The organism is Achromobacter xylosoxidans (assembly GCF_002192695.1).
In the GTDB taxonomy this organism is placed as follows: Bacteria; Pseudomonadota; Gammaproteobacteria; order Burkholderiales; family Burkholderiaceae_B; genus Achromobacter; species Achromobacter xylosoxidans_C.
Map to the genome: position 1 here is coordinate 166,261 of NZ_MTLG01000125.1, position 55,813 is coordinate 222,073.

General features: G+C 66.4%; 50 protein-coding genes (2 of these 50 running past the window's edge). 14 read left to right on the top strand and 36 right to left on the bottom strand.

Translation table 11 applies throughout. From position 1 onward, the window contains the following. Positions 1–1,106, bottom strand: the 5' portion of a protein-coding gene (locus tag BRO63_RS32495) for an MFS transporter (protein WP_088143641.1). 115 nt of this gene lie to the left of the window's left edge; 1,106 of the gene's 1,221 nt are visible here — the first part of the coding sequence; its start codon is at positions 1,104–1,106; its stop codon lies beyond the left edge, outside the window. A gap of 159 nt (positions 1,107–1,265) precedes the next feature. Here BRO63_RS32495 and BRO63_RS32500 point away from each other — a divergent pair, with 159 nt between their 5' ends. Beyond that, entirely contained in the window at positions 1,266–2,207 is a 942-nt protein-coding gene (locus BRO63_RS32500; RefSeq protein WP_088143642.1) for a LysR family transcriptional regulator, read from the top strand. A 3-nt stretch (positions 2,208–2,210) separates the two neighbouring features. Here BRO63_RS32500 and trxB read toward each other — a convergent pair whose 3' ends face one another. The 11 genes from trxB to BRO63_RS32555 form a co-directional block, all read right to left on the bottom strand. Next, the gene (gene trxB, locus BRO63_RS32505) at positions 2,211–3,176 is read right to left on the bottom strand and encodes a thioredoxin-disulfide reductase (protein WP_088143643.1); all 966 of its coding nucleotides are present in this window, start codon (positions 3,174–3,176) and stop codon (positions 2,211–2,213) included. After that, positions 3,173–4,189: a Bug family tripartite tricarboxylate transporter substrate binding protein gene (locus BRO63_RS32510; protein WP_088143644.1), complete on the bottom strand. Its 1,017-nt coding sequence runs from the start codon at positions 4,187–4,189 to the stop codon at positions 3,173–3,175. The genes trxB and BRO63_RS32510 overlap by 4 nt, the downstream gene beginning before the upstream one ends. Positions 4,190–4,231: 42 nt before the next feature. Beyond that, complete coding sequence (locus BRO63_RS32515; protein WP_088143645.1) at positions 4,232–5,464, bottom strand: CaiB/BaiF CoA transferase family protein; 1,233 nt, start codon at positions 5,462–5,464, stop codon at positions 4,232–4,234. A gap of 42 nt (positions 5,465–5,506) precedes the next feature. After that, entirely contained in the window at positions 5,507–6,085 is a 579-nt protein-coding gene (locus BRO63_RS32520) for a UGSC family (seleno)protein (RefSeq protein WP_088143646.1), read from the bottom strand. A gap of 35 nt (positions 6,086–6,120) precedes the next feature. Continuing rightward, positions 6,121–7,233: a hypothetical protein gene (locus BRO63_RS32525; RefSeq protein ID WP_088143647.1), complete on the bottom strand. Its 1,113-nt coding sequence runs from the start codon at positions 7,231–7,233 to the stop codon at positions 6,121–6,123. A 135-nt stretch (positions 7,234–7,368) separates the two neighbouring features. Next, the gene (locus tag BRO63_RS32530; RefSeq protein WP_256943452.1) at positions 7,369–7,788 is read right to left on the bottom strand and encodes a VOC family protein; all 420 of its coding nucleotides are present in this window, start codon (positions 7,786–7,788) and stop codon (positions 7,369–7,371) included. Positions 7,789–7,872: 84 nt separating this feature from the next. Continuing rightward, positions 7,873–9,897 (bottom strand): acetyl/propionyl/methylcrotonyl-CoA carboxylase subunit alpha, encoded by a 2,025-nt coding sequence (locus BRO63_RS32535; RefSeq protein WP_088143648.1) that lies wholly within the window; start codon positions 9,895–9,897, stop codon positions 7,873–7,875. Between the two features lie 56 nt (positions 9,898–9,953). Further along, entirely contained in the window at positions 9,954–11,561 is a 1,608-nt protein-coding gene (locus tag BRO63_RS32540) for a carboxyl transferase domain-containing protein (protein WP_088143649.1), read from the bottom strand. 226 nt (positions 11,562–11,787) lie between these two features. Continuing rightward, positions 11,788–12,969: an acetyl-CoA C-acetyltransferase gene (locus BRO63_RS32545; RefSeq protein WP_059376625.1), complete on the bottom strand. Its 1,182-nt coding sequence runs from the start codon at positions 12,967–12,969 to the stop codon at positions 11,788–11,790. A gap of 35 nt (positions 12,970–13,004) precedes the next feature. Further along, on the bottom strand, positions 13,005–14,861 hold the full coding sequence (gene aceK / locus BRO63_RS32550; protein WP_088143650.1) for a bifunctional isocitrate dehydrogenase kinase/phosphatase: 1,857 nt from the start codon (positions 14,859–14,861) through the stop codon (positions 13,005–13,007). 11 nt (positions 14,862–14,872) lie between these two features. After that, positions 14,873–16,051 carry an isovaleryl-CoA dehydrogenase gene (locus BRO63_RS32555; RefSeq protein ID WP_088143651.1) on the bottom strand — a complete coding sequence of 393 codons (1,179 nt, stop codon included), beginning with the start codon at positions 16,049–16,051 and terminating at the stop codon, positions 14,873–14,875. Positions 16,052–16,297: 246 nt separating this feature from the next. On the opposite strand from BRO63_RS32555, the gene BRO63_RS32560 reads away from it, so the two are divergent. Continuing rightward, positions 16,298–17,473, top strand: a complete 1,176-nt coding sequence (locus BRO63_RS32560) for a M20 aminoacylase family protein (protein ID WP_088143849.1) — start codon at positions 16,298–16,300, stop codon at positions 17,471–17,473. A 58-nt stretch (positions 17,474–17,531) separates the two neighbouring features. Then, positions 17,532–18,503 (top strand): Bug family tripartite tricarboxylate transporter substrate binding protein, encoded by a 972-nt coding sequence (locus BRO63_RS32565; protein WP_088143652.1) that lies wholly within the window; start codon positions 17,532–17,534, stop codon positions 18,501–18,503. Between the two features lie 97 nt (positions 18,504–18,600). Here the strand turns inward: BRO63_RS32565 and BRO63_RS32570 are convergent, their stop codons facing one another. Then, the gene (locus tag BRO63_RS32570; RefSeq protein ID WP_179215273.1) at positions 18,601–18,933 is read right to left on the bottom strand and encodes a YnfA family protein; all 333 of its coding nucleotides are present in this window, start codon (positions 18,931–18,933) and stop codon (positions 18,601–18,603) included. A gap of 10 nt (positions 18,934–18,943) precedes the next feature. Beyond that, positions 18,944–19,324 carry a MerR family transcriptional regulator gene (locus BRO63_RS32575; protein WP_088143653.1) on the bottom strand — a complete coding sequence of 127 codons (381 nt, stop codon included), beginning with the start codon at positions 19,322–19,324 and terminating at the stop codon, positions 18,944–18,946. A gap of 72 nt (positions 19,325–19,396) precedes the next feature. On the opposite strand from BRO63_RS32575, the gene BRO63_RS32580 reads away from it, so the two are divergent. Further along, positions 19,397–20,464, top strand: coding sequence for an MBL fold metallo-hydrolase (locus BRO63_RS32580; RefSeq protein WP_088143654.1), 1,068 nt, complete (start codon positions 19,397–19,399; stop codon positions 20,462–20,464). 26 nt (positions 20,465–20,490) lie between these two features. On the opposite strand, the gene BRO63_RS32585 is transcribed toward BRO63_RS32580, so the two are convergent. Both BRO63_RS32585 and BRO63_RS32590 read right to left on the bottom strand, forming a co-directional pair. Continuing rightward, positions 20,491–21,519 carry a Bug family tripartite tricarboxylate transporter substrate binding protein gene (locus tag BRO63_RS32585; protein WP_088143655.1) on the bottom strand — a complete coding sequence of 343 codons (1,029 nt, stop codon included), beginning with the start codon at positions 21,517–21,519 and terminating at the stop codon, positions 20,491–20,493. Between the two features lie 152 nt (positions 21,520–21,671). Next, positions 21,672–22,298, bottom strand: coding sequence for a LysE family translocator (locus BRO63_RS32590; protein ID WP_088143656.1), 627 nt, complete (start codon positions 22,296–22,298; stop codon positions 21,672–21,674). 134 nt (positions 22,299–22,432) lie between these two features. Between BRO63_RS32590 and BRO63_RS32595 the strand changes: the two genes are divergently transcribed. Together BRO63_RS32595 and metC are read left to right on the top strand one after the other, a co-directional pair. After that, positions 22,433–23,158 carry a nitroreductase gene (locus BRO63_RS32595; protein ID WP_088143657.1) on the top strand — a complete coding sequence of 242 codons (726 nt, stop codon included), beginning with the start codon at positions 22,433–22,435 and terminating at the stop codon, positions 23,156–23,158. 82 nt (positions 23,159–23,240) lie between these two features. Then, positions 23,241–24,434 carry a cystathionine beta-lyase gene (gene metC / locus BRO63_RS32600; RefSeq protein ID WP_373557809.1) on the top strand — a complete coding sequence of 398 codons (1,194 nt, stop codon included), beginning with the start codon at positions 23,241–23,243 and terminating at the stop codon, positions 24,432–24,434. A 22-nt stretch (positions 24,435–24,456) separates the two neighbouring features. Here the strand turns inward: metC and BRO63_RS32605 are convergent, their stop codons facing one another. The 5 genes from BRO63_RS32605 to argS all read right to left on the bottom strand — a co-directional run bounded on the left by BRO63_RS32605 (position 24,457) and on the right by argS (position 29,901). Continuing rightward, positions 24,457–25,404, bottom strand: coding sequence for an alpha/beta fold hydrolase (locus BRO63_RS32605; RefSeq protein ID WP_179215281.1), 948 nt, complete (start codon positions 25,402–25,404; stop codon positions 24,457–24,459). Continuing rightward, positions 25,401–26,612, bottom strand: a complete 1,212-nt coding sequence (locus BRO63_RS32610; protein ID WP_088143660.1) for an ABC transporter substrate-binding protein — start codon at positions 26,610–26,612, stop codon at positions 25,401–25,403. The genes BRO63_RS32605 and BRO63_RS32610 overlap by 4 nt, the downstream gene beginning before the upstream one ends. 136 nt (positions 26,613–26,748) lie before the next feature. Then, the gene (locus BRO63_RS32615; RefSeq protein WP_088143661.1) at positions 26,749–27,378 is read right to left on the bottom strand and encodes a thiol:disulfide interchange protein DsbA/DsbL; all 630 of its coding nucleotides are present in this window, start codon (positions 27,376–27,378) and stop codon (positions 26,749–26,751) included. Positions 27,379–27,459: 81 nt separating this feature from the next. Next, on the bottom strand, positions 27,460–28,209 hold the full coding sequence (locus tag BRO63_RS32620) for an SPOR domain-containing protein (protein ID WP_088143662.1): 750 nt from the start codon (positions 28,207–28,209) through the stop codon (positions 27,460–27,462). A gap of 9 nt (positions 28,210–28,218) precedes the next feature. After that, a complete protein-coding gene (argS, locus tag BRO63_RS32625) occupies positions 28,219–29,901 on the bottom strand; it encodes an arginine--tRNA ligase (RefSeq protein WP_088143663.1) in 1,683 nt (560 codons plus the stop codon). Between the two features lie 321 nt (positions 29,902–30,222). Here argS and BRO63_RS32630 point away from each other — a divergent pair, with 321 nt between their 5' ends. Next, the gene (locus BRO63_RS32630) at positions 30,223–30,570 is read left to right on the top strand and encodes a DUF1840 domain-containing protein (RefSeq protein ID WP_054455597.1); all 348 of its coding nucleotides are present in this window, start codon (positions 30,223–30,225) and stop codon (positions 30,568–30,570) included. 89 nt (positions 30,571–30,659) lie between these two features. Next, the gene (locus BRO63_RS32635; protein ID WP_059376671.1) at positions 30,660–30,977 is read left to right on the top strand and encodes a hypothetical protein; all 318 of its coding nucleotides are present in this window, start codon (positions 30,660–30,662) and stop codon (positions 30,975–30,977) included. A gap of 75 nt (positions 30,978–31,052) precedes the next feature. Here the strand turns inward: BRO63_RS32635 and BRO63_RS32640 are convergent, their stop codons facing one another. From BRO63_RS32640 to BRO63_RS32665, 6 genes are all read right to left on the bottom strand, one after another. Beyond that, positions 31,053–31,853 carry a carbohydrate ABC transporter permease gene (locus BRO63_RS32640; protein ID WP_042795754.1) on the bottom strand — a complete coding sequence of 267 codons (801 nt, stop codon included), beginning with the start codon at positions 31,851–31,853 and terminating at the stop codon, positions 31,053–31,055. After that, positions 31,850–32,725, bottom strand: a complete 876-nt coding sequence (locus tag BRO63_RS32645; protein WP_088143664.1) for a carbohydrate ABC transporter permease — start codon at positions 32,723–32,725, stop codon at positions 31,850–31,852. Before BRO63_RS32645 ends, BRO63_RS32640 begins: the two co-directional genes overlap by 4 nt. Before the next feature lie 13 nt (positions 32,726–32,738). Next, the gene (locus BRO63_RS32650) at positions 32,739–34,034 is read right to left on the bottom strand and encodes an ABC transporter substrate-binding protein (RefSeq protein ID WP_088143665.1); all 1,296 of its coding nucleotides are present in this window, start codon (positions 34,032–34,034) and stop codon (positions 32,739–32,741) included. Positions 34,035–34,061: 27 nt separating this feature from the next. After that, positions 34,062–35,117: an ABC transporter ATP-binding protein gene (locus tag BRO63_RS32655; protein WP_088143666.1), complete on the bottom strand. Its 1,056-nt coding sequence runs from the start codon at positions 35,115–35,117 to the stop codon at positions 34,062–34,064. Between the two features lie 120 nt (positions 35,118–35,237). Further along, complete coding sequence (locus tag BRO63_RS32660) at positions 35,238–36,035, bottom strand: phosphodiesterase (protein WP_088143667.1); 798 nt, start codon at positions 36,033–36,035, stop codon at positions 35,238–35,240. 38 nt (positions 36,036–36,073) lie between these two features. Next, a complete protein-coding gene (locus tag BRO63_RS32665) occupies positions 36,074–37,087 on the bottom strand; it encodes a LacI family DNA-binding transcriptional regulator (RefSeq protein ID WP_088143668.1) in 1,014 nt (337 codons plus the stop codon). Between the two features lie 315 nt (positions 37,088–37,402). Between BRO63_RS32665 and BRO63_RS32670 the strand changes: the two genes are divergently transcribed. After that, positions 37,403–38,731: an amidase gene (locus BRO63_RS32670; protein ID WP_088143669.1), complete on the top strand. Its 1,329-nt coding sequence runs from the start codon at positions 37,403–37,405 to the stop codon at positions 38,729–38,731. A 63-nt stretch (positions 38,732–38,794) separates the two neighbouring features. Here the strand turns inward: BRO63_RS32670 and leuA are convergent, their stop codons facing one another. Continuing rightward, positions 38,795–40,507 carry a 2-isopropylmalate synthase gene (leuA, locus tag BRO63_RS32675; protein ID WP_088143670.1) on the bottom strand — a complete coding sequence of 571 codons (1,713 nt, stop codon included), beginning with the start codon at positions 40,505–40,507 and terminating at the stop codon, positions 38,795–38,797. 540 nt (positions 40,508–41,047) lie between these two features. Then, positions 41,048–41,680: a hypothetical protein gene (locus BRO63_RS32680; RefSeq protein WP_088143671.1), complete on the bottom strand. Its 633-nt coding sequence runs from the start codon at positions 41,678–41,680 to the stop codon at positions 41,048–41,050. Between the two features lie 16 nt (positions 41,681–41,696). On the opposite strand from BRO63_RS32680, the gene rpoN reads away from it, so the two are divergent. Together rpoN and BRO63_RS32690 are read left to right on the top strand one after the other, a co-directional pair. Then, entirely contained in the window at positions 41,697–43,124 is a 1,428-nt protein-coding gene (gene rpoN / locus BRO63_RS32685; protein WP_444978608.1) for an RNA polymerase factor sigma-54, read from the top strand. Between the two features lie 133 nt (positions 43,125–43,257). After that, positions 43,258–43,539 (top strand): (2Fe-2S)-binding protein, encoded by a 282-nt coding sequence (locus BRO63_RS32690; RefSeq protein ID WP_054455575.1) that lies wholly within the window; start codon positions 43,258–43,260, stop codon positions 43,537–43,539. Between the two features lie 30 nt (positions 43,540–43,569). Here BRO63_RS32690 and BRO63_RS32695 read toward each other — a convergent pair whose 3' ends face one another. Then, positions 43,570–44,427 (bottom strand): LysR substrate-binding domain-containing protein, encoded by an 858-nt coding sequence (locus BRO63_RS32695; RefSeq protein ID WP_088143673.1) that lies wholly within the window; start codon positions 44,425–44,427, stop codon positions 43,570–43,572. A 128-nt stretch (positions 44,428–44,555) separates the two neighbouring features. On the opposite strand from BRO63_RS32695, the gene BRO63_RS32700 reads away from it, so the two are divergent. Then, the gene (locus tag BRO63_RS32700) at positions 44,556–45,470 is read left to right on the top strand and encodes a DMT family transporter (RefSeq protein ID WP_088143674.1); all 915 of its coding nucleotides are present in this window, start codon (positions 44,556–44,558) and stop codon (positions 45,468–45,470) included. Between the two features lie 366 nt (positions 45,471–45,836). Beyond that, on the top strand, positions 45,837–46,313 hold the full coding sequence (bfr, locus tag BRO63_RS32705; RefSeq protein ID WP_013390908.1) for a bacterioferritin: 477 nt from the start codon (positions 45,837–45,839) through the stop codon (positions 46,311–46,313). A gap of 80 nt (positions 46,314–46,393) precedes the next feature. Here bfr and BRO63_RS32710 read toward each other — a convergent pair whose 3' ends face one another. From BRO63_RS32710 to BRO63_RS32725, 4 genes are all read right to left on the bottom strand, one after another. Continuing rightward, positions 46,394–47,080 (bottom strand): hypothetical protein, encoded by a 687-nt coding sequence (locus BRO63_RS32710; RefSeq protein ID WP_179215274.1) that lies wholly within the window; start codon positions 47,078–47,080, stop codon positions 46,394–46,396. 24 nt (positions 47,081–47,104) lie between these two features. After that, positions 47,105–48,712, bottom strand: a complete 1,608-nt coding sequence (locus tag BRO63_RS32715; RefSeq protein WP_013390910.1) for a peptide chain release factor 3 — start codon at positions 48,710–48,712, stop codon at positions 47,105–47,107. 110 nt (positions 48,713–48,822) lie between these two features. Then, positions 48,823–49,452 carry a LysE family translocator gene (locus BRO63_RS32720; RefSeq protein ID WP_059376713.1) on the bottom strand — a complete coding sequence of 210 codons (630 nt, stop codon included), beginning with the start codon at positions 49,450–49,452 and terminating at the stop codon, positions 48,823–48,825. Between the two features lie 32 nt (positions 49,453–49,484). Beyond that, positions 49,485–51,011, bottom strand: coding sequence for a DEAD/DEAH box helicase (locus BRO63_RS32725; protein WP_088143676.1), 1,527 nt, complete (start codon positions 51,009–51,011; stop codon positions 49,485–49,487). 304 nt (positions 51,012–51,315) lie between these two features. Between BRO63_RS32725 and BRO63_RS32730 the strand changes: the two genes are divergently transcribed. Next, complete coding sequence (locus BRO63_RS32730; protein ID WP_088143677.1) at positions 51,316–52,788, top strand: YdgA family protein; 1,473 nt, start codon at positions 51,316–51,318, stop codon at positions 52,786–52,788. A gap of 89 nt (positions 52,789–52,877) precedes the next feature. On the opposite strand, the gene BRO63_RS32735 is transcribed toward BRO63_RS32730, so the two are convergent. Together BRO63_RS32735 and BRO63_RS32740 are read right to left on the bottom strand one after the other, a co-directional pair. Further along, a complete protein-coding gene (locus tag BRO63_RS32735; RefSeq protein ID WP_088143678.1) occupies positions 52,878–54,086 on the bottom strand; it encodes a metal-dependent hydrolase family protein in 1,209 nt (402 codons plus the stop codon). 25 nt (positions 54,087–54,111) lie between these two features. Then, positions 54,112–55,813, bottom strand: partial view of a dipeptide ABC transporter ATP-binding protein gene (locus BRO63_RS32740; protein ID WP_088143679.1) — the 3' portion only. The gene runs 26 nt beyond the window's last position; only the last 1,702 of its 1,728 coding nucleotides appear in the window; the start codon falls outside the window, past its right edge — the gene reads right to left on this strand; it ends in the stop codon at positions 54,112–54,114.

The following is a 55,813-nucleotide window of genomic DNA, read 5'->3' on the forward strand; positions in this document are numbered from 1 at the left end:
GCTGCGGCCATGACGCCGGACTCGAATTCGCCCAGCTGGTTGGACGTACCGATGAATAGCGTGTTCACCGCGCTGACGCGGCCCAGCATATGGTCGGGCGTGTTCAGCTGCACCAGCGACGAGCGCACCACCACGCTGACCGCGTCCGCCGCGCCCAGCACCACCAGCGCGCCGATGGACAGCGGAATCGAGGTCGACAGGCCGAATACCGTGGTCGCCAGCCCGAACACGATCAACGCGCCGAACAGCAGCCGCCCCACGTGCTCGCCCAGGCTCAGGCGCGCCAGCGTCAAGGACATGAGCGCGGCGCCGCAGGCGGGGGCGGCACGCAACGCGCCCAGGGCCCAGGGACCGGCGTCCAGGATGTCCTTGGCGAAGATGGGCAGTAGCGCCGTGGCGCCGCCCAGCAGCACGGCGAACAGGTCCAGCGACAAGGTGCCCAGCAGCAGGCGGCGCTGGAAGATGAAGGTAATGCCGGCAAACAGCGTGCGCCAGGTGGTCGGTTCCTTGCGCGGCGGAGCGCGTTCGATGACCAGCGTGGCGATGGAGGCGAAGGCCGACAGGTACAGGGCCGCCGCCACGCAATAGATCCACCCTGCTCCCAGCCCGTAGCCGACGCCGCCCAGCGCGGGGCCGGCGATCTGCGCGATCTGGCCGCCGGAGGACGCCAGCGCGGTCGCGCGCGGCAGCCATTCGCGCGGAACCACCGCCGGGATCAGCGTGGCCAGGGTCGGCGCTTCAAAGGCGCGGGCCGAACTCATGATGATGATGGTGGCGTAGATCAGCGTCTTGCCGCCCACGCCATGCAGGGCCGCGATCGCCAGCACCAGCGTGGCCAGCGCTTCCAGCGCCATGCACACCGCCACGATCTTGCGACGGTCGTAGCGGTCGGCCACATGGCCCACCACCAGGGTCAGCGCCGCCATGGGCAGGAACTGCGCCAGGCCGATCAGGCCCAGGTCCAGGGCGCTGCCGCTCAGCGCATAGATCTGCCAGCCCACCGCGACCGAGACGATCTGGAAGGCCAGCGATGCGCCGATGCGCGCGAACAGGTAATGCAGGAAGGCGGGACGTTGCAGCTGACTGGGGGAGTCGGGGGCGGGCATGGAGGATGGCGCGATGGGCGCGTGACGGGCGCCGGACCCCGCATTCTAGGGACAAGTGGCTGACGGGAAACTAAGAGCCTGCTATTCATGCATGCGATGGCTGCATGAAACCTATACTTCTGTTTCCAGCATAAAACGACCGCCGCAGGGATTCCATCCATGGCCACGCTTCCCGATCTCAGCTCGCGCGAATTGCAGGCAATCAGCACGGTCGCCGAGTGCGGCAGCTTCGTCGCCGCCGCACTTACGCTGAATATCTCCCAGCCCGCCCTTACGCGCACGGTGCAGCGCGTGGAAAAGGCGCTGGGCGTCGAGCTGTTTCATCGTTCCACCCGCCGCGTCGAAACCACGCCGGCGGGCCAGGAGTTCGTGTCGCTGGCGAACCGCATGCTGTCCGACCTGCGCATTTCCTACGAGAACATGCGTGAGATCTCGGACGAGCAGCGCGGCCGCAGCATCGTGTCGGCGGTGATGTCGGTGGCCTATACGCAGCTGCCCGGCATCGTCGCCCGCTACCGCGAATCGCGGCCCCGTATCGAATTGCAGATCCGCGAGGGCGTGCACGGCACGGTGCTGGACGATGTGCGCAGCGGCGTGGCCGACATGGGCATTACCTATGTCGACGAAGTGCCTGGGGACTTCTCGGTGGTGTCGCTGGGCCGCGAGGCCTTTCATGTAGTGATGCCGCGCCAGCATCCGCTGTCCACGCAGACCGGCGTGACGCTTGAGCAGCTGGCGCCGTATGCGTTGGTCTCACTGCCGCGCGAGGCGCAGACGCGCCGCCTGATCGACAGCCACGCGTCGATCGCGGGCGTGCCGTTGCGGCACGCCGTGACCGTCAGCCAGTTCGCCACCGTGATGCAATGCGTCTGGGCCGGCGTGGGCATCGCCATCGTGCCTGGCGGCGCGGTGCCGGCCGCGCTGAGTGCGGACCTGGTCGCGCGGCCGCTGACCAAGCCCGCATTAAGCCAGGCTATAGGCGTGGTGTTCCTCAAGGAGCGCGGCCTGACTCCCAGCGCCAGCGGCTTCCTGGCGCAGTTGCGCAGCGACTGGGTGCAGGTCGTTGCGCCTGCGCGCCGCGCCCGCCGCGGCGGCGCCTGAGGCTCAGGCCGCGGTCTGTTCCAGGAAGCGCTGCGCGTCCAGCGCCGCCATGCAGCCGCTGCCGGCGCTGGTGATGGCCTGCCGGTACACATGGTCCTGCACGTCGCCAGCGGCGAACACGCCGCTTACGCTGGTCATGGTGGCGAGTCCCTTGCGGCCGGCCTGCGTCACGATGTAGCCGTCTTCCAGCGCCAGCTGCCCCTCGAACAGTTCGGTGCTGGGACGATGGCCGATGGCGACAAAGCACCCGCTCACTTCAAGTTCTACGCAGCTGGCGTCGGACAAACGCCGGATCCGTACGCCGGTGACGCCGCCGGCATCTCCCAGCACCTCGTCCAGCACGCTGTCCAGCTTCAGCCGGATCAAGCCCTGCTCGACCTTTGCATGAAGCTTGTCCAGCATGATGGGCTCGGCGCGGAAGGTGTTGCGCCTGTGGACCAAGGTAACGGAGCGCGCAATGTTCGATAGATAGAGCGCTTCCTCGACTGCGGTGTTGCCGCCGCCCACCACGCAGACATCGCGGCCGCGATGGAAGAAGCCGTCGCAGGTTGCGCAGCCGGACACCCCTCTGCCCATGTAGGCCTGTTCAGACTCCAGTCCCAGATAGCGCGCGACCGCGCCCGTCGCCACGATCAAGGCGTCGCAGGTGTAGGTCGCGCGTTCGCCGCGCAAGGTGAAGGGGCGCCGCGACAGGTCCACGCTTTGCACGTGGTCGGCAATGACGTCGGTGCCGAAGCGCAGCGCATGGTCCTGGAACCGTTGCATGAGGTCAGGTCCTTGCACGCCGTGTACGTCGGCAGGCCAGTTGTCGACGTCCGTCGTGGTCATGAGCTGGCCGCCCTGCGCCATGCCCGCGATCAGCACCGGCCTCAGGTTGGCGCGGGCAGCGTAGACCGCGGCGGCATAGCCCGCCGGTCCGGAGCCCAGGATCAGCACCCGCGCGTGGCGGGGGGAGTGGCCGGCGTTCATTGCAGCCGGATCCCGGCCAGCCGCACGATCTCGGCATAGCGCTGCGCTTCGGACCGGCAATACGCGTCGAAGTGTTCGGGCGTATCACCCACCGGCATGGCCTGCGCGTCGGCCAGGCGCGCTCGCACGTCAGGCTGTTGCAGCACCGCGTTCACCTGTTGGTAGATGCGTGCGACCAGTTCAGGCGGCGTTTGCGCCGGCGCCCACATGCCGTACCAGGTGGTCAGGTTGACGCTGGGATAGTCCAGTTCGGCGAAGGTAGGCACGTCAGGCAAGGCGGCCACGCGCTTGTCCGAGGTGACGGCGAGTGCGCGCAGCTTGCCGCCCTTGACCAGGCTGATCGACGACGGCATGGAATCCAGCATGTAGGTGACCTGGCCGCCGATCACATCGGTCAGCGCCGGCGCGCTGCCCTTGTAGGGGATGTGCGTGACATCGAGCTTGGCGGCCGTCTTGAACACTTCGCCGGCGAGATGGCCCGGCGTGCCGTTGCTGGACGAGGCGAAATTGTGCCGGCCAGGTTGCGAGCGCACCAGCGCCACCAGATCGGCGACCGAGCGCACCGGAGAGTTGGCGCTGACCACCAGCTGGATCGGCGTGGAGGCCAGATTGGTGATGCCGCGGAAATCCTTGAGCGGATCATGCGACATGTTGGCGTACAGCGCCGGGTTGACCAGTTGGCCTGAGACATTGATCAACAGCACGTAGCCATCCGGCGCCGCCTTGGCCACGGCGTCGGCGCCTATCATGCCGCTGGCGCCGGGCCGGTTGTCGATGACGACCGATTGCCCCAGCTTGTCGGCCAAGGTCGCGGCGACGATGCGGCCCACGATGTCGGTGGGACCGCCGGGCGGATAGGGAATGACGACACGCAGCGGCTTGGACGGGTAGTCGGAGGCGGCCAGCGCCCTGACGCCGCCGCAAAGCGTACCCAGGGTTGCGCCAGCGGCTCCGATCAACAGGCGGCGCCTGAACGGGTTTGAGGGGTCCTGCGCCAGAATGCATGGTTCCATGGTTTGTCTCCCTAGTCTCATTCTTGTGTAAGGCACAGCTACTCAGGATGCGGCGGCGATCGCGCCGTTGCGCCGCAGTTCGGCGAGCGCCGCTGGCTCCAGTCCCAGTATGTCCCGCAGGACCGGTTCCGTATGGGCGCCCAGTACAGGAGGCGCGCTGCGATACTCCACGGGCGTGCCCGATAGATGCAAGGGGTTGCCGACCAGTTCGGCGCAGCCCGGTTGCGCGTCGGGCATCGGCACGCGCATGCCGCGCTGCAGGACTTGCGGATCGGCGAATACTTCCGCCAGGCCATTGATGGGGCCGCAAGGCACGCCCAGGGCTTCGAGCGTGGCCAGCCAGTGCGTGCTGGACTGCTGCGCCATCTGCGCCTGGATCTGCGGAATCAGCGCATCGCGCGACGCCAGGCGCGCCGTGTTGGTGGCGTAGCGCGGATCGTCCGCCAGGTCGGGGCGGCCGATGGCGCCGCAGAAGCGGCGGAATTGTGCGTCGTTGCCCACGGTGACGATGACGTGGCCGTCGCGGGTGGCGAAGTCCTGGTACGGCACGATGTTGGGATGCGCATTGCCCAGCCGGGCGGGCTCACGGCCGCTGGCCAGGAAGTTCATGGCCTGATTCGCCAGCGCGGCCACCTGTACGTCCAGCAGGGCCACGTCGACGTGCTGGCCCACGCCGGTGCGGTCGCGGTGCGCCAGCGCCGCCTGGATGCCCGCGGTGGCGTACAGGCCGGTCAGGATGTCCGTCAGCGCCACGCCCACTTTCAAGGGCCCTGCGCCAGGCTGCCCGTCACCCCGGCCGGTGATGCTCATCAGGCCGCCCATGCCCTGGATCAGGAAATCGTAGCCCGGCCGGTTGGCATAAGGGCCGTCCTGGCCGAAGCCGGTGATGGAGCAATACACCAGCCCGGGATGGCTGCGCTTGAGCGTGTCGTAGTCCAGGCCGTATGCCTGCAAGCCGCCCACTTTGAAGTTCTCGATCAGCACGTCGCATTGCGCGGCCAGCGCCGCTACCAGCCGCTGGCCGTCGGCTGTGGCAATGTCGACGGCCACGGACTTCTTGTTGCGGTTGGCGCCGGCGAAGTACGCCGACTGCGCCACGTCGCCCCATTGCGGGTCGCTGATCCATGGCGGGCCCCAGCCACGGGTGTCGTCGCCTTGCCCGGGCCGTTCGATCTTGATGACCTCCGCGCCCAGATCCGCCAGCAACTGGCTGGCCCAGGGGCCCGCCAGCACGCGCGAAAGGTCCAGCACCCGCAGATGCGATAGTGCGCCCATCGTTCCGTCTCCCTGTAGTCGCCGTGCTGCCGGTTGCCGTTGTTACTGCAATTCCACGCGCACTTGCATCGGCGCCTTCGTGCCCAGCCACACTTGCTGCGCCTGTTCCTTGATCTGGGCGACGCGCTGCGCCACTTCCTCGGCCGTGATGGAGCTGACCGGATGCGCGATCACCACGGGCTCCAGCGTCTTCATGCCGATGGCCTGGCGCGTCAGCTCGGTCTCGCGGGCGAACTCGGTCGTGATGATGACCGCGCTGGCTATGCCCAGCCGCTCCAGCGCGATGGAGTCGCGCACGCAGGCCGAGCAGCAGGAGCCGCAATCGCCGATGGCGGTCAGCACCACATCGTTCTCGGCCGCGATGCGTGCGATCAGCTCGGGCGCGGCATCCTTGGAGAAGCTGTGCTTGACGTAGTAGTTCACCTCGGCGAATTCGATGTCCTCGCCCAGGGCCGCCGCCGCGCCGCGCAGCAGCTTATTGGCGTTCCATTTGGAGTTGTCGAGGATGCCCAGCCGCAATCCGGCCAGGTCCTTCTTGCGCGCCGATACCGGCGCGTCTTCGAAGCGCAAAGCGCCGCGCGGGTCGTACACCGCGACTTTTTCCCCGTTGTTCATCAACATTTCCGATCTCCTGGTTGTCTGGTCCGGATGCCGCGTCAGATGGCGCAGGCGCCGCTGGTGCAGTCGCCGGCGTCGGCGCTCGCGCCTTCGATCGACCGCAGCACCGGCGTGCTCATATGCCCCCAGCCCGGTATCAGCACGGAAAAGCGGCCGGCCTCGCCGCCCATCACGAACAGATGGATGTGGTCCGGGCTGTGCACGATGGGTATGCGGGTGTCGTCGTTGCGCTTGTAGTATTTGGGCAGGTTGCGGTTGTAGACCTTGCCGTAGCGGTGGCCGTAGGCCAGGTCGATGAAGCGGTTGCCGTGGTTTACGTACAGGTAGTTGCGCACGTCGGAGCGCGACCAGCCGTGCTTGCCGATGGTTTGCGCGTGTTCCAGGCCCAGTACCACCGCGATGTGGCCGCCCAGCACCGCGCTGTTGGACGCGATGGTGCTCATGGCCGAGCACATCGTGTCGAGAATGCCCTCGGGGTCGTTCGAGATGTGGTTGGTGACGCTGTGCGGGGCTTCAGCCGCCATCGCGAACACCGTGGAGTCCTCGGCCTTGTAGCCGTGTTCCACGTGATACGGCGCCAGCGGGCTTTGCAGCTCGTTCTCGCAGACGCAGTAGGTGTACTTGCCGGGATGTCCCAGCGTGCTCTTGTCCAGGTCTCCGGGCCAGCCGCCGCCCACGTTCAGCATGATGAGGCGCAGCGCCCGGCCGATGGTGGCGTTGGCGCGGTTGCCGGAACCGAACGCGTTGACGCCGCCGTTCATGCCGATCTCGCGCGCTATCGGCCCGTTGACGACCAGCAGGGGCGCGGCCACGTGCGTGGTGGCCTGCACGCCGTTCAGGTTGAAGGCCTGGTCGGTGACGGCTTTTACCGCCGCCAGCACCACCGGCGCGTACTCGGGCTTGCAGCCGGCCATCACCATGTTGATGGCCAGCACTTCGCGCGTCAGCTCGCCCCAGCGCGGCGCCACCCGCGCTTCCACGAAGTGGGCATCGCCGCCCAGCCGGGCCACGATCTCGTCGATCTTCTCCTGGGTCGGCGGGACGACCGGCAAGCCGTCCGTGAAGCCGCGCTCGTAGTAGTACTCCACCAGGTCCACGCCGGCCGGCACCATGTTTGCCGGCGACGCCTTCGCTTGCAGAACCGCACTCATCGGAATCTCCTCGTCGCTGTCGGATGACATTGCGAGGAGCATAGGAGTCCTTGCTTATTTATAACAAGGACAATCTATTTCCATAAATGATTGCGAAAAACGCATAAATCGCGCGACGCTTGGATGCGCCTGCCGCTACGCCTTGGGCCAGTAAGTCCCGAAGCTCCACAGATTGCCTTCCGGATCGCGGCAGGCGAACTCGCGGCTGCCGTAGGCCGTGTCGTACGGTGGGGTTTCGATGGTGGCGCCCGAGGCCTGGACCTGCGTATGCAAGGCGTCCGGATCATCCACGGCCAGGTACAGCGCGTCGGTGCGGCGTCCTTGCAGGTCGCCCACCAGCTTGCCATGGGCGTCGTCGCGGTCCGGTCCCAGCATCAGGATCGAGCTGCCGTAGGCCAGTTCCGCATGCTGCACGGCGCCGTCGTCGCGGTAGACGGCGTGTTCGGTGAACCCCAGCACGCCGGTCAGCCAGCGCAGCATGGCGTCCGCATCGCGGCAGCGCAGAGTGGGAAACAGGCGGGGCGCCGCGGATTCGGATGGCGTTGAATTCATCATGGGTACTCCTGTGAAAATGCAGGAGCGCCCATGATGCACCCGCGCGCAGCGGGGAGGATGACGATTTTGTTACTGCGCGCCTGACTACTCGCCGATGGCGACCAGCTCGGCGCCTTCCGTCACCTGATCGCCCACGCCGTAGAACACTTCCGAGACCTTGCCGTCGGCGGGCGCGGAAATGGTGTGCTCCATCTTCATGGCTTCCATCACCAGCAGCGGCTGGCCCTTTTCCACGGTGTCGCCGGCCTTGACCGAGATCGAGATGATCTTGCCGGGCATGGGCGCCGTGAGGCCGCCGCCGTGTTCGCCCTGCGTGTCCTGTGAATGGGCCAGCGGATCGTACAGGTCCAGCACGTGCACGCCGGCTTCGCCGAAGACGTGGGCGCGGTCGGCGTGCAGCACGACGGTACCGGCGCTTTCATGGCCGTCCAGCGTGATGCGCAGGCCGTAGGCCAGGTTGGGGTTGGCGCTGGCGTGGGCGCGCCACAGGAAGGCTTGCGGTCCCGCGCCACTGTCCAGGGTCCAGGCGCCGCCCTGGCGGGCGACGGTGACGCGGCGGGTCTCGCCGTTGTCCACCCATTGCAGCTGGCGCTGGTAGCGGCCGCCCAGGCGCCAGCCATCGCGCGAGTCCCAGGGATCGGCGGGCTGTTTGCCGCCGGCGGCGCCCGGCTGCGCCAGGCCCTGGCGCACCAGCACGGCGGCGCAGGCCAGTGCCAGCGTGGCGGGACTGGCGGCCTGGGGTTCGGGCAGCAGCGTGGCGCGCTGGCGTTCGATCAGGCCGGTGTCCAGATCCGCCGCGGCGAAGGCGCTGTCCTGCATCAGGCGCGACAGGAAGGCCACGTTGGTCTGCACGCCCACGGCCTGCGTCTGGGCCAGCGCTTGCAGCATGCGGGCGCGGGCCTGGTCGCGGTCGGCGCCGTGCACGATCAGCTTGGCGATCATGGGGTCGTAGAACGGCGTGATGGTATCGCCCATGCGCACGCCGCCGTCGACCCGGATGTCGCCGTTGGCGAATGCCGTGTGCGCCGGCAGGCCCAGGTAGGCCAGGGTGCCGATGGACGGCAGGAAGCCCTTCTCGGGGTTCTCGGCGTAGATGCGGGCCTCGATGGCGTGGCCCTGGATGCGCAGGTCTTCCTGGCGCGCGGGCAGCGGCTGGCCGGCGGCCACGCGCAGCTGCCATTCGACCAGGTCGTGGCCGGTGATCATTTCGGTGACCGGGTGCTCGACCTGCAGGCGCGTGTTCATTTCCATGAAGTAGAAACGGCCGTCGGGCTCGGCGATGAACTCCACCGTGCCCGCGCCCACGTAGCCCACGGCGCGCGCGGCGGCCACGGCGGCTTCGCCCATGGCGCGGCGGCGCTCTTCGGTCATGCCCGGGGCCGGGGCTTCCTCGATCACTTTCTGGTGGCGGCGCTGCACCGAACAATCGCGTTCGAACAGGTAGACGCAGTTGCCGTGCGTGTCGGCGAACACCTGGATTTCGATGTGGCGGGGCTTCTGCAGATAGCGTTCGATCAGCACGCGGTCGTCGCCGAAGCTGGAGGCGGCCTCGCGCTGGCACGAGGCCAGCGCATCCAGGAACGCGCCCGACGATTCGACCACGCGCATGCCCTTCCCGCCGCCGCCGGCGCTGGCCTTGATCAGCACGGGGTAGCCGATGGCGTCGGCCTGGGTCTTGAGGAATTGCGGGTCCTGGTTGTCGCCGTGGTAGCCAGGCACCAGCGGCACGCCGGCTTTTTCCATCAACGACTTGGCGGCGGACTTGCTGCCCATCGCGGCGATGGCAGAGGCCGGCGGGCCGACGAAGGCGATGCCGGCCTTTTCGGCGGCTTCGGCGAAGGCTTCGTTCTCGGAGAGAAAACCGTAGCCGGGGTGGATGGCGCCCGCGCCGGTATCGCGCGCGGCTTGCAGGATGGCGTCGGCGCGCAGGTAGCTGGCGCGCGGCTCGGAGCCGCCGATGTACACGGCCTGGTCGCAGGCGGCGACGTGGCGGGCGTTGGCGTCGGCGTCGGAATACACCGCGACGGTGCGGATGCCCATGCGGCGGGCGGTGGCGGCCACGCGGCAGGCGATTTCACCGCGGTTGGCAATCAGCAAAGTGTCGAACATGGATGTCATCCAGGCTGAAATTATTCTTGGGCTGCAATGGGGACGGCCATGCCGCCCTACATGCGGAACACGCCGAACTTGGTGTCCTCGATGGGCGCGTTCAAGGCCGCCGACAAGGCCAGGCCCAGCACGCGGCGCGTGTCGGCCGGGGCGATGATGCCGTCGTCCCACAGCCGCGCGGTGGCGTAGTAGGGATGGCCTTCGCGTTCGTACTGTTCGCGGATCGGCGCCTTGAATGCGGTTTCCTCGTCGGCGGACCATTGGCCGCCGCGGGCCTCGATGCCGTCGCGCTTGACCGTGGCCAGGACGCTTGCGGCCTGTTCGCCGCCCATGACCGAGATGCGGGCGTTGGGCCACATGAACAGCATGCGGGGCGAATAGGCGCGGCCGCACATGCCGTAGTTGCCGGCGCCGAACGAGCCGCCGATCAGCACCGTGAACTTGGGCACGTTGGCGGTGGCCACCGCCGTCACCATCTTGGCGCCGTGGCGCGCAATGCCTTCGTTTTCGTACTTGCGGCCGACCATGAAGCCGGTGATGTTCTGCAGGAACACCAGCGGAATCTTGCGCTGCGCGCACAGTTCGATGAAGTGCGCGCCCTTCTGCGCGGACTCCGAGAACAGGATGCCGTTGTTGGCCACGATGCCGACAGGCATGCCGTGGATGTGCGCAAAGCCGGTGACCAGCGTGGGGCCGAAGCGGGCCTTGAATTCGTCGAACTCGGAGCCGTCCACGATGCGCGCGATGACTTCGCGCACGTCGTAGGGCTTGCGCGTGTCGGCGGGAATGATGCCGTTCAGTTCGCTGGGGTCGTAGCGCGGCTCGCGCACGGGTACGGTGGCCAGCGGCTGCGGCTTCTTGCGGTTCAGGCGCGCAACCGCGTTGCGCGCCAGTTGCAGCGCATGCATGTCGTTGGCGGCCAGGTGGTCGACCACGCCGGACAGGCGCGTGTGCACGTCGCCGCCGCCCAGGTCCTCGGCGCTGACCTCTTCGCCGGTGGCGGCCTTCACCAGCGGCGGGCCGCCCAGGAAGATGGTGCCCTGGTTCTTGACGATGATGGACTCGTCGCTCATGGCGGGCACGTAGGCGCCGCCAGCGGTGCAGGAGCCCATCACCACGGCGATCTGCGAAATGCCTTGCGCGGACATCTGCGCCTGGTTGTAGAAGATGCGGCCGAAGTGCTCGCGGTCAGGGAAGACCTCGTCCTGCTGCGGCAGGTTGGCGCCGCCCGAATCCACCAGGTAGACGCAGGGCAGATGGTTCTGCGCGGCGATTTCCTGGGCGCGCAGGTGCTTCTTGACCGTCATCGGGTAGTAGGTGCCGCCCTTGACCGTGGCGTCGTTGCAGACGATCACGCACTCGGTGCCGGCCACGCGGCCAATGCCGGTGATGACGCCGGCGCCCGGGGCTTCGCCGCCGTACATGCCGTGCGCCGCCATCGGCGACAGTTCCAGGAACGGCGTGCCCGGATCGATCAGGTGTTCAACGCGGTCGCGCGGCAGCAGCTTGCCGCGCGCCACGTGCTTGGCGCGCGCGGCTTCGCTGCCGCCCAGCGCGGTATGGGCCAGTTGCTGATCCAGATCGTCCAGCTGCGCCTGCATGGCCTGCGCATTGTCGGTGTAGTCCTGCGACCGCGGATTGATGCGGGATTCGATGATGGGCATGGGGTTCCACCCGTCCTGCTTGTTGGAAATTTGAAGGCGCTCGTGGAGCGGTTTGTCTCGCTGCCCGGTGGGCCGGGCATTCTTGTCGGTTAGGGATACCGAAGAGGGATTTCGTTGCGCCTTTCCTGCACGGCGCGCGACCGACCCGTCGCGCTACGACGCCATGCAAGAAAGGCGCAGCGGAATCCGTCGTAAAGCCGGGAGGCCGAAGCCCCCCGGCGTTGCGTCAGATCATCTCGATCGCCATGGCGACGGCTTCGCCGCCGCCGATGCACAGCGTGGCCACGCCGCGCTTGCCGCCGGTCTTGCGCAGCGCGCCGACCAGGGTGGCCATCAGGCGGGCGCCGGACGCGCCGATCGGGTGGCCCAGGGCGGTGGCGCCGCCGTGGACGTTGACCTTGTCATGCGGCAGCTTGAAGTCGGCCATGGCGGCCATGGTGACCACCGCGAAGGCTTCGTTGATTTCGTAGAGGTCCACGTCCTCGGCCTTCCAGCCGGTCTTGGCGAACAGGTTCTTCAGCGCGCCCACGGGAGCGGTGGTGAACCAGTTCGGCTCTTGCGAGTGCTGGCTGTGGGCGACGATGCGGGCCAGGGGCTTCACGCCCAGCTTTTCGGCGGTGGAGGCGCGCATCAGCACCATGGCGGCGGCGCCGTCGGAGATCGACGAGGAGTTGGCGGCGGTGACGGTGCCGTCCTTCTTGAAGGCGGGCTTGAGGGTGGGGATCTTTTCCGGCATGGCCTTGGTGGGGGCCTCGTCGGTGTCGATCACGGTGTCGCCCTTGCGGCCGGCCACGGTCACGGGGGCGATTTCCCACTTGAAGCTGCCGTCTTCCGACGCGGCGCGGGCGCGGCGCAGCGATTCCAGCGAGAACGCGTCCTGCTGTTCGCGGGTGAAGGAATACTTGGCGGCGCAGTCCTCGGCGAACACGCCCATGGCCTTGCCCTTGTCGTAGGCGTCTTCCAGGCCGTCCAGCGCCATGTGGTCGTACACGGTGTTGTGGCCGTAGCGATAGCCCTGGCGGCCCTTGAGCAGCAGGTAGGGCGCGTTGCTCATGCTTTCCTGGCCGCCGGCGACGACGATGTTGGCGCTGCCCGCGGCCAGCAGGTCATGGCCGAACATGGCGGCCTTCAGGCCCGAACCGCAGACCTTGTGGATGGTGGTGCAAGCCACGCCCAGCGGCAGGCCGGCGCCCAGCGCTGCCTGGCGCGCCGGGGCCTGGCCCTGGCCGGCCTGCAGTACGTTGCCCATGATGACTTCTTCGACTTGCTCGGGCTTGATGCCGGCGCGTTCGACGGCGGCCTTGATGGCGATCGAGCCCAGCTCGTGCGCGGCCAGGCCGGACAAGGCGCCCAGCATGCCGCCCATGGGCGTGCGGGCGACGGAAACGATGACGATGGGATCTGACATGGCTAGCTCCTGTGAGGGTCGGGACAGCTCTGGGGTTACGAGGCCGCGTGCTCGCCCGGAAGGGGCGCGGGACGCAGGCGTCTGTCCGTATCGTAAGGGAAAAATTCTTCAATCCGGCCCTGCGCCACATGGGCGCGGCAGGCCTGCCACCACTCCGGTTCCAGCAGGTCGGAATGGTGACGCATGAAGGCGCCGCGCACGCGCGGGTCGCCTAGCAGAAAGCGTCCGAATTCTTCGGGGAAGACATCATTCGGACCGATGGCATACCAGGGTTCGGACGCCAGTTCCGCCTCTTCGTTGGGGGCGGGCGGAATGCGCCGGAAATTCATTTCTGTCATGCGCTGGATTTCGTCGTAATCGTAGAAAACGACGCGGCCCAGGCGCGTGACGCCGAAGTTCTTGTAAAGCATGTCGCCGGGGAAGATATTGGCCGCCGCCAGTTGGCGGATGGCGTCCCCGTATTCGCGCACGGCCGGGTCCAGCAGCGCGTCCGAGGCCTGGCGCAGATAGATGTTCAAGGGCGTCATGCGCCGTTCGATGTAGACATGGCGGATGACCACCGTGTCGCCGGTTTCCTCGATCAGGCTGGGCACCAGCCGGCGCAACTCTTCCAGCAGCGCCGGCGCGAAGCGCGCGCGCGGCAGCGCCACCTGTGAATATTCCCAGGTGTCGGCCATGCGGCCGACGCGGTCGTGCAGCTTCACCATCTGGTACTTGCGGCGCACGGTGGCATGGTCCATGCCGTCCTTGTCGATGCGGTCCTTGATCAGCTTGAACACATAGGGATAGGACGGCAGCGTGAACACGCACATCACCATGCCCTTGATGCCGGGGGCGATGTCGAAGGCGTCGCGCGAATGCGCCAGGTGGTGCAGGAAGTCGCGGTAGAACAGCGTCTTGCCCTGCTTTTGCAGGCCGATCATGGTGTAGAGCTCGGCCTTGGGCTTGCGCGGCAGCAGGCTGGACAGGAAGTTCACCACCGCGGCCGGCGTTTCCATGTCCACCAGGAAGTAGGCGCGGGTGAAACTGAACAGCGTGCTCAGGTCGTCCGCGCCCAAGAGCAGCGCGTCCAGCACGACCTGGCCCGCCGGGTTGCGCATCAGCGCCACGGCAAAGGGATACACCGTGCCCTGGTTGATCAGTCGGCCGACGATGTAGGCGCCCTTGTTGCGGAAGAACAGCGAGCCCAGCGCGTGGATCTGGCAGTCGCTGGCGATGCGGCGGCCTACGTCGCGCGGCAGTATCGCGCGCAGTTGCCTGACCGCGGCGCGCGCCAGCAGCCGCGTGTCGCGCGGCAGGTCTTCGAAGGGCAGCGCCAGGCCGAAGTCCGCCACCATGCGGATCAGGCTTTTTTCCAGCCCGTCGGTGGCGGGGTAGTAGACCCGGTACGACGGGATGCTGCTGTCCAGGTAGTCGGTGGCGATGGCCGGGCGGACGAACAGGAAGGCGTTGTGGAAATAATCGCGGTGCAGGATGCGGCAGGACACCGAGTTGAAAAACGTCTCGGCGCATTCGGGCTGGCGGTGGTCGCCCAGCAGGCCCACGAATTCCTGTTTGATCTGTTGCCAGAACGCGGTCTGCTCGTCGCTCAGGCTGGGCGCGGCGCTGCCGTTGGCGCCCACCGCGCCTTCCGGGCGGCCGCGCAGCACGCCTTCCAGCTGGGTGGCGCATTCGCGCACCCGCATGTCGTAGTACTCGATGCGCTCGCGCGACAGGCGCTGGATGCCGTGCCAGTCGCCGGATTCGAACAGCGCCTTGGCGCGCTGGGCGCTGTAGCGGAACAGCGCGTAATGGCGGTCGAAACCCGCCAGGATCAGCCGCGCGACGTCCAGCGGCGAGGGGCCCGGAGCGGGCGCCTGCTCGATGTGCTGGACGTCGGACATGCGGATCATGGCGGCGTCCCTCAGGCGGTTTCGTTGAAGAGTTCGCGGCCGATCAGCATGCGGCGGATTTCGCTGGTGCCGGCGCCGATCTCATACAGCTTGGCGTCGCGCCACAGGCGGCCCACCGGGTACTCGTTGATGTAGCCGTTGCCGCCCAGGATCTGCACGCCCTCGCCCGCCATCCAGGTGGCCTTTTCGGCGGTGTACAGGATCAGCGCGGCGCAGTCCTTGCGCACCTGGCGCACGTGCTCGGCGCCCAGGCGGTCCAGGTTCTTGCCGACCTGGTAGCAGAATGCGCGGCTGGCCTGCAGGGTGGTGTACAGGTCCGCGACCTTGCCCTGGATCAGCTGGAATTCGCCGATGGCCTGGCCAAACTGCTTGCGGTCATGGATATAGGGGACGACCACGTCCATCACGGCCTGCATGATGCCGACCGGGCCGCCGGACAGCACGGCGCGTTCGTAGTCCAGGCCGCTCATCAGCACCTTGACGCCGCCGTTGACCTGGCCCAGCACGTTTTCTTCGGGGATTTCGCAGTCCTGGAACACCAGTTCGCCGGTGTGGCTGCCGCGCATGCCCAGCTTGTCCAGCTTCTGCGCGACGGAAAAGCCCTTGAAGCCCTTTTCCACCAGGAAGGCGGTGATGCCGCGCTGGTGGGCTTCGGGGTCGGTCTTGGCGTAGACCACCAGGGTGTCGGCGTCCGGGCCGTTGGTGATCCACATCTTGGTGCCGTTCAGCACGTAGCGGTCGCCCTTCTTGTCGGCGCGCAGCTTCATGCTGACCACGTCGGAACCGGCGCCCGGCTCGCTCATGGCCAGGGCGCCCACGTGTTCGCCGGAAATCAGCTTGGGCAGGTATTTGGCCTTTTGGGCGGGGGTGCCGTTGCGGTTGATCTGGTTCACGCACAGATTGGAGTGCGCGCCGTAGGACAGGCCGACCGACGCGCTGGCGCGGGAGATTTCCTCCATCACGATCATGTGGGCCAGATAGCCCATTTTTGCGCCGCCGTATTCCTCGTCGGCCGTCATGCCCAGCACGCCGAGTTCGCCGAATTTGCGCCAGAGATCCATGGGGAACTGGTCGCTGCGGTCCACTTCAGCGGCGCGCGGCGCGATCTCGGCCTGCGCAAAATTGCGCACCGCGTCGCGCAGCATGTCCAGATCTTCGCCCAGGTCGAAGTTCAGGCCGGGAAGGTTCATCGCTGTCTCCGTGATAGTAGGTACTTACTATTTTTTGGGCGCCTGTTTCCGGCGCCGGATTGCCGCGCGTGGCTCATGATGCGCCGATCGGCCATCGCTGCGCAATGATGCACTGCAAATATTACGTTTACGTAAACGTAAAGTGGAGTCGGGTAATCCCTAGGTAATTGCGGGTTAGCCAGGGAGTTGCGCTGAGTAAGATGCCAGCCGATCCTTGAATCCTGAATCACTGCGATGGAGTCTGCCGTGCTCGAACTATCCAACCTGGACGAAATTGTGGCGCTGCGGCGCGACATCCACATGCATCCGGAGCTTTGCTACGAAGAGCACCGCACGGCCAAGGTGGTGGCGGACACGCTGCGCGGCTGGGGCATCGAGACCCACACGGGCATCGCCAAGACCGGCGTGGTCGGCGTGATCAAGCGCGGCACGTCGGATCGCGCCATCATGCTGCGCGCCGACATGGACGCCCTGCCCATGCAGGAGGAAAACCAGTTCGAGCACCGCTCGCGCCACGACGGCAAGATGCACGGCTGCGGCCATGACGGCCACACCGCCATGCTGCTGGCCGCCGCGCGCCACCTGCAGGCCGAAGGCGGCTTCGACGGCACCGTGTACCTGTGCTTCCAGCCGGCCGAGGAAGGCGGCGCGGGCGGCCGGGCCATGATCCAGGACGGCCTGTTCGAGCGCTTCCCCTGCGAGGCCGTGTTCGGCCTGCACAACTGGCCGGGGCTGCCCGCCGGATCCATCGGCGTCTGTTCCGGCCCGATGATGGCGGCCGCCAACGGCTTCAAGATCACCGTGCGCGGCAAGGGCGGCCATGCGGCGGCGCCGCAGGACTGCAGCGATCCGGTGCCAGCGCTGTTCGCCATCGGCCAGTCGCTGCAGACCATCCTCACGCGCAGCAAGCGTCCGCTGGACGCCGCCGTGCTGTCGATCACGCAGGTGCAGGCCGGCGGCAGCGTCATCAACGTCATTCCGAATAGCGCCTGGCTGGGTGGCTCGGTACGGGCCTACAGCACCGACGTGGTCGATCTGATAGAGCGCCGCATGAATGAGATCGCCGGCAATATCGCGGCCGCGCATGGCTGCGAGGCCGACGTGTTCTTCGAGCGCCGCTACCCGGCGCTGGTGAACACCGTGGCCGAAACCGAGTTCTGCATGGAAGTCATGCGCGAGGTCGTGGGCGAGGACAAGGCAATGGTGATCGAACCGGCCATGGCCTCGGAGGACTTCGCCTTCCTGCTGCAGGAAAAGCCCGGCTGCTACGTGTTCCTGGGCAACGGCGACGGCGAGCACCGCATGGCCGGCCACGGCCTGGGTCCCTGCATGCTGCACAACGCCAGCTATGACTTCAATGATTCCCTGATTCCGGCTGGCGCGTCGTACTGGGTACGCCTGGCGCAACGCTACCTGGCCTGATGGGCTTCACGCTTTTCGTTTTATCTGACGCAGTGCCACGCAACATTACTAGGACGATATGAAAAAGAAGACTTTGCTGATCAAGGCCGCGGGGGCGGCCTTGGCAATCATGGCCAGCGGCGCAATGGCGCAGAGCTGGCCGGCCAAGCCCGTGACGCTGGTCGTGCCCTACACCGCGGGCGGGAGCGCCGACGCGATCGGACGCCGCCTGGGCGACGTCCTGCGCAAGGAAAGCAACGTAACCGTCATCGTCGAGAACAAGCCGGGCGCGGGCGCCTCCGTGGGCACCGACTTCGTGGCGCGCGCGCAGCCTGACGGCACCACTCTGCTGTTGGCTTCCACCAGCCCGCTGACGATCTTCCCGCATCTGGCCAAGACCAACTATGACCCGATGAAGGACCTGACGCCGGTGGCCAGCGTGGCCGTCGCGCCCGTCGCCATCGTTGCCACCAAGGCGCTGCCGGTGAAGGACTTCGCCGGCCTGATCGACTACGCCAAATCGCATCCGGACGGCGTGCGCTACGGCACGCCGGGCCAGGGCACCGTGGCCCACATCGGCATGTCGGCCGTCACGGCGCAGACCGGCACCAAGATGCTGCACGTGCCTTACCGCGGCAACAGCCAGGCACTGACCGACGGTCTGGGCGGCGTGGTCGAATTGCTGGTGGTCAACAGCGACGTGGTGTTGCCGCACGTCGCCAGCGGCGCGCTCAAGCCGCTGGCCGTGATGGCGCCCGAGCGCCTGGCTGCCTGGCCGGACGTGCCCACCATGGCGGAACTGAAGATGCCGCAGGCGCAGTACTACTCGAACTTCGGCGTGTTCGCGCCCGCCAAGCTGCCGCCGGCCGTCGCGCAGCCGCTGCAGGCCGCCTTGGCCAAGGCTGTGGCCAGCGCCGAATTCCAGGACCTGCTGGCCAAGTCCTACCTGCAGCCAGGCACCGCCACGGGCGAGGCCTTCGCCAAGCAGGTGCAGGCGGAATTCGAGAACAACGCGCGGGTCATCAAGGAAGGCAACATCAAGGCTGAATAAGCCTTTCCCAACAAGAAGCGCGCGGCCCTGTGGGGTACGCGCGCTTTTTTTTCTGACCGCCCCAAGACCGCGGACGTTTCGCGGGGGGCGTCGCAGGCTATGTGCCGCGCGGCCCGAACATGATCACCAGCATCCCGGCCAGGCACAGGCCCACGCCCACCCAGTCGCTGACGCTGGGTCGCACGCCGTCCACGGCCCACAGCCACAACAGGGCCATCCCGATATAGACGCCGCCATATGCCGCGTACACGCGGCCCGAAGCGGTGGGATGCAGCGTCAGCAGCCAGGCGAACAGCGCCAGGCTGGCCGCCGCCGGCGCGAGCAGCCAGATTGAATAGCCCTTGCGCAGCCACAGATACGGCAGATAGCAGCCGACGATTTCGGCCAGCGCCGTCAGGATGAACAGCGCGAGGGTTTGCAGGGCGCCCATGCGCGCGCCCCTAGGGCTTCTGCGCGAGCAGCTCGCGGCATTGCTGTTCCTGCTGCGCGATCTCGCGCAGGGTATCCTCGATGTCGCGGCGCTGTTGTTCCAGCATGGCGCGATGCTGTTCCAGCACGCTCAGGTACTGGCGCAGCTGGACCTCGGTATCGCCCGGACCGTCGTACATGTCGATCAGGGTCAGAATCTCGGACAATTGCAGGCCCAGGCGCTTGCCGCGCAGGGCCAGCTTCAAGCGCGTGCGGTCGCGCGGCCCGAAGATGCGGTTGCGCCCTTCGCGCGCCGGGCTGACGATCCCCTGGTCTTCGTAGAAGCGGATCGTGCGGGGCGTGACGTCGAACTCGCGGGAGAGCTCTGAGATAGTCCAGGTTGACGGGGACATGCGAGATATGGCAGTTTACGTAAACGTAAATTATGATGACTTGACCCGATCGTCAAGCGTGGAGGAGAGGCAATGAACCCGAATGAGCAGAAACTGCAGTATCCCTGGGCCGATTTCCAGCCCGATGCCGGCCGTTCGCACGTGGTGGCGGAGGGGGTCAAGTGGATCAGGATGCCGCTGCCGTTCGCGCTGGATCATATCAACCTCTGGCTGCTGCGCGACAACATCGACGGCCGCGACGGCTGGACCATCGTCGATTGCGGCATCACGCGCGATGAAGTGAAGACGTTGTGGGAACGCGTGTTCGAGACCGAACTGGAAGGACTGCCGGTGCTGCGCGTGATCGTCACCCACATGCACCCCGACCATATCGGCCTGGCGCATTGGCTGTGCGAACGCTGGAACGCGCCCCTGTGGATGACGATGACGGACTTCATGGTGGCCTCGCTGTGGTCCTCGCGCCGCGGCGAAGCAGGCGGCGGTCCCGGCGGCCAATCGGCGGTGGACCACTTCGCGCGCCACGGCCTGACCGACCCGGACGCGCAAGAGCAGATCCGTCAGCGCGCCAATTACTACCCCAACCTGGTGCCGGCGGTGCCCGCGCGCTACACGCGCATCCTGCATGGCGATCAGGTGCGCATCGGCGGGCACGACTGGCGCGTCATCGTGGGCTACGGACATGCGCCCGAGCACGCCTCGCTGTTTTCCCCGGACCTGCGCGTGCTGATTTCCGGCGACATGGTGCTGCCGCGCATTTCCACCAACGTCAGCGTGTTCGACTACGAGCCCGACGCCAATCCCCTGCCTCTGTACTTGCGTTCGCTGGACGGCTACGCCGATCTGCCCGAGGACACGCTGGTGCTGCCTTCGCATGGCCGGCCTTTCAAGGGCCTGCACGAGCGCATCGCGCAACAGCACGAACACCACCGCGACCGCCTGGCGGAAGTGCTGGAAGCCTGTGCGGTCCAGCCGCAATCGACCACGGACATCGTGCCGGTGCTGTTCAAGCGCAAGCTGGATCTGCACCAGCTGACCTTCGCCATGGGCGAGGCGCTGGCGCACCTGCACGCGCTGTATTTCGAAGGCAAGCTCAAGCGTGCGCTGGGCGCGGATGGCATCGTGCGGTTTTCGGCCGCCTGAGTACGGCGTCGGTCCTGCGCCGAGGATCAGTCCAGCGTCACGCCTGTGTCGGCTTGTAGCTTGAGGATGATCGGGAGATAGGTCTGGTACTCGGCCACGGCTTCGTGGGGCAGGTTCCCGATCGGTTCCAGGTCCATCGCGAGCAGCCTGTCGCGGACCTCGGGGCTCTGCACCGTGGCGCTGATCTCGCGACCCAGGCGCTCGACGATAGCCGCGGGCGTTTGGGCGGGCGCAAGCAGCGTCGTCGGCGTAACCGCCCGGTAAGCCTCATCGTCGTAGCCCGACTCGGCCATGCTTGGGACGTCCGGCAGGCTGCCGACGCGCTTGCTGCCAAGTACTGCGAGGGCCCGTATCTTGCCGGTGGCGAGGGGCTGCTTGAGGGTGAACACGGAGGCCAGGGCAATATCGATCTGGCCGCCAAGCAACGCCGTCATGATCGGCAGTTCGCCCTTGTAGGGCACGTTCAGGATGTCGATGCCGTAAGTCTTGTTCATGTAGTGCTGAATGACGTGCGGCGTGGAGCCTGGTCCCCACGATCCCATTCGGATCGCGCCAGGTTCCTTTCTTGCATACGCTATCAGCTCATCGATGTTTCTCACGGGTAGCGCACTGTTGATCACGATCACTCCGGTACCCTTGGCAATATCGGAGATCGGCCGCAACTCGGTACGCGGATCGTATGGCAGCTTCTTGTAGAGCACCAGGTTGGCGGTGATTGGGGCGGCCAGCGTCAACAGCAGGGTGTAGCCGTCAGGGGTTGATTTGGCGACGTAATTGGTCGCGATGATGCCGCTTGCGCCAGGCTTGTTCTCCACGAGCACGGGCTGGCCGAGCCGTTTGCCCAAGCCTTCGGCAACCGAGCGTGCGATGGTGTCGACCTGCCCGCCGACCTGGTAAGGCACGATCAGATGCAAGGGCCTGGATGGATAGTCGGTTTGAGCGCTCGCGGACAAGGGCAGGATGGCCAGCGCGGCGGCAAGCAATCCGATGCGTGTGGCAGCCGCCGCCAGCGCTTGGGTGGCGGGTTTCCAGTGCAAATGTTTGTTTTGATTCATGGCCACTCTCCTTGCGCCGCAAGAGGTGGCTATTGGAATCCATGCCTATGCCTGTCCCGGGGCGATGCGGCATCTTGGACTGTCGGCGCGGGTCTGCAAACGTCCAGTTTCACATATGCAAATGCCATAAAGGCATGGTTCCCGCCGCCTGTTCAACGCGTGGCCGTCGCCAGCCGCACGGCCAGTCCGATGAACACCAGCGCGGCGATCCGGTTCAGCCAGCGCTTGGCCGTCACCGAGCGTTGCAGCAGTTCGCCGAACGCGCCCGAGAAGAACGCGATGGCGCCGAACACCAGCAGGGTGACGACCATGAACACCGCGCCCAGCTGCATGGTCTGCAAACCAATAGGACCCAGCGTCGGCGAGGTGAACTGCGGCAGGAAGGCGAAGAAGAACAGCAGCACCTTGGGATTGGTCAGGTTCATGACGATGCCGCGGCGGTAGAGCGCGCCGGGCTGCATGGGTTCGGGGCGTTTGCCGTCCTCGGATTCGACCGGCGCGCGCAGGATCTGCCAGGCCAGATAGGCCAGGTAGGCGGCGCCCGCCAGCTTGAGCACGGTGAAGGCCATGGGCGAGGCGGCGAACACGGCGGCCAGCCCCACGGCCACGGCGGCGGTATGCCCCAGCAGCCCGGTGCACAGCCCCAGCACCACGTACATGCCGGCCTTGCGGCCCCAGATGGCGGATTGCATCAGCACGAACAGGTTGTCCGGCCCTGGAGTCAGGGCCAGCAGGACGGCAATGCCGAAGAATGCGATCAGGGTGTCGATGGGCAGCATGGGGTTCGCCTGGAACGGTTCGGCCGGCTTCGGAAGGCCGGAAGTGGCATCATAAAGGGAAAGACGTGCCCATCATGCATGCCGCATGCGTCCCTGGCGGGATGCGTGCGACCCGATCAGGAGAGACAATCGCCATGCCCCCCACCGCCATGCCGCATTCCCCGCAGCCCTTGCAGGACGCAGACGCGCGGCCCGATGCCGCGCTCGAAGCGTGGCTGCATGCGCGCCACAGCTGCCGCGCCTTCTTGCCCGCACCGGTCGCGCGCGGCACCATCGAACGCATCCTGGACCTGGCGCAGCGTGCCGCCTCCTGGTGCAACTGCCAGCCCTGGCAGGTGACGATCACCGAAGGCACGGGTACGGAACGCCTGCGCGACGCGCTGCAACGCCGCGCGGAACGGTCTGGCTTCACGCCGGATTTTCCATTTCCGCGCGAGTACCAGGGCGAGTACCTGGCCCGCCGGCGCGAATCAGGCTTCCAGCTATATGGCGCGGTCGGCGTGGCGCGTGGCGACCGCGAGGCCTATCGCCGCCAGGAAATGCGCAATTTCCAGCTGTTCGATGCGCCGCACGTGGCCATCGTCACCACCGACGAGGCGCTGGGCGAATACGGCGCCATGGATTGCGGCGGCTATGTGGCCAATTTCCTGCTGGCGGCCCAGGCCAACGGCGTGGCCACGGTCGCCCAGGCATCCCTGGCCATGTACCCGGAAGTGCTGCGCGAGGAACTCGGCATCGCCGCGGACCGCCGCGTGGTCTGCGGCATTTCCTTCGGTTACGCCGACACGGCGCACCCGGCCAACAGCTATCGCACCAACCGCGCACCGCAATCCGAAACCATTACCTGGATCGGCGAATAGGGACAGGCTGCGCCTGGCCTGATATGGTTCATCCTGATCGCTTTTATTCCGCCCCTGTCCATACGCAAGCAGTCCACTGAAGATGCCCACCAAACACATCGATACGCTTCTGCAGCACGCAGGCACCGCCCCGTTCAACCCCGAAACCGGCACGGCGCCGGTGCCCCTGCCGCCGATGCGGGCCAGCACGGTACGCTTCGAGAACCTCGCCGCGCTGGAGCAAGCCCAGCGCAGCAAGGCGGCAGGCGGCCGCGCCTCCACCTACGGGCGCATGGGCATGGACACGCATGCGGCGCTGGAAGAGGTCTTCACCCAGCTCGAAGGCGGCACGCACTGCTACCTGGCGTCCTCGGGCCTGTCGGCGATGACCATGGTCATGATGGCCCTGTGCTCGGCCGGCGACCATGCGCTGATCTCGGACTGCGTCTATGGTCCGATGCGCGAACTGGACGACGCGGTGCTCAAGCGCATGAACATCGAGATCACCTACTTCGCGGCCGGCGAAGACCTGGAAGAGCTGGTGCGTCCGAACACCAAGCTGCTGTACGTGGAATCGCCCGGATCCCTGCTGTTCGAAATGCTGGACATGGGCGCCATGGCTGCATTCGCGCAGAGCCGCGGCCTGGTGCTGGCGACTGACAACACCTGGGGTTCGGGCTACATCTACCGTCCGCTGACGCTGGGCGCGCAAGTGTCCGTCATCGCCGGCACCAAGTACGTGGGCGGGCACTCCGACCTGATGCTGGGCGCCGTCGTCACCAATGACGAACAGATTGCCCGCAAGCTCAACCGCACGCAGTACGCCATGGGCTATTCCATCAGCGCGGACGACGCCTGGCTGGCCTTGCGCGGCGTACGCACCATGCCGATCCGCATGGCCCAGCACGCGCGCCATGCCCTGCAGGTGTGCGAGTTCTTCAAGAGCCGTCCCGAGACTGTGCGCCTGTTCCATCCGGCCTGGCCGCAGGATCCGGGCCATGCGCTGTGGCAGCGCGATTGCACCGGCTCGAATGGCATGTTGTCCGTCGAGCTGCGCCTGTCGCCGGCGGCCGCGCGCGTGTTCGTGGATTCACTGGCGCTCTTTGGCATCGGCTTTTCCTGGGGCGGCTACGAAAGCCTGGTGCAGCTGGTGTCGGGCAAGGACCTGTCCAAGCACCGCTACTGGGGCGAAGGCGACAATGCCCTGGTGCGCCTGCACATCGGCCTGGAATCGCCGGACGACATCATCGCCGACCTGACCCAGGCGCTGGAAAAGGCCGCGGCCGTCCAGGGCTGAGCGCTCTTGCGGCGCGGCGGCCTCAGGCGGCCGCGCCGCGTATCCAGGCGCCGATGCGCGCGGCGATGTCGTCGCTGTTGTCGTCCATCATGGGCATGTGCGAATTGCCGGCGATGCCCATGTCGGCCAGACGCCAGGTTTCCACGCGGGCGCCCTGGCGCGCCAGCTCATCGGCGTAGGCCTGGCCGCTGGCGCACAGCTTTTCCCATAGCGGCGTCGCGTCCAGGTAGTCGCCATAGACGAACAGAAAGGGCTTGTCCGCCACGGACTGTGCCGTTACCTCGGACGAGAAACCCGAGGGCTCGATGCCGATGACGCCGCGCACCAGGTCCGGCCGCGCATGCAGCGCGCGGTAGGCGACTTCGCCGCCGTGGCTGTGCGCCATCACCAGGCACGGTCCCACGCGGTCGAGCACCGCGCAGAATCCCCGTAGCGCCGCATCGTTATTGCCCAGCCAGCGCGGCACTGCGTGGCGGATGAAGTCGTCGAACGCGGCGACCGGAAAACGTTGCCCGTCGAACGCGCGCCGCGCCGCGTAGTCTTCGGCGCGGCCGAAGCGGAACAGCGTCCAGCTTTCTTCGGCATTGCGGATGATGGGCGGCTCGGGCCAGACCTCCTTGAACGGCGCCCACCCTGCCCGGCCGCGTTCGACGTTGTCGACCACGTACACCGCATGGCCCTGACGCAGGAAATGCTGCATCCAGCCCGGGCGGCCATCCGGGGTCTGCTCCCACATCGCGCCCGTCATGCCGCCGCCATGCAGCAGCACGATGGGCAATGGATGCGCCAGCCGCGCCGGGATGAAGTACTGCACGTAGGCCTGCTCGAAGTGATACAGGCCGTTGGGGTCGTAGGCGAGCGACGCGCTTTGCGTGAACGCGATATCGCGCTGCGGCAGGCCATCGATGCGCACCTGCCGCCCGCCCGCGTAGAAGCTGCCGAAGTCGGCCAGGGTCACCGCCTGCGTCATGGCTTGACCAGCGGACACTGGCTTTCCGACAAGGGCCAGGCCAGCGTGGCGCCGGGGATATTGCGCACGATGTTGTAGTAGTCCCAGGGCGCCTTGGACTGCGCCGGTGTTTTCACCTGCGCCAGCATCATGTCACGCACCACCAGGCCGTCCTCGCGGATGCGCGCATTCAGGCTGAAGGGGTCGTCGATGGGCAGCGATTTCATCTTGGCCATGACGGCATCGGCGTCCACCGTGCCGGCGGCCTTCACGGCTTGCAGGTAATGGCGCACCGAGCCGTAGACGCCGGCCTGCAGGAAGGTGGGCGGACGTCCCACGCGGGCCTCGAACTTCTTGGCGAAGGCGCGGGTGCCGTCGTTCATGTCCCAGTAGGACGGAACGGTCAGGTAGGTCTTCTGCGCGGCCTGCAGGCCCAGGCTGTGGACGTCGGTGATCAGCAGCAGCATGGCCGCCAGCTGCTGCGCGCCGCCGATGCCGAATTCCGCGGCCTGCTTGATGGCCGATATGGTGTCGCCGCCCGCGTTGGCGATGGCGATGATCTGCGCCTTGGAGGCTTGCGCCTGCAACAGGAAGGACGCGAAATCCGATGCGTTCAGCGGGTGGTAGACGGTGCCCACCACCTCGCCGCCGTTTGCCTTGACCACGGTTTCCGTGTCCGCCGCCAGCTGCTTGCCGAACGCATAGTCGGAGGCCAGGATGAACCAGCGCTTGTTGCCTTCGTTGACCACCGCGGTCGCCGTGCCGCGCGACAGCGCATAGGTGGTGTAGGTCCATTGCACGCCGTAGGGCGAGCACTGTGCCTGGGTCAGTGCCGTGGTGCCAGGGCTGGAGAACAGCACCAGCTTTTTCTTGTCGCGCGCGATGCCCTGCACCGCCAGCGCGACCGACGAGTTGGGCACGTCCACGATCACGTCCACGCCGTCCGTGTCGTACCACTTGCGCGCCATGCTGCTGCCGATGTCGGGCCGGTGCTGATGGTCGCCCGAGACCAGCGAGATGGGCTTGCCCAGCAGGGTGCCGCCCATTTCCTCGATGGCCAGGCGGGCGGCTTCGACCGAACCCTTGCCGGTGGCGTCGGCGGTGACGCCCGCCATGTCGGTGAGGACGCCGATCTTCACGCCGTCGGCTTCGTTGGCTTGCGCCAGGCCGGCGGCCAGCGCGAGGCACAGGCCCAGCATCGCGCGGCTGCGCGGGAATCGCTGCTTCATTTGTCTTCCACCCATTGTGTGCCGCTGTCGCGGCGAATTGTTGTGCGGAAAGTGTAGCGCGGGCCCAGGCTGGAACCACAAAGAAAAACGCCCCGGCCTGGCGGCTCGGGGCGTGGCGGATTTCGCTTGAAGCGTATCAGTTGCGTGCCAGCGGGATCAGGCGGGTCACTTCCTTCAGCGCGCCTTCGTAGCTGTTGCCGGCCATGACCGGCGAGGTCATGAACTTGCCGCCGACGGCGAACGACGGGGTGCCGTCGATGCGGTAGGCGTCGGCGAGTTGGGTGGCGCGCTGCACCTGCGTCTGCACGCTGAACGAATCGAAGACCGAGTCGAACTTCTCGCGGTCCACGCCCTGCGTGGCGATCCATTCGCCCATCGCCTTCTTGTCGAACAGGCGCTTGTGCTCGCCGTGGATGGCGGCAAAGACCTTGGGGTGCAGATCCGGGCGGTCCAGGGCCAGCAGCGTGTAGTAGAGCTGTTGCAGCGGCTTCATGCCGGCGTTGAACGCGATCGGAACCTGCTTGAGCACCACGTCCGGCGGCGCGGTCTTGGCCCAGTCTTCAACCATGGGTTCCATGGCGGCGCAGTGCGGGCAGGTGTAGGCGAAGAATTCCAGGACCTCGATCTTGCCCGGGGTGTCCGACGGCAGCGGCGGATTGATGGCGACGGACTGCTGCGCGCCTTGCGCGTGGCTAGCCGGGCTGAAGAATGCCGTGGCGGTCAGCGCGGCCGCGGCCAGGATGCGGATTATCTTGGGGGACAGCATGGATGAGAGGTTCCTGAGTAAAAAGTTACAGACAGGCCCGGGGCCGGATAAGTTCAATGCTTGCGGCCGCGGCGGCGCACATTACTGGCGGACCACGGCGGTTTCGATCTTGTTCTCGCCCAGGCGGCCGCGGGCCCGGTTCATGTCGTCCAGGCGGGCAAAGGGCCCCACCCGGACCCGGTTGATGGACTTGCCGTTCACTTCGGCCTTTTGCACCGCCACCGGCAGGCCCAGCAGAATGATGCGGGCCTTGAGGGATTCCGCGTCGTTTTCGCCCCGGAACGCGCCGGCCTGCAGGTAATACGTGCCGTTGGCCGCGGATGCGGTGGCGGCAGGCTTGGGCGCCGGCGTGGGGGCGGGCTTGGAGATGGGCGTGGGCGCCTGGCTGGGGGCGGCGGCCGGTGCGGCCGAGGCCACGGCGGGCGCCTTGGATGTGGGCAGGGTGGCGATCAGCGCGCCCAGGTCGTCCAGCTTGGCGGGGGTGTCGTCGCCCTTGGAGGCGGCGGGACCCGTGGCTGGCCCGGTAGCCGTGCCTGCGCCCGGCAGCGGCACGGGCGCCGTGGCGGTGGGGCCGGTGGACGGGGTGCCGGCGCCGCCATCGCGCCCATACAGGCCGGCGTTGGGGTCCGGCGCCTGGCGCGGATCCGGCAGCTTGCCGTTGTCGCCCTGGCGGCTGGCCCGGTCGACGAAGGGCACGGGCGCCTTGGTGACGTAGAAGGCGACGACGGCGGCCACGATCAGGCCGATGAGCAAGCCGGCCAGCGCGCCGTACAGGGTGCTGCCGCTTTCGCCGGAGGACCGGCGGGTGGTGGTTTTGCGCTTGGTTGCCATGAACCGATGTTACATCCGCTCGGGCGCCGACACGCCCATCAGCTCCAGGCCGTTGGCCAGCACCTGGCGCGTGGTCGAGGCCAGGCGCAGGCGGGCCAGCTTCAGGGCCGTGTCGTCGATCAGCACGCGCTCGGCGCCGTACCAGGCATGGAAGTCCGAGGCGCAGTCGCGCAGCCAGAAGGCGATGTGGTGCGGCGACAGTTCCTGCGCCGCCAGTGCCACCACGCTGGGGAATTCGGCCAGGCGTTGCATCAGCGCGAATTCGGTGGGGGCGGTCAGCAGCGCCGCGTCGGCCTGGGCCACGTCGGCGGCCGGCATGGCAGCGTTGTTGATGACCGAGCAGATGCGGGCGTGCGCGTACTGGATGTAATAGACGGGGTTTTCGTCGCTCTTGGACAGCGCCAGGTCCACGTCGAACACGAATTCCGTGTCGGCGCGGCGCTGGATCAGGAAGTAGCGCACCGCGTCGCGGCCGACCCAGTCGATCAGGTCGCGCATGGTCACGTAGCTGCCGGCGCGTTTGGAGATCTTGACCTCTTCGCCGCCGCGCATGACCTTGACCATCTTGTGCAGCACGTAGGCCGGGTAGTCCTTGGGGATGCCCTCTTCCAGCGCCTGCAGGCCGGCGCGCACGCGCGCCACGGTGCCGTGGTGGTCGCTGCCCTGGATGTTCACGGCGCGATGGAAGCCCCGCTCCCATTTGGCCTTGTGGTAGGCCACGTCCGGCACGAAGTAGGTGTAGCCGCCTTCGCTTTTGCGCATGACGCGGTCTTTGTCGTCGCCCGTGCCCAGTTCGGTGGTGCGCAGCCACAGCGCGCCGCCTTCCTCGTAGGTGTGGCCGCCGGCGATCAGCGCCTTGACGGTCGCTTCGACGCGGCCGGAGGTATAGAGCGAGCTTTCCAGGTAGTAGTTGTCGAACGCCAGGCCGAAGGCCTGCAGGTCCAGGTCCTGTTCGCGGCGCAGGTAGGCCACGGCGAAGACGCGGATGTCGTCCAGGTTGTCGACGTCGCCCGTGGCGGTGACGTCCACGCCATCGGAGTGGACGGTCGCGCCGGCCTGGAAGTCGCGCGCGATGTCGGCGATGTAGTCGCCCTTGTAGCCGTCGGCGGGCCACTCGGGGGAATCGGTCGTCAGGCCGCGGGCGCGGGCCTGCACGCTGATGGCCAGGTTCTGGATCTGGTTGCCGGCGTCGTTGTAATAGAACTCGCGGGTGACGTCCCAGCCGATGGCGTCATACAGGCGGCAGATGGCGTCGCCCAGCGCGGCCTGGCGGGCATGGCCCACGTGCAGCGGGCCGGTGGGGTTGGCCGACACGAATTCGACGAGAATCTTTTCGCCATTGCGCGGCGCGCGGCCGAAGGCGGCGCCCTGCTCGGCCACGGCGGCGATGACGGCCTGGCGCGCGGCGGCGGTAATGCGCAGGTTGATGAAGCCGGGGCCGGCGATTTCAGCGGATTCGATCAGGCCGGCGGCGCCGGGCTGCGCCATCAGGGCGTCGACGATGGCCTGGGCCAGTTCGCGCGGGTTGCGGCGGGCCGGCTTGGCCAGCTGCATGGCCACATTGGTGGCGACATCGCCGTGGGCGGCGACCTTGGGGCGCTCCAGCAGCACATTTGCCACGGCGTCGGGCAGGCTTTGCGCGACGGCGGCCTGGATCAGGGAGATAAGCTGTTTTTGTTGCTCGAGGAGCATGGGCGTCTGGAGAAGTTCTGAGTTAGTGACGGACGCGCCCGCACAGGCCGGGCCTGTCGGGCGGAGCGGACAGGGGGCGGCGTAGCCGGGCGGACCGCGCGTGCCGGATTCATGGCCGCGTCAGGTCCCGCTGTCACGGGAATCTCCTGAATCATAGCTTGATTTGGCCATTGGACAGGCCCGCGCCCTGGGCGGGAACGCTGCACGGACAGGTCCGGGGGACGCATGGCGCCGGCCGTCGGACATGCTGCCCCAGGCCAGTTGGCAGTCCCCCTGGTGTTGCGGTAGTGTATGTAAGTAATCAATGTGGGAGACTGGAATATGCTGATCACCTTTCATTCCAAGGTCGTGGCCGAGGTTCTGATGCTGACCGACCATGCCGGCGCGCTGCTGTTGGCGGCCGGCAAGTCCTTCAAGGACAAGATCCCGGAGCGCGGCGTTTTCACCGTCGAGCAGCTGGGGCCGGCCATCAGCGGCATCGAACGCGCGATCGACGAATACCAGAGCGCCCATGACGGCTCCGAGGAAGAAGACGAGGACAAGGCCCCGGCCTCGCCCATGGCCCGCATGGTGGGCCTGAAGGAACGCGCCTTCCCCCTGCTGGACATGATGCGCCAGTCCTTGGCGGCAAACGCCGAAGTCACCTGGGAGGTGTCGCGCGGCTGGTAAGCCGGCGAGCCCAATGTCGCCGGGCGGACAATCTGCCCGGCGTTTTTTGCCTACCCTACTCGCCTGACGCCACCCCAAGGAACCACGACATGCGCAGCGACATCACCATCGTTTTCGACTCCCGCCGTTCGCTCGACCTCTCGGCCAGCGTCGAGCCCTCGCCGCAGCGCCAGAGCGATGCGCGCGACTGGTTCGACAGCGCCTGGGAAACGCTGGGCTGCGAACCGCTGCGTCCCAGCGGCAAGGTCCTGCTGCTGGACAAGGTGCTGGGCGTGGCCGACGCGCTGGGCTACGACACCCTGTCCTCCGACGAAAAAGAGGCCCGCGAGTTCGCGGAACACCTGGCGCTGGCGCTGGAGCGTCCGCGCATCACGGTGGACCTGCCCGGGCTGACGGTGGGTTACTGAGCGATCCGGCTTCATCCCCAAGAAAAACTGCCCCTGTAGGGGCAGTTTTCACTTGGGCTGGTCCTGCAGGCGGGCCTAGCGGATGCCAGCCCGCATGAACGACTGCACGAACTGCCGCTGGAACAGCAGGAAGGCGATCAGGAGCGGCGCCGCCGACATCAGCGTGGCGGCCGTGATGACCGACCAGTCGATGCCCTGGTCGGTCGATGAGAACACCTGCAGGCCCACCGTCAGCGGCCGCGATTCGACCGAGTTGGTGATGATCAGCGGCCACAGGAAGTTGTTCCAGTGGTGGCTGACCGACACCAGCCCGTAGGCCACGTAGATCGGCTTGGCCAGCGGCACATACACCTTCCACAGCACCTGGAGCGCGTTGGCGCCCTCCATGCGCGCGGCTTCTTCCAGTTCGCGCGGCACCGTCTTGAAGGTCTGGCGCAGCAGGAAGATGCCGAAGGCGGATGCGAAGTAAGGCAGGCCGATGGCGAACACCGTGTCGCGGATGCCCAGCTGGCTCATGGAGCGGTAGTTCTCCACCAGCAGCACGTCCGGCATGATCATCAGCTGCAGCAGCACCAGCATGAAGACGAAATCGCGGCCGCGGAATTCGAAGCGCGCGAAGGCATAGCCGGCCAGGGTCGACAGCACCAATTGCGCCGCCAGCACCATGGTGACCAGCAGGAAGGTGTTGAGGAAATAACGCGGGAACGGCGCGGCATGCCAGGCGCGCACGAAGTTGTCCAGCGTCAGCGGGGCGAACAGGTCAAAGCGGGTCGCGTAGGCGGGCGGGTGGAACGCTGCCCACATGGCATAGGCCAGGGGCAGGATCCACAGCAGGCCGAGCGCCCAGGCGCCCAGGGTATCGAGCTTGTCTTTCATTGATAGTGCGTCCTGCGGTCCAGCCAGCGGAACTTGACCAGCGCGGTCAGCGCCAGCACCACCAGCAACACGACGGTCAGCGTGGCGGCGTAAGCCGTGTCCCAGAAACTGAAACCCACCTGGTAGATGTAGTACAGCAGCAGCGTGCTGGCGTTATCCGGACCGCCGCGCGTCATGACCACCACGTGGTCCACCAGCCGGAACGCGTTGATCAGGGCGTTGATCAGCACGAAGAGCGTGGTGGGCATCAGCAGCGGCCACAGGATGCGGCGGAAATACTGCCAGCGCGACGCGCCTTCCAGCATCGCGGCCTCGCGCAGCGACGGCGATACCGTCTGCAGGGCCGCCAGGTAGAAGATCATGAAGAAGCCGGCTTCCTTCCAGACGGTCACCAGCATCAGCGCGGGCAGCGCGGTTTCGCGGTTGCCCAGCCAGTTGGGGCCCGGCGAGCCGAACAGCTGCATCACCTGGGCGATCAGCCCGTACTGCGGCGTGTAGAAGAACAGCCAGATGTTGGCCACCGCCACCATGGGCAGCACCGTGGGCGTGAAGTAGGCCATGCGCAGGAAACCGCGACCGCTCAGGTTGCGGTTGACCCACAGCGCCATGATCAGCGCGATGCCGATGGACGTGGGGATGGTGCCCAGCGCGAACCACAGGTTGTTCCACAGCGACTGCCAGAATACGGGGTCGTCGCGCATGACGGCGTAATTGTCCAGCCCCACGAAGCGCGCGGGGCGCGCGCCCTTGGGGGTGGAGAAAAAGCTGTGCCATAGCGTCGCCACCGCCGGGTAATGCGTGAAGGCGGCGAGCAGCACGAGGGCTGGCAGCAACAGCAGCCAGCCGTACAGCGCGTTCAAAGAGCGGCTCATCGTGCTTGTCGGCTTACTTGTAGGGACGCAGTATGCGGTCGGCCTCGCGTTGCGCGTCGGTCAGGGCCTGCTGCGGCGTCTTGGAACCCGTCAGGGCGGCTTGCAGGGCGTCGTTCAGGGTCTTGGTGACGCGCTGGTTCTCATGCGTGGAGAACTCCGCCACGCTGACTTCCAGCTGGTCGCGCGCGACCGCGGCGGCCGGCACTTCCTGCGCGTACTTCTTCATCTTTTCGGTCTGCCAGGCGGCCGGGGTCACGGCCACGTAGCCCGTGGCGATGCTCCAGTCGGCGGCGCGTTCGGGCGTGGTGACCCATTGCGCGAACTTCAGCGCGGCCTGCTGCTGCGCCGGCGTGCCGCTCTTGAAGATGTAGAAGTTGCCGCCGCCGGTCGGGCTGCCGCCGCGCTTTTGCTGCGGCATCATGGCCACGCCGAACGGGAAGTCGGCGTTCTTGCGGATGTTGGTCAGGTTGCCCGTCGTCGTCCAGACCATGGCGGCCTTCTTTTCCAGGAAGTCCTTGGGCGTGGTGCCCCAGTCGATGGTGCCGGTCGGCATGATCTTGTGCTTGGCCGACAGGTCGCGCCAGAACTGCGCGGCTTCCACCACCGCCGGCTTGTCCAGGTAGACCTCGTTGCCGGCCTCGTTCATCAGGATCGCGCCGTTAGGCGTGGTCAGCGCCTGGAACAGCCAGTAGGCGAACGCGCCGCCCGAGGGGATCTCGATGCCCCACTGCGTGGTGTTGCCGGAGGCGTCCTGCTTGGTCAGCTTCTTGCCGTAATCGACCAGTTCGGCCCAGGTCGCCGGCGCGCGTTCGGGGTCCAGCCCCGCGGCCTTGAATAGGTCCTTGTTGTAGTACATGACGATGGTCGAACGCTGGAACGGCACGCCCCAGGTATGGCCGCCGCTGCGGCTGTTCTGCATGAAGGCGTCATAGAAGCCGCCCAGCCACTTCTTGTCGGCGTCGCTCTTGGCCAGGCTGTCGATCGGAACGATGGCGTCCTCGTCGATCAGCGTGAACATGTCGGTGGACAGCAGCACCGCCAGCTGCGGCGGCGTGCCGCCCTTGAGCGCGGTCAGCGCCTTGGCGATGGAGTCCTGGTAGGAGCCGGCGTAGATCGGCTTGATCTTGATGTCGGGATTTTCCTTCTGGAAATCCGCCACCATGTCGTCGACGATCTTGGTGATCGGGCCGCCGACCGCGACGGGGTAATAGAACTCGACCTCGACGGGCTTGTTCTGCGCCTGCGCAGGCAGCGACAGGCAGGCGGCGGCCAGGCTGGCGGCCAGGGTTTTCAGTACGATGCGACGCATGTTGGTTTCCTTTGCTGAGTACAGGCCCTAGCGGCCGGCGGAGTTGATGACCGCCGAATCGGCGGCAAAGAAGTGCTGCTGGCTGTCCTGCCAGGACAGGCCCAGTGTTTCGCCCGCACTGGCACGCAGATGGCCGCCCACGCGCACGGCCACGCCGCTGGTGTCGCCCACGCGGCAGACCACGATGGAATCCGCGCCGAAGTACTCCACGCTTTCCACGGTGGCGGGAATGCCGTTGGCGTCGATGCGGATGTGCTCCGGGCGCACGCCCAGCTTCACGGCGCCGGCGGGGGCGCCGGCGACGGCGCGGCTCTGCGTGCCGGCGATGGCCGTGGCGCCTTGCCCGGAGGTCAGGCCGATCAGGTTCATGGGCGGCGTGCCGATGAAGCGCGCCGCGAATTCGGTGGCCGGACGCGCGTACAAGGCGTCGGGCGTGTCGTGCTGTTCGATCTTGCCGCCGCGCAGCAGCACCACCTGGTCGGCCATGCTCATGGCTTCGGTCTGGTCGTGCGTCACGTAGACCATGGTGATGCCCAGGTCTTGCTGCAAGGCGCGGATCTCGCGGCGCATTTCATGGCGCAGCTGCGCGTCCAGGTTGGACAGCGGTTCGTCCATCAGGCAGACCGGCGCCTCGGAAATCACGGCGCGGCCCAGCGCCACGCGCTGCTGTTGTCCGCCGGACAGTTGCGATGGCTTGCGGTCCAGCAGATGGTTCAGGCCCAGCAGGCCCGCCACGCGTTGCAGGCGACGGTCGTAGTCGCGGGCCGGTTCTTTGCGCACCTTGAGGCCGAACAGGATGTTCTCGCGCACCGACAGGTGCGGAAACAGCGCGTACGACTGGAACACCATGGAGATGCGGCGCTTGGCGGGCGGCAACTGCGTGACGTCGCGGTCGCCGATGTGGATCGTGCCCGAGGTCGGCGTGTCCAGCCCGGCAATCATGCGCAAGGTGGTGGATTTGCCGCAGCCAGACGGACCCAGCAGAACCGTGAAACTGCCGGCGGGAACCGTGAAGCTCACGCCATGGATGGCGGCAGCGTTGCCGTACTGTTTGGTGAGGTTATCCAGAACGATGGATGACATGCTGTCTCGAAGATCTAATAGTTAGATCCGCATTGTTGCCTGTTATGAAAACCTTTTCATTGTGCAGCGCAAACATGACGGATGTATGGCAGGACAAACTTTCGTAGTCTAGCTTCGGCCTCAGGCGAAGGGGTACGGGCCGGGGTATTCCCCAATGACGGCGTGGTGTGTGACCAGGTTCTTGCCTTGCCACCAGTGGAGCTGGTAGCCCGGCGGTTCCATGATGTACTGCAGCGTCGGCCGCGGCCCCAGCTCCAGCGCGAGCTGGTGCGCGGTGCCCGGACAGGTGGAGGCGATGGTGCCGCCGAAGCGCTGGAAGATCGTGCGGTGCAGGTGGCCGCAAAGCACGCGCTCCACGTTGGGGAAGCGCGCCACGATGCGTTCGAGCTCGGGCGCGCCAGCCAGCAGGCCGATGGCGTCCATGTGCTCGATGCCGGTCAGGAAAGGCGGGTGGTGCATCAGGACCAGCGTGGGGCGTTCCGGCTGTTCGGCCAGGCGCGTGGCCAGCCAGTCCAGGCGGTCCTGGCAGAGTTCACCGTGGCTTTTCATGGGCACGACCGTGTCCAGCGCCAGCATGCGCAACGGATAGGTCTCGATGGCGTACTGGATGAAAGGGCTCTCGCCTTGCAGATAGGCGTGGTCCGGGAAGGCGGCGCGAAGCTCGGCGCGGTCGTCGTGGTTGCCGGGCAGCAGGAAATACGGAATTTCCAGCGCCTGCAGGTGTTCGCGCAGCACTTGATATTCGTGCGGGCGACCCAGGTCGGTCAGGTCGCCCGTGATCAGCACGCAGTCGGGGCGCGGGGCCAGGGCATTGAGCGCGCGCACCGCGGGCGCCAGGAACGCCGCCGGATCGATGATGCCGTAGGCCTTGTCGCCCGGGGTGCGCATGTGCAGGTCGGTGATTTGTGCGATGAGCATGACGCGTGTGCCGAAGAATAGTGTTGTAGGTAAAGGCCTCAGCGGCGCACCGGCGCGGCGGTGCCGCCGACGACGATGCAATGCGGCAGGCGGTCCGAATGCGGCGGTTGGCCCTGGATCTGCGCCAGCAGGTTCGAGCAGGCCGTTTCGCCGATGCCGTCGCTGGGCTGGGCCACGGTGGTCAGGGGGGGCGTCAGCAAGGCGCCAAAGCGCATGCCGTCGAAGCCGCACACCGAGATATCGGCGGGCACGGACAGCCCCAGGCCGACCAGGTCCGCGATGACCGCGGTGGCCAGCAGATCGTTGGAACAGAACAAGGCGGTGGGCGCCTGCTTGCCGCGCAGCGCGGCCTTCAGGGCATCCAGGTCGCTGCCCGTGTGTGAACTCATGGAGATGTGCTGGATGTCGTCAAGGCCCAGCCGCTTGGCGCAGGCGCGCGCGCCGGTCAAGCGGCGGCGGGCGCGGTCCGACGCGGTCAGCGGACCCGTCACCAGGGCGATGCGGCGATGGCCCAGCGCGGCCAGGTGAGCCACCATGTCGCTGGCGGCGGCGCGATTGTCGACCGACGCGAAGGGATGGGCGCCGGACTCGTTGTAGACCAGCACGTAGGGAATGCCGGCATGGTCCAGGTCGTCCAGCGTGGCGCTCTTGGCGGCGTCCGCGACCGTCAGGATCAGGCCATCCACCTGGTGGTCCATCAGGCCCTGGACCGCCGCGGATTCCACCGCGGGATCGTAGCCGGTGGCCGTCAGCATGACGCTGTAGCCTGATTCCCGCGCGCGCCGCTCCGCGCCTTCGAAGCATTCGGCGAACACGGGGTTGGACAGCGTGGGCAGGATCAGGCCGATGGTGCGCGTGCTGCCCGAACGCAGGCTTCGGCCCACGCGATTGGGCCGGAAGCCGGCGCGCTTGGCGACGTTGCGAATATGCGCGAGCGTGTCCGGATGCACGATCTCGGGCTGGTTGAACGCGCGCGAAACCGTCGCCGGGGAAACCCCGGCCTTGCGGGCCACTTCAATGATGGAAAAGCGGGGCGACGAGCGCGAGGCCATGGCGGGATTGCTGCCGGTTTTCGTGAAAACGATTTCATCTTACTCGACAAATATGACCTTTGTATTGCACGGGTTTGCGCTATGCTGATGCCGACGCAACAATAAATTGCCATGGCGCGGCATGCGATTTTCCCGGGGAAAAACGGCTTTTTCGGTGTTTATCCCAATTGACGCAGCGCGCACAATGGCTGGAGTCGGTCCATCCGAACTGCGCGGCAACATGCCGCGCGAAACGGCGGATCCTCGGTCAAAGGGGACCGGGTGCGTATTTTGCTGCCGCGCGAGACGCGCGGTACCGGTAAAGAGGAAAGGACCATGTCTACTGCCTTGAACAGACTTGGCGCGCTGGAAGCCGCGCGCAAGCTGCAACGGCGCGAATTGACCGCGGAGCAATTGGTGCGCGCCTGCTTTGCGCGCATCGAGCAACGCGAAAGCACCATCCATGCCTGGACCGCGCTGCAAAAGCAGGCTGCGCTGGATCGCGCGCAGGAACTGGACCGCGGCGCGCTGCGTGGCGTGCTGCATGGCCTGCCCATGGGCGTGAAGGACCTGTTCGACACCGTCGACCTGCCCACGCGCTATGGCTCGCCCATCTATGAACGCCACCATCCGGGCCTGGACGCGGCCTCGGTGGCGCTGTGCCGGGGCGCGGGCGCGATCGTCGTCGGCAAGACCGTGACGACCGAATTCGCCACCTATCTGGCTGGCCCCACGCGCAACCCCCGCAACGAGGCCTATTCGCCGGGCGGCTCGTCCAGCGGCTCGGCCGCGGCGGTAGCCGACGACATGGTGCCCTTCGCATTGGGCACGCAGACGGCGGCTTCCATCATCCGCCCCGCTTCCTATTGCGGCATCGTGGGCTTCAAGCCCACCTTCGGCAGCATTTCCCGCGCGGGCGTCAAAAGCCTGGCGGAGTCCCTGGACACCATCGGCGGTTTCGCGCGTTCGGTGCCGGACGTGGCGCTGTTTGCTTCCGTCCTGATGCGCGATCCGCGCATGCTCGATCTGGCCTACGACGGCAAGCCGCGCATTGGCATGTACCGCAGCCTGCAATGGCGGCATGCGCTGCCCGAAACCAAGGAAGCCTACGCGCAGGCTGCGGCCATCCTGTCCCGCGCCGGCGCCGTGGTCGAGGAATTGCCGCTGCCGCCCGAGCATTGCGTTCTGGTGCAGCTGCATGCGGACATCATGGCGTTTGAAGCTTCGCAGGCGCTGGCCTACGAGCGTCTGGAGCATGCGGCGCAGCTCAGCCCCAAGATCCAGTCCATCCTGGAAGCGGGCTCGCGCATTACCGCTGAAGAACATCAGAAGAACCTGATGCGCGTTGCCGAAAGCCGGGCGCGGGTGGATGCCTGGTTCGACAAGTACGATGTGCTGCTTGCGCCCAGCGCGAGCGGCGAGGCGCCGTTCGCGGACCTGGGCACGGGGGATCCGCAGTTCTCGCGCGCGTGGACGGTATTCGGCCATCCCACCCTCAGCCTGCCCTTCGCCACCGGCCCGCAAGGCCTGCCCGTGGGGCTGCAACTGGTCGGTGCGCGCTATAGCGACCACCGCACGCTGGCGATGGCGGCGTGGGTTCATCAGCGGCTGTTGGCCGCCACCGCGCCGGATATCGGCGCTGCCGACATCTGGCCGCGCGGATAAGCGCGGCGCGCCCAAAGAAAAAGCCAGCCCGATAAGGCTGGCTTTTTTACGCCGGATTGCGGATCACGCGGTTTCGGCGGTTTCTTGCTCGGTGGCGGTCACGGCGCCGGCATTGATGTGGCGGTTGACGGCGCTCAGCACGGCCTGGAACGAGGCTGTCACGATGTCGCGGTCGATGCCCACGCCAAAGCCCGTGCTCGATTCGCCGACGCGCAGTTCGACATACGACGCGGCGCGCGTGTCGGTACCGGTGCCGATGGCATGCTCGTGGTAGTCCATGATGCGCACGGGCACGTCCAGCGCGGCCACGAAGGCCGAGATGGCGCCGTCGCCCTTGCCCGTCACGATGCGGCGTTCGCCGTTGTATTCCAATTCAGCTTCGATGCTGAAATGCTGGCCTTCGCCGGCCGACGGATTGCCGTCGATGCGGTGGCGCACCAGCTTCCAAGGCGACTTCTGCTCGAGGTACTCGCGGTTGAAGATCGTGTGCACGTCGTCGGCCGTGACTTCGCGGCCGGTCTCATCGGTGACGCGCTGGATGGCGCGGCTGAATTCGATCTGCAGGCGGCGCGGCAACACCAGGCCGTGCTCCTGTTCGAGCAGGTACGACACGCCGCCCTTGCCGGACTGGCTGTTCACGCGGATGACGGCGTCGTAGCTGCGGCCGAGGTCGGCCGGGTCGATCGGCAGGTACGGCACTTCCCAGACGGCATCGGCCTGCTGCTGGGCAAAGCCCTTCTTGATGGCGTCCTGGTGCGAGCCCGAGAACGCGGTGAAGACGAGGTCGCCCGCGTACGGATGGCGCGGGTGGACCGGCAACTGGTTGCAGTACTCGGCGCAGCGGCGCACTTCGTCGATGTCCGAGAAGTCCAGGCCCGGATGCACACCTTGCGTGTAGAGGTTCAATGCGAGCGTGACGAGGTCGACGTTGCCGGTGCGCTCGCCGCTGCCGAAGAGGCAGCCTTCGATGCGATCGGCGCCGGCCATCACGGCGAATTCCGCGGCGGCCACGGCGGTGCCGCGGTCATTGTGCGGGTGCACGCTGAGCACGATGCTGTCGCGGCGCGCCAGGTTCTTGTGCATCCATTCGATCTGGTCGGCGTACAGGTTGGGGCTGGTGGCCTCGATGGTGGCGGGCAGGTTCAGCACCATCTTGCACTCGGGCGTGGGCTGCCATACGTCGGCCACGGCGTTGGAGACTTCCAGCGCGAACTCGGGTTCGGTCGTGCTGAAGACTTCAGGCGAGTACTGGTAGCGCCATTGCGTTTCCGGGTGCTGCGCCATGTACTGCTTCACCAGGCGTGTGCCGGTGGTGGCGATGTTCTTGATCTCGTCCTTGCTCATGTTGAACACGACCTTGCGGAACGCCGGGGCGCAGGCGTTGTACAGGTGGACGATGGCTTGCTTGGCGCCGGCGGCGGATTCCACCGTGCGGCTGATCAGGTCTTCGCGCGACTGGGTCAGCACGATGATGGTGACGTCGTCGGGAATGCGCTTTTCATCGATGAGCTTGCGCACGAAATCGAAGTCGGTCTGCGAGGCGGACGGGAAGCCCACTTCGATTTCCTTGAAGCCGATCTTCACCAGCTGCTCGAAAAAGCGGACCTTGCGCTCCACGCTCATCGGTTCGATCAGCGCCTGGTTGCCGTCGCGCAGGTCCGTGCTCATCCAGATCGGCGCCTTGGTGATGCGGCGGCTGGGCCAGGTGCGTTCGGAAAAGTCGCGGGTAAAGGGCGCGAAGGGGACGTATTTGGTGGCGGGGTTGGCAAGCATCATTACTACACCTCGATCGGTTTCTTTTGAATCCCGGGAATGCTTCCCTGGGCGGCGCGCAACCGGATGGCGGTCTTGTGCCAAGGTTTGCCGTGATTGGCCGGCAGGATTCAGAGATAAAAGGGGGAAATCGCGTGTGGCAAACGTGGTTGCCGAGCTACCACGGGGACACTAGGCCCGGCAACCGATCGGTAGGTATAGCGATAGCGCGTAGGTGGAGGAACGAGCGCGCAGGCCGGCAACCGGAGCGTCGTAGCGTCCGGTGGCAATCGCGAAGGGGGTGCGGTAAGCGGCCATAGGTTGCTAGTCGAACATATTTTCGCCGTAAGCGCAACTGAATACTCTTTTGCGTGAAGGCGGGGTACGGTCCTTCCGCGGGGCATTTTGCTGAAGAAAATTCAGCAAAGCCGGGGTTGGGCAGCCGCCGCGCGCTATGGTGCGAGGCCCGCGATTGCATAAGGCGGGGGGTGTCTCGCGGGCCATTGACCAAAACAGACAGGCCGCCCTGGGGCGGCCTGCTATGGGAATGGCGGGAGGATGGACTTACCTGGCCGGACCGATGCGCGGTTCGACATAACGTTCGCTGCGCCCTTCAGTGCGCGCTTCGCGGCGGACTTCGTCGCGAGGATCACGGGGCGTCGCGCGGTCGGACGATTCCAGGATGCGGGCCTGTTCCGCGACCATGGCGATCTTGCCGGCTCGGTTGTGGCGGATTTCAGACAGGGAGCGGCGCAAGTCGCCCACCGTGAAGGGTTCTTGGCGGTCGCCCCAGGTCCAGCGCAGCACGCCCAGGGTTTCCTCGGACAGGCTGGGCGCCAGGTCGGCCAGCACGCTGGTTTCGACCGGCGTGGCGCTGCCGGAAGCCAGGCTGGCGGACAGCCAGGCGCGCAACGTGAAGAACACGATCAGGGTCCAGATGCCGGCCACCACCCACCAGATGTAGGGATTGACCTTCTGCACCATGTCCACCGTCGGCTGCCCCAGGGAATGCAGGAAGTCGTAGTTCACGGTGCGGCCGAAATTCAGTATCCAGTTGGCGGCCAGATACCAGATGACCAGGGCGACGGCGATGACGATCGCGCGCATTACGAGTCGGGGGAGCGCCAGTTTGAGCAGGGTCTGGCCAATAAGGCGGCAGTCCTGGCGGACGCTTGCGGGCGAAGTCAGATTCATCATGCAAAATATTGTACCTATGACCCGTCCAATTTTAGAACTGCGACCTGGTCAGCATCTGACGCTGACGCCACAACTGCAGCAATCGATCCGATTGTTGCAGCTGTCCACGCTCGACCTCGAAGCCGAGATTTCGCAAGTGCTGGCGGAGAACCCGCTGCTGGAGCGGCAGGACGAAGCGCCGTCGGCCGAGGCGCCGGCCGAGTCCGACCGCGAGTCCTCCGTGCAGGATGACGAGCCCGCCGCCGAACGCGAGACGCCGGTGGACGAAATGCCGGGCTCGGGCGGGGTCTACCCCGATGAAGATTCCAGCCGGCCCGAGGCCGCGCGGCCGGATACGCTGCGCGAGCATCTGCTGGGCCAGCTGATGCTGACTCGCGCCGCGCCGCGCGACGTCGCGCTGGCGGGTCTGCTGATCGACGAGCTGGACGAAAACGGCTACCTGGGATCGCCGCTGGAGGAGATCCTGGAGTGGCTGCCGGCGGAGCTGGAGCCGGACATCGACGAGCTGAAGGCGGCCCTATCCCTGTTGCAGTCGTTCGATCCGCCCGGCATCGGCGCGCGCGATATGGCGGAATGCCTGCTGTTGCAGCTGCGCAACCCGGATCGGGATCAACTGCCCGAAGCGGCCGATGCCGCGGCCCTGGCCTGTGCCCGGCAGATCTGCGCCCAGCACCTGGCCCTGCTGGCCACGGGCAACGCCGCGCGCCTGTGCGCCGCCGTGGGCTGCGACGAAGCCACGTTCCGCTCGGCCCATTCCCTGATCCTGCGGCTGGAGCCGCGCCCGGGACGCGCCTGGACCGTGCCCGCGGCCGATTACGCGGTGCCCGACGTCATCGTGCGCAAGACCCGTGGCGGCTGGCAGGTCACCCTCAACAGCGCCGCCATGCCCAAGCTGCAGATCAACGGCCTGTACGCCCAGATGCTGGGCAACCAGAAGGAGTCCGCGCATGCGGGGCTGCAATCGCAGCTGCAGCAGGCCCGCTGGATGATCCGCAACGTGGAGCAGCGCTTCGACACCATCCTGCGTGTGGCCCAGGCCATCGTGCAGCACCAGACCGCTTTCTTCAGCCAGGGACCGGTCGCCATGCGGCCGCTCATCCTGAAGGACATTGCCGGTGAACTCGGTTTGCACGAATCCACCATTTCACGGGCTACAACGCAGAAGTACATGCTCACTCCGTTTGGGACGCTGGAGCTCAAGCGCTTCTTCGGAACGGGGGTTTCGACGGACGGCGGGGATGCCACCTCGGCCACGGCGGTGCAGACCTTCATCCGTCAGATGGTGGCGGAAGAGAACCGGGCCAAACCCTTGTCCGACAGCCAGATCATGCAAAAGCTGGCCGATCAGGGGATAGTCATCGCCCGAAGAACGGTGGCAAAGTACCGCGAAGCGCTGCGGATAGCCCCGGCGGCGTTGCGCAAGGCGCAGGCTGCGGCCCGCTGAACCGGCTGGTGAAATGAGGGACGGAGTTGAGGAAATTCGTCCCTGTTTTCAAAGACTTGCGTGACACTTTGGTTGCAAATTTATTTGCTTGCGGGGCTTGCCAGTAGCGGAATAATTTTCGATAATTATTCTCATGTACATTTGCGTATGTAATGCCATCACCGAACGCCAAGTCCGCGCCAGCGTGGATGCCGGCGCGACGACGCTTTCCGACCTGCAATTCGAGCTGGGCGTGGCTACGTGCTGCGGCTGCTGTGCGGCTACCGCCACCGAATACCTGCCAGGCGGCCGCTGCTCCAGTGTGTGCGACGTGCGCTCCATTGCCGTTCCGGTCAATCCTCCGGCCGCTCTGGTCGAGTCGGGCGCGCCTGCTGCCAACAGCAGCTTCCCGATTCCCCTGGTCGCAATCGCCTGAGGGCAGTCGTTTCTTTCCGGCCCGCTGCCGTCATGCAGTGGGCCGCGTCGCTTCTTTCTCGCAGAATTCCCGGATAGCCATCGCCAGTTGACGCGCAGGCTCGCGCACCGTGTCCGCCAGGCAGAGGGCCAGCTCGGTCGACGGCACCGCAGGCAGGTCCGCATCGATGATCCGATGGTCCGGCAAAAGGCAGCGCCGCTCCAGCAGCGCCACTCCCAACCCTCCTGTCAATGCCGCCTGCAAGCCCATCAGGTTCGGGCTTTCGTAGGCGATGCGCCAGTGCCGGCCCGCGGCTTCCAGGGCATGGATGGCGCGGTTGCGGTAGATGCAGCCCTGCGGAAACGCGACCAGCGGCACCGGCTCGGTTGTCGGAACTTCCAGCCCAGGGGCGCCGATCCAATGCAATTGCTCGGGCCAGGCGGCCAGTGAGGCGCCCGCGCCGGGTTCGCGCTTGAGCAGCGCAACATCCAGGTCGCCTCGTTCCAGCGCGCGCGTGAGCGCCGAGGTCAGGTCGCAGCGGACCGATAGCCGCACGCCGGGACGGGACCGCGCAAATTCCGACACCAGGATGGTCAGCGTGTCGGCCGCGAAGTCGTCCGGGATGCCCAGCCGGATCACGTCCACGCGCTTGCGCCCGCTGACCGCTTCCCGGACCTCCGTGGACAGGGCCAGCATCCGCCGCGCATAGCCCAGAAGGCGCTCGCCGTCCTCGGTCAGCGAGACCTGGCGACCTTCGCGCACGAACAGCGCGCATTCTAAGGATTCTTCCAGCTTGCGGATCTGCTGGCTGACGGTGGACTGGCTGCGGTGCACGCGTTCGCCCGCCGCCGTGAAGCCGCCAGCGTCCACGACGGACACGAAGCTGTGCAAAAGATCGAGGTCTGGCATCGGCCGCTCCATGCATTCATTTTTCAAATACTTTCGATCCGAATAAAGAGTTTGTCAATGGATGGGCGTCCGCGCAGAATCCCTCCATCCGCCGCAACCGCGGCTTAGCGCCACCTTCCGGACTCCTCATGAAGGCCACCTCGACCCTGTCTGCCGCCGCTCTTCCGACCCAAGCCTCGCCGGGCATCAGTTGGGCGCCCATCGCGGCTTTCTGCTTCCTGTGGAGTTCGGCGTTCGCCGCGGCCAAGATCGCGGTGCGGGACTGTCCGCCGCTGACCTTGCTGACCATCCGCTTCGTGATCGCGGGAGCCTTGATGCTGGGCCTGGCGGCGGCGAGCGGCCGTTGGAAAATGCCAAGTGCGCGCGACTTGGCGGCGCTGATCCTGCTGGGGGCGTTGAACAACGCCCTGTACCTGGGTTTGAGCTGGTCAGGCATGACGACGGTGTCGTCGGCGTTTACCGCGGTGTTGATCAGCACCAACCCGCTGCTCATCGGCGTGCTGGCCGGCCCGGTGCTGGGCGAGCGGCTGGGCTGGCGCAAGCTGCTGGGCTTGTGCCTGGGATTGGCGGGCGTGGCTTTGGTGTTGCGTTCGCGCTTGTCGGGCATGCAGGAGGATCTGCATGGCACGCTGCTGGTCACGGGCGGCCTGGTGGCGCTGGTGGCGGGCACGCTGCTCTACAAGCGCTTGAAGCCGTCCTCGGGCCTGTGGACGTCCACGGGCATACAGTCCCTGGCCGGCGCCGCGGCCCTGCTGCCCTTCGCGTTGATGCACGAGAGCATCGGCGATGCGCGCATGACCGCGAGCCTGTTCTGGAGCATGGCCTACATGATCGTCGCGGTGTCGATGGGCGGCTACTACCTGTGGTTCATGATCCTGGGCCGCGCCAGCGCCACGGCGGCGAGCGCGCTGCACTTCCTGATGCCGCCGCTGGGCCTGTTGTTCGGATGGCTGGTGCTGGGCGAGCACGTCTCGTGGCTGGATCTGCTGGGCATCGTCCCGATTGCGTTCGGCATCTGGCTGGCGACGCGGCGTAGCGATTAGCGCGTCCTTGCGGTCGGGGTTGCCGATCCGCAACGAAACGCCGCGGGCCGCGAGACGGCGTGTTTCATGCGGCCGGGGGACGCATGGTTGCCTGCGATCGCGTGGATCGGGCGGCGGATTCGGCGGCATCGCGCGCCGTCAGGCCGCATCGTTGTTGATGCCGGCATGCAAGGCATCACGCACGCATACTCATTCTCATTGGCGTGTCGCTTTCTTGTAGCGCTCCTAAAGCGGTTTACCAAATGCAGCGCAAGGCTAGGCGCGGCCCTGCGCCTGGTGGTAGTCTGCCGGGGTTGCGTACGCGCGGCATCGTGCGCTCCTTTGTCGCGATGCATCTGCGTCGCGCCTGACTGCAAGGAGTCCATCATGAAAGGCGATAAAACCGTCATCCAGTTCCTGAACAAGCAACTGACCAACGAACTGACGGCCATCAACCAGTATTTCCTGCATGCCCGCATGCTGAACCATTGGGGCTTCGACAAGCTGGGCAAGCACGAGTACGAAGAGTCCATCGGCGAAATGAAGCATGCGGATCGTTTGATCGCGCGCATCTTCATGCTGGACGGCCTGCCCAACCTGCAAGACCTGCACAAGCTGCTGATCGGCGAGGACGTGCCGGAATTGCTGGCCTGTGACCTGAAGCTGGAGCAAGGCGCCCAGGCGACCGTGAAGGAAGCCATCGCGCATTGCGAATCGGTGCGTGACTACGTCTCGCGCGATCTGTTCCAGGACATCCTGGACGATACCGAAGAGCACATCGACTACCTGGAAACGCAGATCGACCTGATCGACAAGGTCGGCATCCAGAACTACCTGCAAAGCCAGATGTCCGTGCCGGAGTAATGTTCCGGTCATAAAAAATGGCGCCCTGCGGGGCGCCATTTTTTTTGTTGCCACGCGGCCTGCATCGCAGGCGCGGCGGCTTACTGCGGGCGCGCCGGGCACTCGGCCATGGTGCCCCAGGCGCGGTTGGGTCCGCAGTACTTGTTGCGCGCGGCCCAGGAACACGAGGGGCGTTCGAAGAAGCCTTGCGTGGCGCAATGCGCGAGTTCGCGCTTGAGCGCGTCCTGCCAGCCCAGCGCGCCGGGCGCCTGCGCGGTGTTCGGGGGCGGCGGCGGCGCCTGCACCATTTGCGGCGTGCCGTAGCCGCCAGCCTGGGCCTGGCCGCCGTTGATGGCGGTGGACGTGCCGGGAGCTTGCAGGTCCAGCGTGCTGACGTCCGACGTACCCGAAGGCAGAGGCACTTGCGAAGCCGCCGCGATTTCGCGGGCCTGGTCCGGGCTGATGCGTTCGCGCGAGATTTTCACCGCGGGATCGCTGACGCTGTCGAACAGCGAGACGGTATTGACCTGCCACTCGCGGTCGGACGGCTTGTCGGGCACGCCCAAGGTGCCGTCGATGCGCGGCTGCGGGGGCTGGGCCACGTATGGACGGCCGTTGGCGTCCAGCACGGGCTGCTGGGATGCCGCGGCATCCTGGCCAGGAGCAGGCGCGGCCACCGGCGCATGCGCCACCAGCCAATCACCCAGTTGAATTCCGCCCCAGGCCGACGCGCCAAGCGCGATCAGGAGCGTTGCGAATAAGAAACGCCAAGACATTGCTACCCTCATCTGCCGTGCGGAACCCCAACGGGTCTACGCTTTGTCTCCGAAAACCTTGCCACCGTGTTCCCGCATGGCATGGAATTTCACATCGGGATACAGTTCCTCGGCCACGCGCAACTGCGCGGGAGAACCGATCAAAAACGCCGCCGCATCCACAACATCATAGGCGATATGGGCGGCATTGGCATCCATGAACTTGCGCAGCGCCTTGGGGTTTTCAGACGTAATCCAACGTGCCATTGTGTAGCGGGAAGGCAGCATCCGCGCGTCCACGCCGTACTCGGTCTTCAGGCGGTGCGCGACCACCTCGAACTGCAGCTGGCCGACCGCGCCCAGCAGCAGCGAGCCGCCGGCGGCCTCGGGACGGAACACCTGGATGGCCCCTTCCTCGCCCAATTGGGTGAGGCCGGTGCGCAGTTGTTTGGTACGCAGCGGATCCTTCACTTCCACGGCCTGGAACAGCTCGGGGGCGAAGAACGGCAGGCCGGTGAATTGCAGCGTCTCGCCTTCGGTCAGCACGTCGCCCAGTTGCAGCACGCCGTGGTTGGGTATGCCGATCACGTCGCCGGCATAGGCCTCGTCCAGCAGTTCGCGCCGCTGCGACAGGAACGACACCACGTTGTTGGGGCGCATTTCCTTGTTGGTGCGCGCGACCTTCAGGCGCATGCCGCGCTCGAAGCGGCCGGAGCTGACGCGCACGAACGCGACGCGGTCGCGGTGGGCCGGATCCATGTTGGCCTGCACCTTGAACACCACGCCGGTGAACTTGGGCTCCACGGGCTGCACCAGCCGCTGCATGGACACGCGCGGGCCCGGGGGCGGCGCCTGTTCGACCAGCGCGTCCAGCACTTCCTGCACGCCGAAGTTGTTGATGGCGGAGCCGAAGAACACGGGCGTCTGCTTGCCGGCCAGGAACTGTTCGCGGTCGAAGGCGGGCGCGGCTTCGTTGATGAGTTCGATCTCGCCGCTGGCCTGCTCGAACGCCGAGCCGAAGCGCCGGGCGATCTCGGGATTGCTCAGGCCTTCGATGAAGTCGTCCTTGTCCGAGCGGCGTTCCTGGCCGGGGCGGAACACGCGCATGCGGTCCTGGCGGATGTCGAACACGCCGCCGAAAGCCTTGCCCATGCCGACCGGCCAGGAGAACGGCACCGCGTCCATGCCCAGGTGGCCTTCGATCTCGGACAGCAGTTCGAGCGGCTCGCGCACTTCGCGGTCCATCTTGTTGATGAACGTGATGATGGGCGTGTTGCGCGCGCGGCAGACCTGCAGGAGGCGGATGGTTTGCGGTTCCACGCCGTTGGCGGCGTCGATCACCATGAGCGCGGCGTCCACCGCCGTCAGCACCCGGTACGTGTCTTCCGAGAAGTCCGCGTGGCCCGGGGTGTCGAGCAGGTTGATGACGCAATCGCGGTATTCCATCTGCATCACCGAGGACGCCACGGAAATGCCGCGCTGCTTTTCGATTTCCATCCAGTCGGACGAGGCGTGGCGCGACGCCTTGCGCGCCTTGACGCTGCCGGCGATCTGGATCGCGCCTGCGAACAGCAACAGCTTTTCGGTCAGTGTCGTCTTGCCCGCGTCGGGGTGGGAGATGATGGCGAACGTACGGCGCCGCGCTACTTCGTGAGGGATGTTCATGATCGGAAGGATTTTACTTGGCGCCGCTTTTGGGCCCGGCGCGGTCCGGTATCGGGCATGAAAACGCGCGGGGCACGCACCGTCGCCGGCGCATGCCCCGCGCATGGGATTCAGGAATGGCGGCGGAACGACGCCAGGAATACGCCGGCCAGGATGAACAGCGAGCCGAAGGTCCGGTTCATCCAGCGGATGTGCTTGGCGCTGCGCAGCAGGCGCAGCACGCGCGCCGCCAGCAGCGTGTACACGCCCATGGCCACCAGGTCGGTGAACGCCAGCGTGGCGGCGATTGCCGCGTATTGCTGCGTCAGCGGCAGCGCGGTGTCCACGAACTGCGGCACCACGGCCAGCAGGAACACCGTGCCCTTGGGGTTCATGGTGTTGATCAGGAAACCGCGCAGCACCAGTTCACGGATCGTGGCGCGCTTGGGGTCGCCGGAATCCACCGTGACGGGCGCCGCATCCGTGCGGATCTGGCGCACGCCCAGGTAGATCAGGTAGGCCACGCCCAGGTACTTGACCACGTTGAAGGCCATTTCGGACGTGGCCAGCACCGCGCCCAGGCCCACGGCCACCACCACGAACTGGAACAGGATGCCCATGATCAGGCCGGCCGTGTTCCAGTAGCCGCGCGCGAAGCCGTATTTCAGCCCGGAGGACATCGCCGAGATCGCTCCCGCGCCGGGCGAGAACGAAATGGCCCAGGAGGCCAGGAAGAACGTCAACCAGGTAGACAAGGGCATGGCGCGGATCCGTGGGTGGCGGTTGCGGGATATTACTTGCTCAGCAGCGCGGCGCGCGGCGCGCCCGAGGGACGTCCGGAGCCGCCGTTGCCTGCCGGGCGGCCAGTGCCCTCCGGACGGCGATGGTTCTGCTGCGGACGGCCTTCGTTGCGGCCGGCGTGGGCCGGACGATCGGCAGGCTTGCCGTCGCGCGGGCCATGGTTGGCGCGGCCTTCGCCGCCGGCACGGGCCGGAGCGGGGGCGCGGCCGCCAGCCGCGGCGCGGGGCTGGCCCTGGCCTTGGGCCGGCCGCGAGCGGCCGCCGTTGCCATTGCCGTTGCCGCTACGGCCGCCATTGCGGCCGCCGCCGCCGCGCGGGCTGCGGCTGTCTTCGTCGCGTTCCTGGCGGTCGAAAGCCGCGGCGGTCGTGGCCGGCGGCGTCCAGCCTTCCACGGGCTTGCGCTCGATGGTCTTCTTGATCAGGCGTTCGATGTCCTTCAACAGCTTGATTTCGCTGTTGTCGACCAGCGAGACCGCGGCGCCGGTGGCGCCGGCGCGGCCGGTGCGACCGATGCGGTGCACGTAGTCTTCGGGCACGTTCGGCAATTCGAAGTTCACCACCTGGGGCAGTTGGTCGATATCCAGGCCGCGGGCGGCGATGTCGGTCGCCACCAGCACCGTCACGGTGCTGTCCTTGAAGCCGGCCAGGGCGCGGGTGCGGGCCGATTGGCTCTTGTTGCCGTGGATGGCGGCGGCGGTCAGGCCGTCCTTGACCAGCTTTTCGGCCAGGCGGTTGGCGCCGTGCTTGGTGCGGGTGAACACCAGCACCTGGTGCCAGCCGCTTTCGCGGATGATGTGGCTGATGAGGTCGCGCTTGTGGTGCTGTTCCACCATGTGCACCGTCTGGGTGACCAGCTCGGTGGCGGTGTTGCGCGGGGTGACCGAGACTTCGCCCGGGTTGTTCAGCACGCCGCGCGCCAGGGTGCGGATCTCGTCGGAGAACGTGGCCGAGAACAGCAGGTTCTGACGTTGCCTGGGCAGCAGCGCGAGGATCTTGCGGATGTCGCGGATGAAGCCCATGTCCAGCATGCGGTCGGCTTCGTCCAGCACCAGGATTTCGACGCCGGACAGGTCCACGGTCTTCTGGCCGCAGTGGTCCAGCAGGCGGCCCGGGGTGGCGACCAGGATGTCCAGCGGCTTTCTCAGCGCGGAGATCTGGGGATTGATATTGACGCCGCCGAACATCACCATGGAGGACAGCGGGGTGTACTTGCCATAGGTCTGCACGGATTCCTCGACCTGCGCGGTCAACTCACGCGTCGGGGTCAGGATCAGGCAGCGCGGGCGGCCGGGCTTGCGCAGCTCGGGCTTTTTCTGCATCAGCAGGTGCAGGATGGGCAGCGTGAAGCCGGCGGTCTTGCCGGTGCCGGTCTGGGCGGCGGCGAGCAGGTCGCCACCCTTGAGGACCTGGGGAATGGCCTGGGCCTGAATGGGGGTGGGCGCGGTGTAGCCGGTTTCGGCAATGGCGCGCAACAGGGAATCAGCCAGCCCAAGGTCGGCAAAAGGGGAAGAGGTAGTCAAAACAACTCCAGCGGCAGCCCGTCGCTCAAGTTGAGAGACTCCAATCCAGGCGGACGAATAAAGGAGAAAAGGGAAGCGCCCTGACGGGCGAAGCTTGGCAGCGAAGGGCCTAGCGGACGTGCGCAGATTGGCAAAACGCACTGGCGGATTGTAGCTGATGTGGCGTTGCAGCACCTTCCGGGTGGGACGGTTCTGTATCAATAAGCAACACATTGCAGCGCCTTTGCACGAAATAAGTGTTTTCCCTAGGCTGCAATCCCTATAATCCGTCCGCTTTCATCCATTTGAAGAATAAAGGATCGCAATGAAAAAATCGGCAATAGTGGGCGTAGTCGTCGCGCTGGGCGCAGTGTGGACCGGCACGGCTTGGTATACGGGCCAGAAGGCCGAGGCTTTCGTCAAGCAATCGATCGAGCAGGCCAACCTTGAGCTGAAGAAGGTTGGCGAAAAATGGGGTGTGACCCCCGTGGTTGAGCTGGTGTCGTTCGATCGCGGCGTGTTCTCGTCCACCGAACGCTACCGCGTCAAGTTCACCGAGCCGGCCGCCGACGGCAAGCCTGCCATCGACCACGAACTCGTGTTCCTCGAGCACCTGGACCACGGCCCCTTCCCGCTGTCCAACCTGAAGTCGGGCTCGTTTGCGCCCGCCATGGTGGCCAGCCGCTTCCAGCTGGAAGAGACGCCCCTGGTCAAGGAATGGTTCGCCGCCGCCAAGGGCGCGGTGCCGCTGTCGGGCGCCTATAGCGTCAGCTACGCCAAGAACATCAGCGGCAACTTCGACATGGCGCCGGTCGAGTTCGCCAAGGACGCCAACAGCCTGAAGTTCTCGGGCATGAAGGGCGACGTGACCTACGCCACCGGCAGCAAGCACGGCACGGTCGCGCTGAAGGCCGACAGCCTGACGCTGGCCGGCCAGTCTGAAGAAAGCGACATCGTCGGCATGACCATGACCGGCCTGACCCTGACCAGCGACATGACGCCGGCCTCCAACGACATGTACGTGGGCAGCCAGAAGGTTGCGCTCAAGAACTGGACCATCACGTCCAAGGAAAAGCCGCCGGTCCAGCTCAAGGACACCGCCATCACCGTCGACATGACCGAAGCCAACTCGCTCATGGGCGTGAAGATGGCCATGGATTTCGGCATGATCAATGTGCAGGACAAGGACATGGCCGGCCTGAAGCTGGTCCTGGACGCGCAGAAGCTGGATTCCAAGGCCTTCAAGGCGCTGAACGACGTCTATGAAGCCGCTTCGCGCCGCATGATGCAGAGCAAGGGCGACGAGCAGTCGCCCCAGTTCACGGACGAGGAAATGCAGATCGTCAAGACCAACGTCGACCTGCTGCTGGCCGGCAACCCGACGCTGGCGGTGTCGCCGCTGGAAGTGCGTACCGCCAACGGCACGTCGACTTTCAACCTGGATCTGGACATGGCCAAGCCGGCCTCGCTGGACGGTGAGTTCGCCGATACGCTGAAGCAGGCGATCCGCAAGCTCAATGCCAAGCTGGTGCTGTCCAAGGGCAACCTGAGCGACCTGATGGCCATCGAACCGCAGGTGCGCGGCGTGCCGGCCGAGCAGGCCCAGCAGACCGCCAAGGGCCAGGCTGAAATGGTTGGCACCATGGCTACCGCCATGGGCATGGCCAAGGTCGAAAACAACAACATCGTGACCTACCTGAACTACGCCGACGGCCAGGTCGATTTCAACGGCAAGAAGATGCCGGTCGAGCAGTTCCTGATGATGGTCATGAGCGGCGCGATGGGCGGCGCCCGCTAAGCCGGCCAACCACTCGCAGCTAGCTGTACAAAGGCCGCCGCGCCCTGGGCGCGGCGGCCTTTTTCATTGCGGGCCGGGGCTGTCGCGTTTCAGAGCGGCAAGGCGCCGGCAGCGACTTCGCCATTGCGCAGCACCGCCACATGGAAGCGCTTGTCGGCCGCCTTCATGATGTCTTCGGTGGGATCGCCCTGCACCAGCAGCAGATCGGCCACGTTGCCTTCGGCGATGGCGCCGTGCCGGTCCATGCCCATCAGGTCGTGCCCGCGCGAGGTGCCCGCGATCAGCGCGTCCACGGGCGTCATGCCGAACTCCACCATGTAGGCAAGCTCCATGGCGTTCTCGCCGTGCAGGTTGAACGGGGTGCCGGCGTCGGTGCCGAGCGCGATGCGCCCGCCCGCCTTGTAGTACATCTGGAACGACTCGCGGTGGCGCTGCTCCACCGCCCGTGCCTTGTCGACGGCGTACGCGGGAATGCCGTTGTCGGCATTGGAGATGATGTTGCGGATGGCGGCGATGGTGGGCACCAGATAGGTCTGGGCGTCCAGCATCTCGCGCAGGCACTCGTCGTCCATGAAGATGCCGTGTTCGATGGAATCGATGCCGGCGCGCACCGCGTTCAGGATGCCCAGCGTGCCCTGCGCATGGCTGGCGGTGCTCTTGCGGAAGCGCTTGGCCTCGTGCACGCCGGCCTTCATTTCGTCGAAGCTGTAGTGCGCGTCCATGGGGCTGACGCCCGGCGTCATGACGCCGCCCGTGGCCATGATCTTCACCAGGTCGCAGCCGGCGTGGACCTGTTCGCGCACCGCCTTGATCACGTCCTCGCAGCCGTCGGCGACGCGGCCGATGCGGTTGCCGTGGCCGCCCGTCATGCAGATGATGCGGCCCGAGGCCTTGATCGTGGGGCCCGGGAACACGCCGCGCGCGATCGCGTCGCGCACGCCGAACTCCAGGTAGTCCTTGCCGCCGCAATCGCGCAGCGCGGTGACGCCGCCGCGCAGGCTGGCCTGGGCGTTTTCCAGCGCGGTCAGCGTGATCTGCGCGGGGCCTTGCTTGCTCAGCTGCGCATTGGGATCGGCGCCGCCTGTGTAGACCAGATGAACGTGGCAGTCGGCCAGACTGGGCATCAGGGTCATGCCGTCGGTGCGCACGGTTGCGCCGGCGTAGCCGGAGAACTCTCCAGCCGGCGCCACGCGCGCCACATGTGCATCTTCGACCAGCACGCCATGGTTGGATAGCAGCTTGCCCTTGCCGTCGAAAACCTGCCCGCCTATGAACAGGGTCTGTCGTGTCGCCGTCATGTCTCGCTCCGGGTTGCGCCTGGCGTTACTCCGCCACGTCCAGCCCCTCGCGGGACATGGATTGCAGGCGGGGCATGAGGCCAAGCAGGTGTTGGCTGTAGGGATGCTGCGGACGTTCGAAAAGGTCTTCGGTGTCGGCCACTTCCAGCAGTTCGCCATAGCGCATCACGCCCACGCGGTCGCACATCTGGCGGATCACCGGCAGGTCGTGGCTGATGAACAGCATGGTCAGCCCGAGTTCCTCTTGCAGGTCCTTCAGCAGGTTCAGGATCTGCGCCTGGATGGATACGTCCAGCGCCGAGGTCGGTTCGTCGCAGATCAGGAAACGGGGGCGCGTGGCCAGGGCGCGGGCGATGCAGATGCGCTGGCGCTGCCCGCCAGAAAATTCGTGCGGAAAGCGCTCGGCGGCGCGGTCGCCCAGGCCGACCACGTCCAGCAGGTCGGCCACGATGCGGCGCGCTTCGGCCTCGCTGGCCGCCAGCTTGTGGAAGCGGATCGGCTCGGCCACGATGTCCAGCACCCGCATGCGCGGGTTGAGCGAAGAGAACGGGTCCTGGAAGATCATCTGGATCTGCCGCCGGAACGGGTTCAGCTGTTTCTCGCCCTTGAGCGCGGTCAGGTCGGTGCCGCCGAAATTGACCGAGCCTTCGCTGGGCGTATACAGGCCGGAGATCAACCGCGCCACGGTGGACTTGCCGGATCCGGACTCGCCCACCAGGCCGAAGACCTCGCCTTCGCCAATGGAGAAATTGACGCGCTTGACCGCGTCCAGCGAGCGCTGGTTGCGCTTGAGCAGCGCGCTCTTCAACACGAAGCGCATGCTCAGGTCCTTGACCTGCACCAGCGGCCCTCCCGTGCGCGCGCCGAAGTCGCGGCGCTGGCCCAACCAGTGCGTGGCCAGGTCCAGCGGTTGCGCGGGTTTTTTCACGTCCTCGATGTAGGTCACCAGCGGGAAGCGCCGCAGCTTGATGTCGGGGCGCGGCACGGCCGAGATCAGGCTGCGCGTGTAGGGGTGGTCGGGGTCGCCCAGGATCTTGGACGTAGGGCCTTGTTCGACCAGCTTGCCGTGGTACAGCACCGCCACGCGATCCGTCACGTCCGCGATCACGCCCATGTCGTGCGTGATGATGATCATGCCCACCTGCTCTTCGCGGCACAGCTTCTTGAGCAGTTCCAGGATCTGCGCCTGGATCGACACGTCGAGCGCGGTGGTGGGTTCGTCGGCAATGATGACTTCGGGCTCGCAGCACAGCGCCAGCGCGATCACCACGCGTTGTCGCATACCGCCCGAGAACTGGTGCGGGTACTGTTTGACCCGCAGTTCCGGCTTGTCGATGCCGACCTGCACCAGCAATTGCACGGCGCGCTTCTGCGCCTCGGCGTGGGACAGGTTCAGGTGCACCTGCATGGTCTCGACCAGCTGGCTTTCCACGGTCTGCAGCGGGTCCAGCGAGGTCAGCGGATCCTGGAAGATCATGCCGATGCGGCGGCCGCGCACTTTGCGCTGTTGCGCCGGCGTCAGCGTGTCGATGCGTTCTCCGTTCAGCAGCACGGCGCCGCCGGCGAGCCGGCCGGGCGCTTCCAACAGGCCGATGACGGCATTGCCTATGGTGGACTTGCCCGCGCCGGATTCGCCCACCACGCCCAGGATCTCGCCTTTTTCCAGCGACAGCGACACGCCGTCCACGGCCACCAGGGTGCCGCGGCGGCTGGGAAATTCGATGCGG

What these genes read in the sequence shown, in the direction of transcription:
- rpoN (WP_444978608.1), top strand. Translation starts at nt 41,697, where the DNA reads ATGACCCGTCCAATTTTAGAACTGCGACCTGGTCAGCATCTGACGCTG.
- BRO63_RS32605 (WP_179215281.1), bottom strand. Translation starts at nt 25,404, where the DNA reads ATGACGCAGGCGGTGACCCTGGCCGACTTCGGCAGCTTCTACGCGGGC.
- BRO63_RS32615 (WP_088143661.1), bottom strand. Translation starts at nt 27,378, where the DNA reads ATGCTGTCCCCCAAGATAATCCGCATCCTGGCCGCGGCCGCGCTGACC.
- BRO63_RS32585 (WP_088143655.1), bottom strand. Translation starts at nt 21,519, where the DNA reads ATGAATCAAAACAAACATTTGCACTGGAAACCCGCCACCCAAGCGCTG.
- BRO63_RS32650 (WP_088143665.1), bottom strand. Translation starts at nt 34,034, where the DNA reads ATGCGTCGCATCGTACTGAAAACCCTGGCCGCCAGCCTGGCCGCCGCC.
- BRO63_RS32730 (WP_088143677.1), top strand. Translation starts at nt 51,316, where the DNA reads ATGAAAAAATCGGCAATAGTGGGCGTAGTCGTCGCGCTGGGCGCAGTG.
- BRO63_RS32690 (WP_054455575.1), top strand. Translation starts at nt 43,258, where the DNA reads ATGTACATTTGCGTATGTAATGCCATCACCGAACGCCAAGTCCGCGCC.
- BRO63_RS32645 (WP_088143664.1), bottom strand. Translation starts at nt 32,725, where the DNA reads ATGAGCCGCTCTTTGAACGCGCTGTACGGCTGGCTGCTGTTGCTGCCA.
- BRO63_RS32580 (WP_088143654.1), top strand. Translation starts at nt 19,397, where the DNA reads ATGAACCCGAATGAGCAGAAACTGCAGTATCCCTGGGCCGATTTCCAG.
- BRO63_RS32720 (WP_059376713.1), bottom strand. Translation starts at nt 49,452, where the DNA reads ATGCCCTTGTCTACCTGGTTGACGTTCTTCCTGGCCTCCTGGGCCATT.
- BRO63_RS32670 (WP_088143669.1), top strand. Translation starts at nt 37,403, where the DNA reads ATGTCTACTGCCTTGAACAGACTTGGCGCGCTGGAAGCCGCGCGCAAG.
- BRO63_RS32535 (WP_088143648.1), bottom strand. Translation starts at nt 9,897, where the DNA reads ATGTTCGACACTTTGCTGATTGCCAACCGCGGTGAAATCGCCTGCCGC.
- BRO63_RS32735 (WP_088143678.1), bottom strand. Translation starts at nt 54,086, where the DNA reads ATGACGGCGACACGACAGACCCTGTTCATAGGCGGGCAGGTTTTCGAC.
- aceK (WP_088143650.1), bottom strand. Translation starts at nt 14,861, where the DNA reads ATGATCCGCATGTCCGACGTCCAGCACATCGAGCAGGCGCCCGCTCCG.
- BRO63_RS32530 (WP_256943452.1), bottom strand. Translation starts at nt 7,788, where the DNA reads ATGATGAATTCAACGCCATCCGAATCCGCGGCGCCCCGCCTGTTTCCC.
- BRO63_RS32610 (WP_088143660.1), bottom strand. Translation starts at nt 26,612, where the DNA reads ATGAAGCAGCGATTCCCGCGCAGCCGCGCGATGCTGGGCCTGTGCCTC.
- BRO63_RS32510 (WP_088143644.1), bottom strand. Translation starts at nt 4,189, where the DNA reads ATGGAACCATGCATTCTGGCGCAGGACCCCTCAAACCCGTTCAGGCGC.
- BRO63_RS32540 (WP_088143649.1), bottom strand. Translation starts at nt 11,561, where the DNA reads ATGCCCATCATCGAATCCCGCATCAATCCGCGGTCGCAGGACTACACC.
- BRO63_RS32710 (WP_179215274.1), bottom strand. Translation starts at nt 47,080, where the DNA reads ATGAGGGTAGCAATGTCTTGGCGTTTCTTATTCGCAACGCTCCTGATC.
- BRO63_RS32700 (WP_088143674.1), top strand. Translation starts at nt 44,556, where the DNA reads ATGAAGGCCACCTCGACCCTGTCTGCCGCCGCTCTTCCGACCCAAGCC.
- BRO63_RS32695 (WP_088143673.1), bottom strand. Translation starts at nt 44,427, where the DNA reads ATGCCAGACCTCGATCTTTTGCACAGCTTCGTGTCCGTCGTGGACGCT.
- BRO63_RS32715 (WP_013390910.1), bottom strand. Translation starts at nt 48,712, where the DNA reads ATGAACATCCCTCACGAAGTAGCGCGGCGCCGTACGTTCGCCATCATC.
- BRO63_RS32520 (WP_088143646.1), bottom strand. Translation starts at nt 6,085, where the DNA reads ATGTTGATGAACAACGGGGAAAAAGTCGCGGTGTACGACCCGCGCGGC.
- BRO63_RS32620 (WP_088143662.1), bottom strand. Translation starts at nt 28,209, where the DNA reads ATGGCAACCAAGCGCAAAACCACCACCCGCCGGTCCTCCGGCGAAAGC.
- BRO63_RS32595 (WP_088143657.1), top strand. Translation starts at nt 22,433, where the DNA reads ATGCCCCCCACCGCCATGCCGCATTCCCCGCAGCCCTTGCAGGACGCA.
- argS (WP_088143663.1), bottom strand. Translation starts at nt 29,901, where the DNA reads ATGCTCCTCGAGCAACAAAAACAGCTTATCTCCCTGATCCAGGCCGCC.
- BRO63_RS32570 (WP_179215273.1), bottom strand. Translation starts at nt 18,933, where the DNA reads ATGGGCGCCCTGCAAACCCTCGCGCTGTTCATCCTGACGGCGCTGGCC.
- BRO63_RS32515 (WP_088143645.1), bottom strand. Translation starts at nt 5,464, where the DNA reads ATGGGCGCACTATCGCATCTGCGGGTGCTGGACCTTTCGCGCGTGCTG.
- BRO63_RS32565 (WP_088143652.1), top strand. Translation starts at nt 17,532, where the DNA reads ATGAAAAAGAAGACTTTGCTGATCAAGGCCGCGGGGGCGGCCTTGGCA.
- BRO63_RS32660 (WP_088143667.1), bottom strand. Translation starts at nt 36,035, where the DNA reads ATGCTCATCGCACAAATCACCGACCTGCACATGCGCACCCCGGGCGAC.
- BRO63_RS32680 (WP_088143671.1), bottom strand. Translation starts at nt 41,680, where the DNA reads ATGATGAATCTGACTTCGCCCGCAAGCGTCCGCCAGGACTGCCGCCTT.
- BRO63_RS32635 (WP_059376671.1), top strand. Translation starts at nt 30,660, where the DNA reads ATGCGCAGCGACATCACCATCGTTTTCGACTCCCGCCGTTCGCTCGAC.
- BRO63_RS32655 (WP_088143666.1), bottom strand. Translation starts at nt 35,117, where the DNA reads ATGTCATCCATCGTTCTGGATAACCTCACCAAACAGTACGGCAACGCT.
- BRO63_RS32545 (WP_059376625.1), bottom strand. Translation starts at nt 12,969, where the DNA reads ATGTCAGATCCCATCGTCATCGTTTCCGTCGCCCGCACGCCCATGGGC.
- BRO63_RS32640 (WP_042795754.1), bottom strand. Translation starts at nt 31,853, where the DNA reads ATGAAAGACAAGCTCGATACCCTGGGCGCCTGGGCGCTCGGCCTGCTG.
- BRO63_RS32630 (WP_054455597.1), top strand. Translation starts at nt 30,223, where the DNA reads ATGCTGATCACCTTTCATTCCAAGGTCGTGGCCGAGGTTCTGATGCTG.
- BRO63_RS32525 (WP_088143647.1), bottom strand. Translation starts at nt 7,233, where the DNA reads ATGAGTGCGGTTCTGCAAGCGAAGGCGTCGCCGGCAAACATGGTGCCG.
- BRO63_RS32575 (WP_088143653.1), bottom strand. Translation starts at nt 19,324, where the DNA reads ATGTCCCCGTCAACCTGGACTATCTCAGAGCTCTCCCGCGAGTTCGAC.
- BRO63_RS32500 (WP_088143642.1), top strand. Translation starts at nt 1,266, where the DNA reads ATGGCCACGCTTCCCGATCTCAGCTCGCGCGAATTGCAGGCAATCAGC.
- BRO63_RS32590 (WP_088143656.1), bottom strand. Translation starts at nt 22,298, where the DNA reads ATGCTGCCCATCGACACCCTGATCGCATTCTTCGGCATTGCCGTCCTG.
- BRO63_RS32555 (WP_088143651.1), bottom strand. Translation starts at nt 16,051, where the DNA reads ATGAACCTTCCCGGCCTGAACTTCGACCTGGGCGAAGATCTGGACATG.
- leuA (WP_088143670.1), bottom strand. Translation starts at nt 40,507, where the DNA reads ATGATGCTTGCCAACCCCGCCACCAAATACGTCCCCTTCGCGCCCTTT.
- trxB (WP_088143643.1), bottom strand. Translation starts at nt 3,176, where the DNA reads ATGAACGCCGGCCACTCCCCCCGCCACGCGCGGGTGCTGATCCTGGGC.
- metC (WP_373557809.1), top strand. Translation starts at nt 23,241, where the DNA reads ATGCCCACCAAACACATCGATACGCTTCTGCAGCACGCAGGCACCGCC.
- BRO63_RS32665 (WP_088143668.1), bottom strand. Translation starts at nt 37,087, where the DNA reads ATGGCCTCGCGCTCGTCGCCCCGCTTTTCCATCATTGAAGTGGCCCGC.
- bfr (WP_013390908.1), top strand. Translation starts at nt 45,837, where the DNA reads ATGAAAGGCGATAAAACCGTCATCCAGTTCCTGAACAAGCAACTGACC.